Origin of the sequence: Mucilaginibacter ginsenosidivorax (assembly GCF_007971525.1) — a bacterium.
GTDB lineage: Bacteria > Bacteroidota > Bacteroidia > Sphingobacteriales > Sphingobacteriaceae > Mucilaginibacter > Mucilaginibacter ginsenosidivorax.
In genome coordinates this window covers 1,262,418-1,320,088 of the sequence record NZ_CP042437.1, presented here as the reverse complement: position 1 = coordinate 1,320,088, position 57,671 = coordinate 1,262,418, and the positions used below count along the sequence as shown (strand labels likewise).

The following is a 57,671-nucleotide window of genomic DNA, read 5'->3' as shown; positions in this document are numbered from 1 at the left end:
AGTCACCTTTGCCATTGGTTGTAAAAGAAAAGTTTAAGGCAAAGGATTTTTCATCAACCAAAAAACAGGTGCCTTTGTTAAACCAGGCCGGCTGGCTGATAAGGCTTGACGAGCCGGATTTGGTGATAGACGCCCAAAAACTAAAAGAAAGCTTTTTTAAGCCCGCCGAAGAAAAGGTTGTATTTGAAAAACCGGTAAGCGAGGTTGATTTGCATATAGAGAAACTGCGCGACGATCATCAGTTTTTACAGGCCAGCGAAATGATCCAGATCCAGCTTGCACACTTTCACAAAGCGCTTGACTCGGCCATAGTACATCAGCTACCTGATATTACATTTATTCATGGAGCCGGCAATGGTATTTTACGGCACGAACTACATAAACTATTGGGCAAACACCCCAAAGTACAAACCTTTATGGATGCCCGTAAAGAAAAATTTGGCTATGGCGCCACAAAGGTTATCCTGAAATAATACATGGTAAATAAAACCTGCGGTAGTATAAATAACAGCGCAGGTTTTATTTACCTGAATACGTTTTCTTTTACCAAAAACAAGGGCAGCGAGCCATGATCCAGCACGCGCGAGTGAAAATCCCTGATGTTAAATTCATTGCCCTGTTTTTTTTGTAATTCCTCTTTCCATTGCAGTATTTGCAGCGCGCCGTATTTGTAAGTAACTACCTGGGCAGGCCAGCGGCGCATACGGGCTATTTCGCGCAGGGCTATGTCATCCTGGTTGCGGATGTTCTTTTTCCAGAAGGCAAGTGCTTGTTCATCCGTCCAGCCGTAATAGTTTAGCCCAACATCAAGCGGTACACGTACCGATCGTACTATATCCCATTCCCATTTGCCCAACTCATCATAGGGCGTTTGATATACCCCTAATTGCTTGCCTAATTCTTCGGTATATGCACCCCAGCCTTCGGCAAAGCCCATGTAATAAAAAAGCTGCTGTACTGCCGATGTTTTGGTTTTGCTTTCAACACTTGCCTGGTAGTGGTGCCCTGGAACGGCTTCGTGAATAAACAGCCAATCGTATTGGCGCTTATTGTAAGGCTTATCAAAAAGGTTATAATAAAAAGTATTGTTATCGTAATAGCCCGGTGTTTGCGCCAGTTGCTTACTCTCGCCTGCTTTTATTTTTAAAGGGTTTGGCTCCGCATCATTAAACAGCCTGGGCAGGTTGGTATATATAATTGCTTTGGTATGCTCAAAGCTTTCTTGCACTACTTTAGGGTCGCTTTCAAAAAAAACGGCATCATTTAAATGTTTATAAAAAACATCATCTGGTAAACCGGTTTGTTGCCGCACTAATTCAATGTGCCGCTGTACGCGGGCCACTTCCGTAAGGCCAAATTTGTAAATCTCGTCGGGTGTTACTTTGGCGCTTACCCAACGTTTCAGTAAATAGGCATACCATGCCTTACCGTTGGGTATAGTTATAATGCCGCCTGCCGGTATTTTGTCGGGTCGGTGTTTTACCCATTCCTGTTCCAGCGCAAGGCGCTCCAGGTTTAGCCCAGTTTCATAGGTGATCAGGTTATAGTCCAGCTTTTGTGCTTGCGTTAGTTTATCGGCTTTATAATTTAAAAGGCTTGTCTGAGCCCAGGTAAAAAAAGCAACTTGCTTTTGTATGCTTTCAGGGCTGCCAATGTGTTCTAGCCCACTTACATAACTCAGCTCAAGCTGCGGCAGGTTAAGGGCATTGTAATCCTTTACAAACTTGTCCGAAAAAGCATCAAACTTTTCCTGCGCGCCGGCATTAACTAAGCACAGCATAAAAAAGTAAAAACAACATAAACTTATCTTCATCAACTGGTATTTGAATGGTTATATATTCGATGATAATTTGGTACCGATGTTACAAAACATGCGCTTTATAATGTAAATTGTAACCGCTATGTATAAAATTATTTTTGCCACTCTCTTATTAATTATGGGTAATAAAACTCTTGCCCAGGTAATTTATCCCGATGCGACATTACCAACTGACACCCCGAGGTTTTTTGCTGAAGGACTGCTTACAGACGGACTAAGCAACCGCGACTTTGCCATATCGCCAAAAGGCGACGAGATATTTTATACTTTACAACAGCCCCGTTTTGTAACCAGCACCATTTTACACCTTGTTAAAAATAATGGCAAATGGAGTAAGCCGCAGGTTGCCCCATTTTCGGGGCGGTATAAAGATTTGGAGGCTGCCTTCTCGCCCGATGGGCAAATGGTTTATTTCTCATCAGACAGGCCTACGGCAAGCAATCCCGTAAAAAAAGACTTTGACATTTGGCGGATTAAGCGCAAACCGAATGGTACATGGACAGAACCGGAGAACTTAGGCCCGATAGTTAACACCGATAAAAACGAATTTTACCCCAGCATAACCCACAGCGGCAACTTGTATTTTACTGTAGAGGCCGATTATGGCAAGGGCAGTGAGGATATTGTAATTTGCAAACCGGTGGCAGCTGGCGGTTTTGGCAAGCCGGAAAGCCTGCCCGAAGACATCAATACCAAATACGATGAGTTTAATGCCTTTGTTGATCCCGACGAGCAATTTATTCTTTTTAGTTCGGATGGCCGGCCGGATAACCTTGGCCGTGGAGATTTATACATGAGTCGTAAAGATAAGGCGGGTAACTGGAAGCCAGTAAAGCATCTGCCACAGCCAATTAACTCCGTAGCTATTGATTATTGCCCTTTTGTAACCTGGGATAAAAAATACCTGGTATTTACCAGCAGCAGGTTAAACAAAGGTTTGATAAATGGTAAATCCAAAAATTACGGGCAATTAAAAGAACTGTTAAGTGGTGCGGGAAACGGTTGGGATGATATTTATTGGGTAAAATTCAACCCCGATTGGTAATAGTGGAATGTATGGAATATCAGACTTGTTATAGGTAGGGGTAAAATTCGGCGAAACTCTGAACGTAGAATGACATACAATAAGAGAACTGTCATCCTGAACGTAGTGAAGGATCTATTCGCGAACTTTTCCGTCGGCGATGCATGTCGGTTAACAGATTTTTCACTTCGTTCAAGAAATAGTTCTTCACTCTGTTTATAATGACGTACTTGTAAGTTGCTGAATATCAATATAAAATTACCGTCATTGCGAGGTACGAAGCAATCCCCGACATGCTAAGTCCCACATAGTTCGGGATTGCTTCGTACCTCGCAATGAGGGTTTTATAAATGTTATTTCACAAACGTCATCACTGTTTTTTCCAGCTTACCTGGTGGTAACTCAGAATGACAAAGGGGTATTAACAGCATGTCATGGGTAGGTACGAAGCATCTATTCGCGAACTTTTCTATCAGTCATGCAGATCTGATAGATCCTTCGTACCTCAGGATGACAGGAAAATTTGATATGTTATAGGTAGCGGTCGAAGAATCTTATCATCCCTTACAAGCTATCCGGATTTGGGATAAAATTCATGAACGCCTGGAATTTTGCATAGTAATTTTGCATGTTCAACTGGTAATAGTAAGCCCCTCGTTTAGAGCCTGCTTTATCCTTATCGGCCAGTTTAATAAGCAGCCCCGTAGCCAGTACCCGTTTGCTAAAATTGCGCTTATCAATAGTGGTATTAAATACACTCTCGTACAGGATCTGTAACTGTGGTATGGTGAATTTTGTAGGCAACAACTCAAACAGGATGGGGTGCATGGCCGCTTTGTAACGGATGCGTTTGCGCGCCTGTTCAACCATTTCCTGCTGATCGAATATCAGTTTCGGCACCCGTTTTAGCTGAAACCATTCGGCATGATAATCGGCGCTTATTTGGGTTTCATATTTATGAATGTCAATTAAAGCAAAATAAGCCACAGAAACGGTGCGTTCTAATGGGTCCCGGTTCGGATCGCCAAAGGTGTATAATTGTTCAAGGTACACGCCTTCAAGGCCGGTAAGCTGTTTCAGAATACGGTTAGCCGCCTGGTCAAGGCTCTCTTCATTCTGAACAAAGCCACCCATTAAGCTCCAGTTACCCTTTTCGGGCTGAAACCCTCTCTTGATCAGCAATATTTTTAAAACCTCCCCGTCAAAGCCAAAAATTATACAATCTACAGCTAATAATAACCTGGTTTGTTTCGAATACTTCTGCATTTTTATCGTAAAGGTTTATAACAAAAACAAATATATAATAACATTTGGGATATGTGAAGCCCTGCCTGAGCCATCTCTGGCGGATAGCGTTTAATTAGTGTGTTTAAGACGGTAATCTGACAAAAAATAAGGAAAATCTGCAATGGATTTTTTGGCAAAACTTTGGTAGGGGATGGATAAGGCTATTCTCCCCAGGCAGTAATTACCAAATCGCGGCTGCCGCCATAGTTGCGGTGTTCGCATAAATAAATACCCTGCCAGGTGCCAAACGCAGGCCTGCCGTTACGGATAGGTACCATTACCGAGCTGCCTAACATTGCCGCTTTCAAGTGGGCGGGCATATCGTCAGATCCTTCATCATCGTGCCGGTAGTCGGGGTCATTTTCGGGTACAGCTTTGTTAAAATACATTTCAAAATCCAGGCGTACAGTTGGATCGGCATTTTCATTAATGGTGAGCGATGCCGAAGTATGTTGAATGAAAACCTGTAACATGCCTATCCTGATACTGGTTATTTGCGGCAGTGCCTGCAACACCTCGGCGGTTATTAAATGGAAACCTCGTTTGCGTTCGCGTAGTCTGATAGCTTGCTGGTGTATCTGCATTTTTTAAAACTGTAGTTAGGTAACAAATTTAGAGAGTATTAGTTTAAGAATGTATTATTCCCGGTAGCTACAATATTGTTTTGTTAAAATAAATTAACGTTGGGGTTTATTTTAATTATTACTTTAAATTTTGCAAAACACCAAGTAAATTGCGGCTTATAACCTATCTATGTCTATAAATATTGGTCCATCTGCCCAAACGCTTAAGGTATTGGAAACCGTTCCGGTTTCTATAGCTATTTTGTCGCCGCAATTGCTGATACTGACCGCCAGTGATCAATATTTAAGGGAAACAGAAACCATCCGCCAAAACATAGTAGGGCGCAATGTATTTGACGTTTTTCCTGATAACCCAAATACGCCGGAAGCGAAAGGGGTATTTAACCTAAATGCATCGCTGCAATCAGTTTTACGCAATAAGCAGCCCCATAAAATGGCGCTGCAGCATTATGATGTACCGCACCCTGTAGTTGCCGGCAAATTTATAACCCGCTACTGGGAACCTTTAAATACTCCTGTTTTTGACGATGCCCATAATATCCAGTACATAATTCATATGGTTACCAATGTAACCGATAGGGTATTGGCCGAAAAGGGGCTCGCACTTTCAAAAGACGAGCTTGTAACAGTTAACAGTAAATTGAGTGAGGCCAACCATGAAATACAAGCCACGGTAGAAGAATTGGAGGCGAGCAATGAAGAACTGTTGGCAACACAGGAAGAATTACAGCGGGCGAACGTATTATTAGAAGAACGGGTTGCCAGGCGTACCAAAGAACTATTTGAGAGTGAACTGAATTTAAGAACCCTGATAGCTACAGCGCGTAACCCGCTGGCCATAATAAGAGGGCGTAATTGGGTAATTGAAATAGCAAACCAGGCAATTGCCGATATTTGGGGTAAAATTGCCGGAGATATTACCGGGAAACAGCTACTGAAGCTATTGCCCGAATTAGAAGGGCAGCCCTTTGCCGCTTTCCTGGCCATGGTTTACGATACAGGTATCAGTTATGGTGAGGATGAAGAATTATTTTATTTAAATACACCGGCCGGTACGATAGTTAAATACATAAGCTTTTACTACGACCCCTTATTTGATGCAGATGGAAATGTAACCGGGATAGTAGTTGCCGCCAATGATATTACGGGGATTGTTGAAGCCCGGCAGCTGTTGGAGAAAAGTTACGACCAGCAAAAGGCGCTTAACGAAGAGATAGGTGCATCAAACGAGGAATTGGCTGCCGCAAATGAAGAGCTGCTGGCTACCAACGAAGAACTGATACAAGCAAAGGAGAATTTAAGTGCGAATATTATTGAACTGGCCGAGCGTGAGGCTAAGCTAAGTTATATGCTGGCCGATGCTCCTGTTGCAATTGCTGTATTGAAAGGCCGCAATTTTATTGTTGAATCGGCCAATAAAAAGGTTTTAGAAGTATGGGGAAAAACTGACGATATTATTGGTAAACCTCTGCAAGAAGCAATTCCGGAATGGACTGGACGAAAGTACCTGGATTTGCTGGAGAATGTTTACGCAAGCGGTAACCCTTATTACGGTAACGAAGTTAAAACCTTATTGGAACAGGAAGGGAAAATTGAAGAGGTATACTCCAACTTTGTTTATCAGCCATTAAAAGACCCGGCAGGTAAAACTATCAGTATTATGTTGCTGGCCCATGTGGTAACCGAGCAGGTAAAAGCCCGAAAAGCCATTGAACGGGCAGAAGAAAAGCAGCGTATTGCTGTAGAGGCTGCCGATATGGGTACATGGTACATTAATACAGCTACACGGGAATTAATTACAAATGGCAGGCTTAGGCAGTTGTTTGGTTTTAATGCCGACGAGGAAATGTCATACCATGCAGCTGCCCGGCAAATACCGGAACCTTACCGCGAAATGGTGCTCAACTCTATTGAACATTCTATAGAAACGGGCGCAATGCATGAAATTGAACACCCCATTGTTGGTTATCACGATAACCAAACCAGGTGGGTAAAAGCTACAGGTAAGTTATATGAAGCTGAGCCTGGCAAGCCCTCGCATTTTTCGGGTGTAATGTTTGATATAACCGACCGCCGTGAGCAGGAACAACGCAAAGATGATTTTATCAGTATTGCCAGTCATGAGCTTAAAACGCCAATTACAAGTTTAAAAGCTTCGTTGCAATTGCTTGAGCGTATGAAGGATGATCCATCGTCGCAAATGCTACCCAGGCTGATAGAGCAATCGAGCCGGAGCATGGGCAAAATAAGCGCTTTGGTTGAAGATTTGCTGAATGTGAGCCGGATGAACGAAACAAAACTACAACTTCACAAAGAGCCTTTTAATATTGCAGCCATGCTAAATGTTTGCTGCAGTCATGTGCGTATAACCGGCAAGCATGAACTTATAGTTCAGGGTGATGAAAGTTTAATTGTTTATGCTGACGAACAACAGGTAGACAAGGTATTGGTAAACCTGGTAAACAATTCTGTTAAATACGCGCCCGAGTCAAAAATTATTTATATCGTCATCGAAAAACTGGATGATTTTGCCAGGATATCTGTAAAAGATACCGGCCCGGGTATGTCAAAAGAAAAAATAGGCCATCTTTTTGATCGTTATTACCGGGCCGAACCTGCCAGCTACCAAAACGCCGGCCTGGGTTTGGGCTTATATATCAGTTCGGAAATTGTCAAACGCCATGGCGGCGAAATTGGGGTGGAAAGTGAATTAGGGCAGGGGAGTACATTTTGGTTTACATTGCCGCTGGAGTAGGTATGATGGTTCTTAGGGGATGAAATGAGTCGTCGCCTGCGTTCAAGCCGTTGTTTAGTACTTTACGTTTTGGGTTAACATAACTTAAAATATTTCAAATATATTTTTTATAAATATTTGATAACCAATGTTTTGTATTTTTTTATGGTTAACATTAAAATTAGCGAAATTTAGGTGCATCCAAATAATTACGCCTGTTGTTGGCCAATACAAATCCCTTCGTTAGCTGGATCATTTAACCACGATCAGCCAATAAAAACAAGATGTCGTTTGATGCTTACGTCTTCCCGACGCCATAAGCTCATTCCATTAGCTATTCAGATGCGTTTGCCCTGCTTTTACCTTTAACCTTTCGCCTTTAACCTTTCGCCCTTTTCCCAAAAAAAGTTTAAATTTCCTGTAACCAATTAAAATTACGGCGGTCTCCAATATATAACTAACGCAACCAGGCCTTTTTGAACGCACTAAGTGATAACACGATCATGCTCCGGGTAAAAGCCGGAGAGCTGGATAGGATGGGGCTGCTGTTCCAAAGGCATTACCGTGCCTTATATGGCTTCCTGTTCCACATGACCTATCAGCGCGAGGCCAGCGAGGATATGGTACAAACCGTGTTTTACAAAATGCTGCGGTATCGTGGCAGTTTTACGGGCGAGGGGGAATTTGTGGCCTGGATGTACCAGATTGCCCGTAACGTGTTAAAAGACAATGCCAAAAAAGGTGGAAAACAAGGCGTACACCAGGATATAGGCGAATTGGCCGACAGGCTGCCGGGAGGCACCAACGCTGATGAACATCTTGAAAAGAAACAGGCCAACGCAGGGTTATACAAGGCGATGGAAAAGCTGAGCGATGACAACAGGGAAATACTAACGCTTAGCCGTTTTCAGGAGCTGAAGTACCAGGAAATAGGGCAAATTTTAGGCATTACCGAGGGCGCTGCCAAAGTGCGCGCCTTTAGGGCTATGCAGGAGTTAAAAGATATTTACGCCAAAATGGAACGTTAAACAGATGAAGATGAATTGTGCGCAATACGAAGAAAAATTTAGCGGCTATATAAGCAATGAGTTAACCGCTGCCGGGCGTGATGAGTTTGAAAAACACGTATCGGGTTGCCAGGATTGCATGCAGCAACTTGCCGAAATGCAGCAGGTGTGGGCTTTAATGGGTGATATACAGGCACCTGAGCCAGGTGCCCATATGGAGCTAAAGTTTAAAGCTATGCTGGATACTTACAAGGAATCGGTTGAGGAGAATAAGCCTGTTTTTAGTATAAAAGAACAATTTGCCCGCTTATGGCAATGGCAACAACGCTGGCCACTGGCTTATAGCCTGGTTATAGTATTAGTTAGTTTTGGCGCCGGTTACCTGGCTTTCAGGGGAAGCACAGCAGGCAAACAGGACGAGCAGTTAAAAAATCTTACTTCGCAGGTACATGAACTAAAACAAACCATGATGCTGGCGTTGTTGGAAAACCCGTCGGCATCTGAAAGGATAAGAGGGGTAAGCTATACCAGCGAGATTAAGCATGCCGATAAGGAGGTTATTGATGCCTTGTTTGCTACCCTTAACAACGATCCGAACGTAAACGTGCGTTTAAGTACGCTGGATGCTTTAACCCACCTGGCAGCCCATCCGGAGGTGCGGCAGGGACTTATAGCATCCATCGTTCAGCAGGATTCGCCATTATTACAATCGGCCATTGCCGACGTGATGCTGAAGCTGCAGGAAAAAAAGTCGGTGAATTCGTTTAAAGAATTACTAAAACAAAAAGGGCTAAATCCTGGCGTAAAAGACAAAATCAAACAAACCATAACACAACTCATTTAAAAACAATAATTATGAAACCAGTTTTACTTGCCGTTTTTTCGGCACTCGGGCTATGCCTTGCCCAAAACAGCGTGCAGGCACAGGAGTTTAAAGAGCACATTACCAAACAATTTACCGTTAGCGGCGGCACGGTTGCAGTATACAACATTTGGGGAACTATTAAGGTAGAGGGTTACAGCGGCGACAAAGTATTAATGGAAATTGACGAAACCATCAAGGGTAAAACCCAGGCCGATGTTGACATAGCTAAAAAAGAAGTTAAACTGGGCTTTGATCAGAAAGCTGATAGTGTGATAGCTTACACTGCCGAGCCTTATGATACCCGGCCGCACACCTGGAACCGTAACGATGAAGGGCACCGGAGAGATTATACTGTACACCTGGATTACACCATCAAAGTGCCTTTTAATGCAAGCCTGGCAGTATCAACAGTAAACGATGGCCATATTACTGTTAAAGATGTATACGGATCATTAAAAGTGAACAATGTAAATGGCTCATTAGAGATCATTAACGCTAAAGGAACCACCATCGCACATACCGTAAATGGTCCGGTAACAGTGAATTATTTGGCCGTGCCCCCCGGCGAATCATCGTACCACACCATCAACGGGCAGATGAATATTACCTACCCGGCCAACCTATCAGCCGACCTGACTTTTAAAAGTATGAACGGGCAGTTTTTTACCGACTTTCCGGATGCCCAGGTGATGCCAAGCAAAGTAGTAAAAACCGAGGCAAAAAGCGGAGCCGGCACTACCTATAAACTCAGTTCAAATTCTGATGTACGCATTGGTTCGGGCGGTAAACTATTCAAATTCGAGACCCTTAACGGGAATATTTATATCAAAAAACAACAATAACAAACGATAAGATGAAAACGATAAAATTTTTAAGTGTATTAGCGATAGCCACCCTGATAACAGCCCGGCTTTTGGCGCAGGAACAACTTGTAGTTCCGCTGAGCGATCCGGGTAAACCCTTTAAACTCAACGTAGGGTTGGTCGACGGATCAATTACGGTGATAGGTTACGAAGGTAAAAGCATTGTTGTTGAAGGCCAATTGGACGACAGACACCGGGACCGTGATAAAGAAAAGGATAAAGTAAGCGGTATGCATCGCTTAAACAGCAACGGTATGGATATCAGTGCCCAGGAAAATAACAACCAGGTAACTGTACACAGCAGCATGGGCAAACAGGTTAATTTAACCATCAAGGTTCCTAAAACCACGTCCACTTTTAAAATATCAACCGTAAATGGTGGCGATATTACAGGCAGTAACCTGGATGGTGAACTGGAGGTGAGCAATGTAAATGGTTCTATAAAACTTACAGACATATCGGGATCTGTGGTGGCCACAACCGTAAACGGCCCGGTAATCGTTACGTTTAAATCCATCGACCCAAAGGCAGCTATGGCGTTTTCGACCCTGAATGGCAAAATAGATGTTACCTTTCCTGCAAGCCTGAAGGCCAATGTGAAACTGAAATCAGACAGGGGCGATATCTTTACCGATTTTGATGTATCCACCGAGCAACAAAAGCCAAACGTAACCCGCACCAATAAAGACGGCATGTACGGCCTGAAGGTTGACGAATGGGTGTACGGCAAAATTGCAGGCGGCGGCCCCGAAGTAATGATGAAAACCACCTTCGGCGCGGTTTATATCAGGAAAGCGAAGTAGTTCTTTAATTTGAAAATTTGAGAATTTGAAAATGTAAATGAAGCGCCTGGCGGGCGAAGGCTTATTCCCATTGCAACAATCATCAAACTCATTTTCAAATTTTCAAATCCTCAAATCCTCAAATCATCCTCCCATGTTCAAAAATTATCTAAAAACAGCCTGGCGCAATTTGCTTAAGAATAAGTTTTACTCGGTTATCAATATTGCCGGTTTAACGCTTGGTTTGGCTATTGGTATCCTGATACTCATTTGGGTGCAGGATGAGTTAAGTTTTGATGGTTTTCATGCCAAAGCCCCGGATATTTACCGGCTGGAGCTATTTGGGGGCACGGGTGCCAGCAGGCAGATATATAGTGTAGGCGTAGCGCCAATTGGCCCTATGGCCAAACAGCAATTACCCGAAGTAAAGGAATCTGTGCGTATTACCGGCAACTATAATTTTTCGCTGTACAAATACAAGGATAAGGTTTTTGGAGATGAGAATGCAGCCTTTACCGATCCTTCTTTTTTTTCGATGTTCGATTTTCATTTGATAAAAGGGAACGCAGGCAAGCCTTTTAATGATGATAATTCGGTCGTTATCACCCAAAAAACTGCTCAGAAATTCTTTGGCGATCAGGATCCGATTGGTAAAGTTATCAATGCAGACGGGAACAAGGCCAATTTTACAGTAAGCGGCGTAATAGCCGATTTTCCTAAAAACTCGAGCATCAATTACGATATGCTGATGCCTATGAGCTTTCACGAAAAAACGATGCTGGCAAGCAAAAACGACCTGAGTAATAACTTTAGCTTTTTTAATTACGAAACGTATTTGCAGCTTAAACCAGGTACCGCAACCAAAGCGCTTACCACCAAAATACGCCAGATTCATCTTAACCATAAGGCCGATGATACCGATGCCGAATACCTGTTGCTGCCCATAGCAAAAATGCACTTGTACAATGCCGATATGAGCGATAGGGGTATATCTACAGTGCGCATTTTTATTATTATAGCACTGTTGATATTAGTTATTGCCTGCATTAATTATGTAAACCTTTCAACCGCTCGGTCTATGCTGCGGTCAAAAGAGATTAGCATGCGTAAAATTATCGGCGCGGCCAAAATACAACTGTTTATGCAGTTTATTGTCGAGACGGCATTACTGTTTTCGCTGGCCGCGGTGCTGGCAATCGGGTTGATATTTATATTAATGCCGATGTTTAACCATCTGCTTAACAAGGAAATGGTGTTTAACCCTGGCGATTATCACGTATGGCTCATCCTTCTCGCTGCCATTGGGGGCACCTTAGCGCTATCGAGTATTTATCCTGCATTACTGTTGTCGTCATTTGAGCCGTTAAAGGCCTTAAAAGGAAAGATCTCGGCAGGTATTGGCGATGTGCTTTTTCGTAAAATATTGGTGGTAACCCAGTTTGTGTTTTCGATTGTACTCATCATCGGTACCATGGTTATTACGGGACAGTTAAACTACATCCGGCAGAAGAATTTGGGTTACGACAAGGAGAATGTGATCAGCTTTTGGATGCGTGATATGGCGTCGCACTACGATGCTGTAAAGGCCGAATTATTGAAACAGCCCGGCGTGTTGGCGGTAACCCGGTCCAACCAAAATATTATCCGTTACGGTGGTTTTACAGGCTGGTTGGATTGGGATGGCAAAAATCCGAAACAGAATATGATGATCCACCCGATTGTGGTAGATAAGGACATGGTATCCTTTTTTAAAATGAATATGAAAGAGGGCTCCACGTTTACCGGTTCGGTAGCTGATACTTCGCATTATGTGTTGAATGAAGCAGCCATTAAGGAAATGGGTATTACTAACCCTATAGGCAAAAGTTTTACCATGCAAGGCGTTAAGGGCACCATCATAGGCATAGTTAAAGATTTTCATTACGCATCTATGAAAGTGAAAATTGCACCTGCCATGTTTTGGTACAAGCCCGCGTACCTAAACACCATCTACATTAAAACCACTGGTCGCGATGCGCAAAAGGCAATAAGTGCTGCCGAAAAGCAATTTAAACAATATAATGGCGAATACCCGTTTGCCTATAATTTTTTGGATGATCTTTTCAATAAAATGTACCAAAGCGAGCAGCAGGAGGGTAAGCTATTCAGCTATTTTGCTGGCATTGCCATATTTATATCATGCCTTGGTTTATTGGGTTTGGCCGCCTATACCGCACAGGTGCGTACACGCGAAATTGGCGTTCGCAAGGTGTTGGGTGCAACTGTAAGCGGCATAGTAAGCATGCTTGCCCGCGATTTTATAAAATTGGTTTTCATAGCGATACTTATCGCGTCGCCCCTGGCCTGGTACGCCATGTACAAATGGCTGCAGGATTTTGCCTATAAGATTAATGTAAGCTGGCTGGTGTTTGTAACTGCCGGCTTTATGGCCATACTTATTGCTTTTGCTACCATAAGTTTCCAGGCAATTAAAGCCGCACTGATGAACCCTGTAAAAAGTTTGAGGAGCGAATAGGGAGGGGAAAGGCAAAGGGTGAAAGGCAAAAGGTATTGGAATGCTTTCACCCTTTATTTTGCGTTTTTGATTAGCGGTAGTTAAAATTGGCCAGCTAAAACAGCTGTGGCCTGTTAATATTGCTCTAAATCAATACCGTTTTCATTCCAACAGGTTCGGTTACAAACCATCTGTTAATAAATCCTCGAATTACATCAAGCAGGCTCAGCTTTTTTACTGGTTCAATAGCTGCTTTTTCAATAGGCAGTGCGTGATCATCAGGAGCATCTCCTTCCTGCATTTCTACCAGGATACTTTCGCGTATGGCGGGGTCGCGGTTTACGATATCGTCAAGTTCCGTTAGCTCGTTAAAAGTTGCCGTGCCGTTTTTTTGTCGTTTAATTAAAATGTCAAAACGGTCTTGTAAAAATGTGCGCCGTTCCAGTTGTTTATGGTGCTTCATGGTGCTTGCCCTTAATGAAATGTGTAAAGCAAACCAAATGCCATGCTTTTATTTAATTGTATATCAATGCATTATGCGGTATGCGTGTTCGACTTCGTTCATTTTTGATACAGCAGATGTACGCTTTCGCGCAGTGCCTGCAGCTGTTATATTGCCATTCAAATTGGGTAATTGCCTGGCATATTGCATCACGCCTTCGTGAATATTCCTAAAAGGGCTACAACCTGCGCTATTACTCTTTATTGAAGTAAGCGAGTTTTTAATAAATCCAACTTATTGTTTATTGCGTTTATGTAATAAATAATAAGCCATAACCAATGAGTGCTTTAGTAAACCACAGCGTAAAAACCATAGCCGAAAACATCCGTAATACCAGGATACGGTTGGCCTACTCGCAGGAATATCTTGCCGCCAAGTTGAATGTATCGCAAAATACCTACAGTAAAATTGAATTGGGCTATGTTAAACTAACCTTAGAGCGTTTTTTTAAGATTTGCCGCGTGTTGGAGATAGACCCGGCCGAGGTTATTAATGCCGATGGTGTAGCGGCCTAAGTTAAAAGTAAGGCCTGAAAATATATTTGTCATCCCTGGCTGTGGAGTGGCTTTTGCGAAAAGTGTAAGCGGTTTTACATCCGGGATTTCTAAACCTGCCGGACAGATAGCCCTAAAGCCCTAATTCATCCCCCTTATAATCCCTGCCTTATAAAAACTTGGTGTGGTGCCGGTAATTTTGCGAAATGCCCTGCTAAAATAATGCTGGTTGTTAAATCCTGCTTTAAAGCAGGCATCGGCAATGGTACAATACGGATTATGCAATAGTTGTTTGGCAAACTGTATCCGCTCTTTAATAATATAATCAACCGGCGAAATGCCCATTTCATGCTTAAATGCCCTGAAAAAGCTGGCCTTGCTCATATAAGCCATTTGGCTCAGGGCATCAATGTTCAGCTTTTCGGTAAGGTGGTTTTTAATGTATTGTAAAATATAAGCAAAACGGTTTCCTGTTGATAGTTGCTGCATGTTATCTTGTACAATATGCAGGTTTTGCATTTGCATGATACGTATCAAAAGCTCTTTCAGCGTTAAATTGGCCAGTACATCTTTGGTTAACACATCGCCGGTGCTTATGCTGATGAGTTTATTAATCAGCTGGGCCAGTTCATGGTTATTAAAAAAGTGGAATTGCTGGTAGTTTAGCTTCCACAGGTCGTCATCGGCACGCGGGTAATTCTCGTTCAAAAAATCAAGCGTACTTTTTATTTCATGATGATTAATGGCTAGGGCGGTGCACTGCGAAGGATTAAGCTCAGATGCCTCGGGGAAATCAATAGTCATGGTAACATTTGGGGGCACTATCACCGTTTCGCCGGGCAGGTAATCAAAACCTGGTTTATCAAACAAGTGCATTACTTTTTTGCCACGTAGCATACTGGTAATAACCAGGTCATCAAAAGTAAGCGGAACCAGTTCGCTGCGTTGATAGGTTTCGTAAATATTGAGCTCGCAGTGGCTTAACGTATATGCACGGCGATTTTCTACCAGCGTGTGCAACTCGCGTTTGCCGCTAAGTGCAAACGGAGATACCAGGTTTCTCTCGTTCATAATTGGTTTATTATTAAATAAAATTAGACATACTAATCGGTAGTTTATAATTCATTTTAAAATTGAAATTATAATGCACCCAATTGAGAGTATAGTGCAAATACCCGATACACCCGGCTGGTAACTTAGCCTAACCAATTTTAAAAATAAACAGTATGAGTGTAGCCCCAAGACCATCCTTTAAGGATAAGTACGACAATTTTATTGGCGGTAAATTTGTTCCGCCTGTTAACGGCGAATATTTTGATAATATTTCGCCCATTGATGGCAAAGTTTTTACCAAAGCCGCCCGGTCAACCAAAGAAGATATTGAGGCAGCAGTTGATGCTGCTACAGAAGCATTTAAAACCTGGAGCAAAACAGCGGCAACTACCCGCAGCAACTTATTGCTTAAAATTGCGCAGATAATAGAAGATAACCTAAGCTACCTGGCCACGGTAGAAACCATTGATAACGGGAAAGCCATCCGCGAAACCATGGCTGCCGATTTGCCGCTGTGTGTCGACCACTTTCGTTATTTTGCAGGCGCCATCCGCGCCGAAGAAAGCAGCATATCTGAGCATGATGAGTTTACTGTAAGTATTAACCTGCAGGAGCCCCTTGGCGTAGTTGGGCAGATTATTCCCTGGAACTTCCCATTACTAATGGCCACATGGAAAATAGCACCAGCTTTAGCAGCCGGCTGCTGTGTGGTTGTGAAACCGGCCGAGCAAACGCCAACCAGTATTATGGTGCTTATGGAGCTTATTGGCGATGTTTTACCTGCCGGCGTATTGAACATTGTTACCGGTTTTGGGCCCGAAGCCGGTAAGCCGCTGGCTACTAATCCACGTATCAGCAAAGTTGCCTTTACCGGCGAAACCACCACAGGCAGGTTAATTATGCAATACGCCTCAGAAAATTTAATCCCTGTAACCATGGAACTGGGTGGTAAATCGCCAAATATCTTTTTTGAATCTGTGGGCGATGCTGATGATGAGTTTTTTGACAAAGCGGTGGAAGGCGCTGTACTATTTGCCTTAAACCAGGGCGAAGTGTGTACCTGCCCATCGCGTATGCTGGTGCACGAGAATATTTATGATAAGTTTATAGAGCGCGTAATAGCCCGCACAAATGCCATCATTATGGGAAATCCATTAGATTCAACTACCATGATGGGCGCCCAGGCATCTAATGATCAATACGAGAAAATTCTGAGCTACCTGGATATTGGCAAAAAAGAAGGAGCAGAGATATTGGCCGGTGGCGGTGCTCAAAAACTGCCCGATGAGTTAGGCGGCGGTTACTATATACAGCCAACTATTTTTAAGGGGCATAATAAAATGCGCATTTTCCAGGAGGAAATTTTTGGCCCGGTGGTATCGGTTACAACCTTTAAAACTACCGCAGAGGCTATTGAAATTGCCAACGATACCCTTTACGGCCTTGGCGCCGGTGTATGGACACGCGATGCCCACGAAATTTACCAGGTGCCTCGTGCTATACAGGCAGGTAGGGTTTGGGTTAATAATTACCATGCTTACCCCGCACATGCGCCATTTGGTGGTTATAAAAAATCGGGCTTTGGCCGCGAGAATCATAAAATGATGCTGAACTACTACAGGCAAACAAAAAATATGCTGATCTCCTATAATAAGAACAAACTGGGCTTCTTTTAGCCTGGTAATGTTAAAGGCGACCGTAAAATGTTTGGGATTTTGCGGCGCCTTTTATTTTGTAAATTAATTTGCTTTACAGATTAGTAAGAGCAGAGGGTGTGTGATTCCTTCCTTGGGGAAGGGGAGATAGAGGTTAGATCACGCGGTTAATCTACTCGATAGCTTATCGCTCGTAGAAACCCCTCCCTGCCTTTACGCTCGTGTCCAACCGCACCCCTCCCCTTGGAGGGAACTTTTTTTAAATAATCACGCCATGACCAAAAGAGTATCCATTACCCCCGAAGCCGAAAAAGTAATAGCCGAGCTGAAAGCCCGGTTTGGCGAATTGATGTTTCATCAAAGTGGCGGTTGCTGCGATGGTTCATCGCCCATGTGTTTTGAAAAGGGCGACTTTAAAATTGGCGGCAGCGATGTTAAAATAGGCGAGGTTGCGGGCTGCGAATTTTTCATGAGTATTGATCAGTTTGAATACTGGAAACACACCCACCTTACGCTTGATGTTACCCCTGGCCGCGGCAGCAGCTTTTCTATCGAAATACCGATGGGGATAAGGTTTATTATCCGCTCAAGATTATTTACCGATGAAGAACTGGGCGATTTGGAGCCGGTTGAATATTTTGAATCCTGATCCGGCTTTTACCAGCTTTCTGGACATTGTCTTGTTTCCTACGTTTAATTGATAAGCGGCACCGGTGCCTTTACTAATTTAGCATACTTTTCATCCAGCGCGCTAACCGGCACGGTGATACTTAACGCGTTAATGGCAAAGTAATTTACTGATACATAATCGTAGCCTTTAAAAGGGCCGTAGTGGTCGCCGCCCGAATCTTTCAGGATAAAAAATAATTTACCTGCCTTGCTTTTTGCGATACCTACAATATGGATCAGGTGATCATCCTGCGTTACAAGTGTTTCAAATAACTGTTGTCTTAGCGGTACGCTATATGCCATCTCAGTGGTATCGGCGTTGCTCACCCGGTAAAAGCGTTTGTCCTCAAACAGGGCGTAGCCTGCTTTGCCGCAATTCCAGCCGTTATTGCTTACATCCATATCAACAACCAGCGATTGGCCTTTTTCAATGGTTGTTTTGGCAATGGCTATCAACTCATCCAATGGTACATTCAGGTAATTTTCGCGCAGCAAAAAGTTATCGGGAATTTCCAGCGGAAAGTTTTCATAAAATGGATGATGTGTAAACGAGGTTATGGTGGCATATTGCTGCCTGTTAAATTTCAAAACCTCCTTTGCAAAGCTAATCGGAGTATATTCCTTCCCCTCCCAGATAAATTTGGCAGGCGGGGTGCCAACAATATCGTCATGCTTTTTAATAAAACCAGCCAGCCAGTTGGCATCAATAGGCTTTGTTTTAAGTACCGAATCCAGGTAGCTTTTCAGGATTTCGTCGGTTTGCCTGCTGGTTTTATCTGAAAATTCGACGCCTTTTTTGCGTGCATAAAACTCGTTTGGGATGGCGCCATATTTTTCTATCCCGTACATGGCATCATGGGCCAGGCCGCCGGCCTCAAATAAACTTGTGCCGTTTGACAGGATATAACGCTTTGCTTTTTCGATGAATAGGTTACGCGAGGTATATAACTCCGAAATATCGATATCTTTTTTATCAGTGGCTATCTCTGCCGATTCAACAAGCGAGGTAGTTGAAAACGACCAGCAGGTATTGGTGCCGCCCTGGTATTTTACGGTACCCGCAGTAATTTTTTTGATAGTTACCGGTTGCTGCGCATATGCGCAACCAAAAGCAGCGGCAAATAACAGGGATAAGCAATATTTTCTCATCTTATAGGAATGGTAAACCACTAAAATAGAAATAAATTTTCACTGGGGCGAACTTCCCGAACAGATAATAATATGCACAGAAACCGGTTGGATACATTTGCTGAACTTATTGATCCCTAACAATTAAATAACAATTTGATAAAGCAGTAAGCACAGGCTACCCATTTAGCCACCTTATATTTGGCGTTTATTAATAGTTTGATTGTTTTATAAGGGGCTGTAATCAGTTTGGTTTATTCGGCTGCACTATGATCCGATGCAAAAGCAATTTCTGCAACCAGTTATGCATCAACGTAATTTTTCAGTTCGTCTGCAAAAAATAATTTCGAGTCCAGCATGGGCGTTGGTGGCAGCGTTTGGTACTTATTTTTGCATGTACGGCTTTCGTAAACCCTATACCGCGGCTACCTATGCCGATGCCATGTTTTGGGGGATTAACTATAAATTCCTGCTCATTATTGCACAAACCATAGGTTATGTTATTGCCAAATGGTTAGGGATAAAAATTATATCCGAAATAAAACCACATCAACGTATCCGGGCCATTTTGAGCTTCATATGTTTTGCCGAGCTGATGTTGCTGCTCTTTGGCATTGTGCCACGTCCCTGGAATATAATTTGTTTGTTGCTGAACGGTTTATCCCTTGGGGTGATATTTGGCCTGGTGCTGGGTTTTTTAGAAGGCCGCAAGCATACTGAGTTTTTAATTGCCGGGCTGTGTGCCAGTTTTATAGTATCTGATGGGGTATCTAAATCGGTAGGCACAATGTTGTTGGGTTATGGGGTTACCGAAAGCTGGATGCCTTTTTTTGCCGGCCTGCTGTTTGCAGTGCCTACGCTGGTTTTTATAGGCATGCTGTCATTCATACCCTTGCCATCGGCTGATGATATTGCCGCCCGATCGGCAAGAGAGCCAATGTGCAGTAAGGACAGGCGCGACTTTTTTATAAAATACGCTCCGGGGCTTATCGGCATAATAACGGTTTACTTATTTGTAACCTTACTACGCAGTGTACGCGCCGATTTTGCACCCGAATTATGGACCGGGCTGGGCTTTCATCAAACACCGGTTACTTTCACCCAATCGGAGTTGTTGGTTTCTTTCGCTGTTATAGTTATCACTAGTTTTGCGGTTTTTATTCACAATCATTATAAAGCGTTCCGGTTTTCGCTTTTTATTAGTCTTGCGGGGTTTGTTATTTTGTTGACTGCTATTTGGGGCTTAAGCCATGGTTTGGGAGCGTTCCGGTTTATGGTGCTGTTGGGCCTGGGTGTTTATATGCCTTATGTGGCCATACATTCCATCGTATTTGAGCGCCTGATAGCCGTTACCAAAGAGCGTGCAAATGTTGGCTTCCTGATGTACATTGTTGATTCGGTTGGGTATACGGGCTATATTATGCTCATGTTTTTAAGATATTTTACGCCATCTGCCGATTCGATATTATTCATTTTTGTAAAGATATGTATTGCCCTGGGAATTGCCGGAGTGCTTATTATACTATTTTGCCATTGGTATTTTAAAATAAAGTTAAAAAGTAATGAACAACAAATTGCCCCAGTTCCCGGTTGGCAAGGCGGTGGTATTTAACGGTGCCGGCCTGCCATTTGAATTTATAGAAAGAGAATTGCCGGCTATTAAATCTGGCGAAATATTGGTAAGAAACCTTTACACCACACTTTGTGGCAGCGACATACATACCTATTGCGGGCGCCGTATTGAGCCGGCACAGGTAGTTTTAGGGCACGAAATTGTAGGCGAGATACTTTGGATCGATCCGGCACATCCGGCGAAAGATTTCAGGGGCGATGATATTAAAGCAGGGGATAGGGTTACCTGGTCTATATTTTCGGTACCTGCTGATGTAACCGCGCCAAGGTCCGATATGCCCCAAAAAAGTGACCTGTTGTTTAAATACGGCCATGCACTGGCCAGCGGTAACGATGTATTTAACGGCGGCCTGGCCAGCTATTGCGTGCTGCACGCTAATACAGCGCTTATCAAAATTTCGGCCGACATTCCCGTGCAGGTGGCCGCTACCATTAGTTGCGCCCATGCAACGGTTACCGGAGCACTTAGGATTGCGGGGGATATTGCCGGTAAAAGGGTACTTGTTTTTGGCGCGGGCTTATTGGGCCTTTCGTGTGTTTCGATGTGTCATGAAGCAGGTGCGTCATGGATTGGTTTAACTGATAACGATGAGTCGCGCTTGCACTGGGGTGAAAGATTTGGCGCCGATGAAAACTACATTTCGCCGGCTGACGATGCTATAGCCCTGCCATGGCCCGAGGTTGATGTTGTTTTTGATATGACCGGCAGCCCGAAGGCGATGCTGGCAGGTATCGATTCGCTGGCCCTGGGCGGTGTAGCCGTATGGATAGGGGCCGTGTTTCCTGCCAAGCCCGTGCAAGTAGATGCGCAAAAGGTTGTACGCAAGGTTTTACAAATAAGGGGCTTGCATAATTATAATTATGAGGATTTTGTAAATGCGACAGCATTTATAGAAAACAATTACACCAAATACCCTTTTGAGGCGCTGATTGAAAAGGAATATACTTTGGATGAGGTATCAGAAGCCTTTACCTTTGCCAGCGACAGTAAACCGGTACGCGTGGGGATAAAGATTGGCGATTAACACCCGTTAAAGGAAATGGGGGTGTATGCATAGGGAAGAATTGGAAAAGATAATTTACAAACAGATAAAAAATAGAATGATATGATAAAAATGGTTGTTTTTGATATGGCCGGTACTACAGTTGATGAGAATAACGTAGTATACAAAACGCTTCGCACAGCTATAAACGAGGCTGGCTATAACTTTAGCCTTGATGAGGTATTGGCGCAAGGTGCAGGTAAAGAAAAACGGCAGGCAATAAAAAGTATTTTGCAGGTGTATGCAGGTAAGGATGATGAAGCATTGGTTGATAGCATTTACGCCAACTTTATTGTACAACTGGCCGATGCTTATGCCTCGCTGGAAGTATTACCGCAACCTAATGCTACAGATTTATTTGGCGCATTAGCTGAAAGGGACATTATTGTAGTTTTAAATACCGGTTATAACCGTGAAACTGCAGAATCGTTGGTTAACAAATTAGGCTGGGAAGAAGGTGTAGAGTTTGACCTGCTGGTTACTGCTACCGATGTAGATAAAAATCGCCCCAACCCGGATATGATCCTGTTTGCTATGGAGCATTTTGGCATAACTGACGGTGCAGAAGTAGCGAAAGTTGGCGATTCAATCATTGATATCGAAGAGGGCCGTAACGCAGGCTGCTTACTCAATGTTGGTATTACCACGGGTGCGCATACTTTGGAGCAATTGCAATCGGCCAACCCAGAGGGGATTATTAATGATTTATTGGAATTGTTGCCATTGGTGGATGCGGTTGAGTAGTCATCAACAAAAAAGAAATCGCCATTTAAGTATAATGTAATGGCGATTTCTTTTTACTGGTATGCAAGTCAAATAATACCAAAAATCGTCACAAACCAAACAACCGTTCTGCCTGTTGCTTAACCATCATGAAAAAACTAATTGTTTTTGACCTGGATGGAACTCTTGCCGAAAGTAAGGCAGCAATAGATACCGAAATGGCCAAATTATTTTCGGCACTACTGGATGTGGCCAAAGTTGCCATTATATCTGGTGGCGACTGGCCCCAGTTTGAAAAACAGGTTATTGCCCACCTGCCTAAAGGTACAAAACTGGCAAAGCTTTCCATCTTGCCTACCTGCGGTACCAAGTTTTATCAATACAAGCCCGCTGGTTGGAGAAAGATATATTCAGAAGATTTTACTGCTGGCGAAAAGAAAAAGATCATTACTTCGCTGAACGAAGCCGTTGAAAAATCGGGTTTTAAGGCCGAAAAGATTTGGGGCGATCAGGTGGAGGACCGAGACAGCCAGATCACTTTTTCGGCCCTGGGTCAAAAAGCTCCGCTCGAGCCTAAAAAAGCATGGGACCCCGATTTTAAAAAGCGCAAAAAAATTAAAACTATGCTGGATAAGCTGATCCCGGATTTTGCCGTAAACCTGGGTGGCGCCACCTCCATTGATGTTACCAAACCCGGAATAGATAAAGCCTATGGAATGCACAAGCTGCGCGATATGCTAAAAATACCTATTAGCCAAATGCTGTTTATAGGCGATGCCTTGTTTAAAGGTGGTAACGATTACCCTGCCCGCACTACCGGCGCCGATTGTATACAGGTGCGCGACCCGGAGGAAACAAAAAGGGTGATTGAAGGTGTGGTTGCCTGTTTAAAAAAATAGGATCACAAGTTTCATTCAACAGCTATTTTGATCAACTGGCAATTTTTGCAGATTTGATACGCCCGGACATTCTGCACTTTTCAACAAAGCAGTTTGAGCTTTACAACAAAATGGAGCCCCGGTGTTCTCCCGATATTTGTATTAACAAACAAATAAAAAGAGACATGGAAAAAATATGGTTTATAACAGGCAGTTCCCGCGGATTGGGACGCAGCCTCACAGCAGCAGTATTAGCCAAAGGCGATAAAGTAGCCGCTACAGCCCGTAACCCCGAACAACTTCAGGATTTTATAGATAAATACCCCGACCAGGTGCTCCCCATTCAGCTGGATGTAACAAGCCAGCAACAAATAACCGAGGCTATTGAAAGTACCATACAGCATTTTGGCCGCATAGATGTATTGGTAAACAATGCAGGCTTCGGTATTACCGGTGCTGCCGAAGCTTATACGGATGAGCAGGTGCATAGCCAGCTTGATACCAATTTGTGGGCACCTATAGCAATTACCCGCGCAGCGTTGCCTTATATGCGTAAACAGCGGTCGGGGCATATTTTGCAAATCAGCTCCATTGGCGGCAGGGTAGGCAGCGGTGGTGTAACTATTTACCAGGCAGCAAAGTTTGGGCTAAGCGGTTTTAGCGAAGGCCTTGCACAGGAAGTGGCCCCATTGGGTATCAAAGTGATTGTGATTGAGCCGGGTGGTTTCCGAACAGATTGGGCCGGCGACTCGATGACTTATGCAAAATCAATTGAAGGATACGAGGCTACGGTCGAAAAAAGGGCCACCTTTTTCAAAAGCGGCAATTTTAAACCGGTTGGCGACCCTGATAAGGCAGCAAAAGTAATGCTTGACATTGTTGATAATCCGCAGCCGCCACTGCATTTGATATTGGGCAGCGAAGGTTTAGCTATTGTAAAAGCATCCGACACCGCAAAAATGGCCGAGCTTGAAAAATGGGCCTCCTTAAGTATTTCAACCGATCATGATGAAGCGGAGAATTTTTTTGAATCGGAACAGGGAAAAGCATACCTCACGCTCAAAAAATAATCATCAGGAATAATAGCTGCGCAGGTTTATTTTACAGGCGCGGCTATTATTGTAAATTTGAATGATATGCTTAAACAGGATAAGGAACCCATTTTACAACAAATAAAGCATTCCTGCTACATTACCAGAAGCAGGGAGGGCGAGCAGTTTGTGCCCGAGCATGTGTTTAGCTACCAGATAGCTGGCTCAATCCAGATAACCGACGGGGAGCATACCTATCATGTTAAAGAAGGCGATTTTAGGTTAAGTAAACGAAATCACCTCATTAAATTTATTAAGTCGCCACCGCCCAATGGCGAGTACAGGGCTTTATCCATCTATCTCGATCAGCAAACTTTGCGTAACTTTAGTATGGAGTACGGCCTGAAATCTGAAAAACATGATACCGATGGGCCCTTTATCGCTTTAAAGCCTAATGGCTTATATAAAAGCTTTATGGAATCGCTGTTGCCTTACCAGCAAAGCGGGCATACCATCAGCAATGAGTTACAGCGTTTAAAACTGCGTGAAGCCATACTGATATTATTGCAGGGCAATCCCGAACTTAAAGATGTGCTGTTTGATTTCAGCGAACCTGGTAAAATAGACCTGGAAGGCTTTATGAACAAAAATTACCAGTTTAATGTGGAGCTAAAACGCTTTGCTTACCTTACAGGGCGTAGCCTGGCAACGTTTAAACGCGATTTTGAAAAAACGTTTCATACTACCCCCGGCAAATGGTTACAGCAGCGTAGGCTGCAGCAGGCCCACTACCTGATAAAACAGAAAAAACAGGCCCCGTCTGAAGTTTATCTTGAACTGGGTTTTGAAGATCTCTCGCACTTCTCCTTTGCGTTTAAAAAAGCCTTTGGAGTAGCGCCTTCCAAAGTTTAAACCATGCTTTCGCAAGGTAAAGGCGCGTTTTTGTAATTAATTTGTATTGAGTTATTTAAATAAATAAAAAATATGTGTTTTGGCGCAACTATTACATTTTAGTTCACGTACAAAAAGGTGTAAAAGGTTAGTTATTTATTGGTTTGAATTTTTGTTTGAAAACTCCCGGCGGCCAACCGGGAGTTTTTTTGTGTGATAGTAAAATCACATTAAACGTTCATGCCGCCCGATATCTCGATGCGTTGGGCATTTATCCAACGTGCATCCTCTGTGCACAAAAACGCCACTACGCCGCCAATATCGTCGGGTACGCCAACACGGCCAAGGGCTGTTACACCGGCAATCATCTTGTTTACCTGCTCGTTGTCGCGTACCACGCCGCCTCCAAAATCGGTTTCAATGGCACCAGGGGCCACCGTATTTACCGCTATGCCGCGGGCACCCAGTTCTTTGGCCTGGTAACGGGTTAATACCTCAATAGCGCCTTTCATAGCTGCGTAAGCAGCATATCCAGGGTTACTAAAACGTGCCAGCCCGCTTGATAGGTTAATAATCCGGCCGCCATCGTTTATCAGCGGCAACGCTTTTTGGGTTAAAAAGAAAACACCTTTTAAGTGTACGTTAACCAGCAAGTCAAAGTCTTGCTCGGTAGTATTGGCAAAGGGGGCATGTATACCAATTCCGGCATTGTTAATCAAAAAATCGAAATTGGCGGTGTTAAACTTATCCGTTAAAACCATTTTCAATTGATCAAAAAAGCTATCGAAGGTTTTAACATCGCCGGCATCTAATTGCAGGGCAGCGGCTTTAACGCCCAGGTTTTCGGCTTCGGTCACTACGGCCTGTGCTTCATCTTGTTTGCTATGATAGGTAATTATTACGTTGATGCCTTTTTTGGCAAGGGCAAAAGCCATGTTTTTACCCAAACCACGGCTGCCGCCGGTAATAAGGGCTATTTTATTTATTGGTTCCATTTGTGTGTTTTAATTTAACAGCACAAAGGTAACACGCCACATTACGGCTGGTTTGCGCAATTCAATCCGAAGTTTACCAAAATCAAATCTAATTGGTTCATTGGTTCACTGGCGAAACGTTCATTGGTTCACTGGTTCATTAGTTCATTGGTGTTTGGCGGCTATTTACTTGTTTGATAAGAGTGGTAATGCATTTTTATTTGCGGCTATTTATCTCCAGTTATTCCGGTAGTCAACTATGCCACCAATGAACTAATGAACCAATGAACCAATAAGAACCAATGAACTAATGAACCAGCGAACCAATGAACATTTTTTTCTACCTTTGCCCATCCGAATAATATGAAGTTTATTTATCAAACCTGGTGGAAGGTAGTAACCGTAATTGTGATTGTTTACACACTTATTGCGGGCTTATTACTTGGCGTGCCAACCATGCCCATCCTGCACGAAACTATCCGTAATACTTATTTCCACGTACCCATGTGGATGGCCATGTTCACTGTATTTACCATATCGGTTTATTACAGCATCAAGTACCTGCAAACAGGTAAAGAGGAGTACGACCTGATAGCCGTAGAAAGCGCTAATACGGGCCTTTTCTTTTTTGTTATAGGGCTTATAACCGGTATGCTATGGGCCAGGTACACCTGGGGTGCTTTCTGGAGTAACGATCCAAAGCAAAACAGCGCGGCCATTGCGTTCCTGCTGTACTGTGCATACTCGGTGTTGCGTAACTCAATTGATGAGGAGCAAAAACGGGCCAAAATTTCGGCTATTTATAACATCTTCGCGTTCCCAATCATGATCGTGCTCATTATGGTGCTGCCCAGGATGACCGATTCATTGCACCCGGGCAACGGCGGTAACCCAGCTTTTGGCAAGCTGGATATGGATAACCGTATGCGCATGGTGTTGTACCCGGCTTTTATTGCCTGGAGCGCCATGGGCGTTTGGATAGCATCGGTACGGTACCGCATCCGTTTAATTGAATATAAAAAGAACCAAATAAATTAATGAAAAAGTTAACATTAATGTTAATGTTGTTGCTGAGCTTTGCTACTGCTTTTGCACAACAAAATGGTCCGGTTGAAATGGCCGACGTGTTGCGCAGTTCGGGGAAAATATATGTCGTAGTGTGTACTATCGTGATCGTTTTTTTAGGACTGGCTATTTATCTGTTCTCTATCGACCGCAGGCTTAGAAAAATAGAAAAAAACCAATAATAAAAAAGATAGCCCTATTCTGTTTAAACACCGATTTTACTATGCATGCATAGTGTGTACCTGAAACACTAACTATAATATATTTGCAATATTGATAAAAATTGTACCAAATTTGCACACTTTTTTAAGAGTTTAATATTTATACAATAATTATGGATACCAATATTTTAGTTGCCGACCAGGAAACCCACTTTTTTGGCGACGTATGTAAAAACTTTGATTACGCAGCACAGTTTACTAAACATGACGCTGGTTTGCTCGATCAGATTAAGTCATGTAACAGTGTTTACCGTTTCCGTTTTCCCATCCGCAGGGGCAATGGTTTCGAGGTAATTGATGCCTGGCGCGTTGAGCACTCGCACCACCAGTCGCCAACAAAAGGCGGTATCCGCTACAGCGAAATGGTGAACGAGGATGAGGTAATGGCCCTGGCCGCCCTCATGACCTACAAGTGTGCTATCGTAAATGTACCCTTTGGTGGTGCCAAAGGCGGTATCAAAATAAATCCTAAAAATTACACCGTAAGCGAGCTGGAAAACATCACCCGCCGCTATACTGTAGAACTGATCAAGAAAAACTTTATTGGCCCCAGCATTGACGTACCCGCACCCGATTACGGCAGCGGCGAACGCGAAATGAGCTGGATTGCAGATACCTATGCCACCATGAACCCAGGTCAGCTGGATGCTATGGGCGCTGTTACCGGTAAGCCAATTGCTTTGCATGGTATTGCAGGCAGGAGGGAAGCAACGGGCCGCGGTGTGGCTATTGCCGTGCGCGAGTGTGTTAGCTTTGGCGATGATATGCAAAAAATAGGCATGCTGCCTGGTTTATCGGGCAAAAGGGTTATTGTACAGGGTTTAGGTAATGTAGGTTACTACTCTGCCAAGTTCCTGGCCGAGTTTGGTGCCATCATTGTAGGCCTTTGCGAATTTGAAGGCGCTATCTATAACGAAAATGGATTGGATGTTGAAGCAGTTTTTCAGCACCGTAAAGCAAGCGGATCTATTTTAGGTTACGCAGGCGCGGCACAGGAATTTAAAAATACTATGGAAGGCCTGGAGCAGCCATGCGATATCCTGGTACCGGCCGCTTTAGAAAACCAGATAACTGAAAGTAATATCCGCAACATCCAGGCAAAAATTATTGCAGAAGGTGCAAACGGCCCAACCTCGCCCGAGGCCGAAGCCATATTTTATGCCAACGGTGGCATCATCATCCCGGATATGTATGCCAATGCCGGCGGTGTAACTGTATCATACTTTGAGTGGTTAAAAAACCTGAGCCACGTAGCCTTTGGCCGCATGAACCGCAGGTTTGAGGAAAACTCAAATCTTAACCTGGTAAACATGGTAGAGGGTATCACCGGCACATCATTAACCCCGATGCAAAGGTCAACCATTATAAAAGGCGCTTCTGAATTAGAACTCGTAAACTCCGGTTTAGAAGATACCATGATTCGTTCATACCACGAGATCAGGGAGATATACAAAAACAACCCGGCAATTGATACCCTGCGTAGCGCTGCCATGGTAGGTGCAATTAATAAAATAGCGGTGAGCTACCAGAATTTAGGTATCTGGCCGTAACAATTGGTCATTGGTCATTTCGCTACGCTGTCATTGGTCATTGGTGCAAAGCGCTAATAACCATGTTGTTGCGAGGCGAACCGTGCAGGCTCGACTTTATATTACGAAAGAGGCAGGTTTAACAACTTGCCTCTTTTTAGTTTAGCAACCTTCCCCCTTTAATGTAAATGCCGGAATTTAAAATTTGCCTCTTTTTAAGTAATATTGGATAAAATTACAAGAGGTGCTAAAGCCTAAACCGAACAAACCCCGCACAACCGAAATTTCCGACGACGGTTATTTTACCTCGGCGCGTGTGTTACTTGTTATTCTTGCTCTTATTTCGTTTAGCTATATGTTTAGCTGCCTTGAACGCACGCTTGTCAATCCAACATGGCTGGTAACAGGAGGCATAGTTTCTGGTGCGTTAATTTTGCTGGCAATCAGGAAAAAACAGCCCCTTTATCGTTTCATGATATTGGGCGCATGCTCCTTAATGGTCAATATCCCGTTTATAATAAACAATGTATTCGCCAGCAATACAGAGGTAACATTAAAACAGCCCATTATTCAAAAAAAGTATAAGCAAGGTAAATCCGATGCTTATGTGGTTATCAATTACCAGGGCCTTGTAAAAAATATACCTGTTTACGATGAGTCGCAGCTGGATAGCTCGTCCTATCTCATATTAACGGTTAATAAAGGGCTGTTGGGTTATTACGTTATCAAACAAAGTAAACTGGCTAAAGAGTAATACATACTGTAAAGTTATCATAGCATTGCCTGCGACCCGCGCTATCCGCTTATACGCGCACAGGGCATTAGGCGCTTAGTCGGTATCCGCTACTATCGCTAATGTGAGCTGTTCGCTCTTACCTAACTGGCATTAACTTAAGTTGTAAACATTTTCCCATTTTTTTATCTTGCCCCCAAATTAACATCAATGCAAACCCGAACCTTAATACTATTGCTGCTGTTGTGCAGCGGTAAACTTTTTGCACAAACCACGGAAAAGTTTACTCCGGCTTTAATGGAAACAAAATCAGGCGCCAAAGTAGTTTATACCAGCGATAGGCATTCCATTACATTTGACGTAGTATCAAAAAAGATTGTACCAACAGATAATCCTAATCTTATTAATGTCGATAATAAGCCCTTACAGTTTATTTTGATACCCAACAGCGCTTTAAGTACAACCGATACAACATTAGCCAGACAAAAGGCCGAATTGCTTGGCTACGCTGATTACGAACTTGACTACGTAAAAAAGGAGGTCAAGATGAAAATTTCCGGCGTTACCGAAAAATGGATAACCATAAATAATAAACTGTTTTTGTTTTGGACCTATAATATGCCTCCCGACAATAAATCGGTTTTACAACAGCTAAACTTAAGCACCCTTTGCTTTGCTCATGTGTTAAACTTAAATAATCCCGTTACTCAGGGCGAAACCCTGGAAACTAATAGCGATCTTTTATTAAACGCTGCCAAAACTTTAAGACTTAATAATTTCAAAGTAGATTTGGAAGCGTTGTACAAGCAACTCCAGGACGAAATGAAACAATAACGTACTGTGAATAAACGCGAACAAAGGATATCAGAGCGAAAGAAGCGGCAGCGCGTTGCCCGCATAAAAGGCTGGTGGTTGCTGTTGCTTTACGGCGTTGGAATTTTCGCTTTTTTTAAAAGCTTTAGCCTGTACCGCGATACATTTATTGGTTACCAGCTGCCGCTTGGCGGCGGGTTGATATTTGGCCTGGTGGTGTCCTTTATCTTTAATAAAGACTACCGTTATTACTTCGCCCCGGTTATACCACTGATGGGCATCTTTACCACAATAATGCTCTCGGTGAATAGCCTCTTCGCCGACAAAAAGACTGTGATGCTGAAGGAGATAATTATAGAAAAACATCACCAATACCGGCGTAGTAGCCCCTATGCCATCATAAAGTTCCGTGATTTTGAGCGCAGTATACCAGCCTCAACCGATGCCGAAATAGATAGCATGTCATACGGGGTACTCAGGGTAAACAAGGGATTGTTTGGTTATTATGTGATAAGAGATAAGAAGTTGGTGAAAGAGTAAGGCCTATTCTGTGTCTATCCCGCGATCTGTGTCCTCACAGATCGCAATTCGTACTCGTACCGTAAACATATGGCTTATCGGGAAGATGCCTGTGAGGACATAGTCATCGGGGAGAGAAGATCGTTAACCCTTCCAAGTCTTGACTCTTGATTCTTAACTCTTGCTGCTTCTTAAGAACGATTCTAAATAACACAAACAACCCTTAATAAACATTATTAGCTGTAGGTTTTGTATTTTTGCAAAACGATTTTTATTTTATAAACCGCAGATGAAAAAAAGTTCAATTTTTGGTCTTGTTGTTATAGCTATAGCTATAGCGGTTATCATTAGTGTGTATTCTAACACAAGTACTTACGGTTCTTTTGGCGATGCCACAAAAACCAGCAGCGAGCTGCACATAGTTGGGCACCTTAATAAATCAAAGGAATTGTTTTACGATGCTACTAAGGATGCCAACTACTTTTCTTTTTACGCGAAAGATAATAATGGCGAGGAACGCAAGGTAATACTGAAAGGCCCCAAGCCTGAAGATTTTGAGCGCAGCGAGCAATTGGTGCTTACGGGTAAAATGGTTGGCAGCGAGTTTCACGCATCCAGTATCCTGATGAAATGCCCATCCAAATACACGCAGGATAAGTTAGAAACCAAAGAAGTTAAGGCCAAGTCGGCCAGCATATAAACCCATTTTAATGGATATTCAATTTAAAGGTGAACACCTTTTACCGGGCCAGATAGGCCAGTTCTTTATCGTCCTTTCGTTCGGTGCCGCGCTTTTATCGTTTATCAGTTATTATTTTGCCACTACCGACGATGTCGGCAAGCAAAACAGCCTTTGGCAAAAACTGGGCCGTGCCGGCTTCCTGGTAAACTTGGCTTCTATCATAGGTATAGGCGTATGCCTGTTTACACTCATTTATAAACATTATTTCGAATATCATTACGCCTGGGCTTATACCTCGCGCTCGTTGTCCATTTACTATATCCTTTCGGCCTTTTGGAACGGACAGGAGGGTGGCTTTTTGCTTTGGCTGTTCTGGCAGGCTGTTTTAGGTACCTTCCTTATCTTCCGCTCCAAATCATGGGAGCGCCCGGTGATGACGGTTGTGGCTATGTCGCAGGTGGTATTGGCAGCTATGGTTTTAGGTGTCGAAGTTTTTGGTCAGCGGATAGGCAGCTCGCCGTTTTTGCTGTTAAGGCAATCAATGGAAGCGCCTATTTTCTCGAACCCCAATTACCTGGAGTTTATTAAAGACGGGCAGGGCATGGTGCCATCGCTTCAAAATTACTGGATGATTATTCACCCGCCAACTTTGTTCCTGGGCTTTGCATCAATGGTAGTGCCATTTGCTTACGCTGTGGCAGGGCTTTGGCAAAAGAAATATAAAGAGTGGGTAGCCCCTGCAATCCCTTACGCCCTGTTTGCCTGTATGATATTGGGCACCGGTGTGGTTATGGGATCTTTCTGGGCGTATGAGTCACTTAACTTTGGTGGCTTTTGGGCCTGGGACCCTGTAGAGAATGCCTCTATCTTCCCATGGATTGTACTTGTAGCGGGGCTGCACGTTTTAATCGTATTTAAAAATACCGGCCATTCGTATTTTACAGCAACATTTTTGGTGCTGTTAAGCAACGTGCTTACCTGGTACTCATCGTTCCTGAACAGGAGCGGCATTTTGGGCGATACATCGGTACACTCCTTTACCGACCTGGGGATGTTTTGGCAATTGGTGATCAGTATATTTATATTCCTGGGAATAACTATATGGTTACTGGTATCCCGCTGGAAAGAGTTGCCTATCACCAAAAAAGATGAAGATACTTACAGCCGCGAATTTTGGATGTTTGTTGGTGCCGTATTCATGGGGCTGTCGTGCTTCCATTTGCTGGTGGTTACTTCGGTACCGGTTTGGAATGCTATTTTCCATACCAAAATGGCGCCGCCATCTGATATTATTAAGCATTATAACGTTATCCAGTCATCGTTTGTATTTGTTATCGTTTTAGTAACCGGCTTCAGCCAGTTTTTAAAGTACAAAAAAACAGATGTTACCAAATTCTTTGTAATAACAGGTTCGTACCTGCTTATCGCCGCCGCGCTTACAGCGCTTATTGCTTATACATCGGGTGTGTACAAGCTCAATTTTGTGTTTGTGCTGGCCATGTGGGGTTCGGTTTATTCGGTATTGGTTAACGGCAAAGTGTTGGCCGATGCTTTCAAAGGCAAGTTTAAGCTGGCCGGCTCGGCAGTGGCACATATTGGTTTTGGTTTGTTGATGATAGGCGCGCTTATTTCGGCAGGTACCAGCAAAGTAATATCTATAAACAACACCGGCGAGGCTTATAATGCCGAATTTGCCAAAGAAGAAAACCCGCGCGAAAACGTAACTGTTTACCGCAACCAGCCAACAAAACTGGGCGATTATACGGTTACCTACATCGGCGACTCGATATCATCGCCCAATCACTGGTTTAAAATTAACTACAAGAAAATAGATGCCAACGGTAAAATTACCGAGGAGTTTACATTGAAACCTAAGGTACAGGTAAGCAAAGGCACCATGTCGGCTTCGCCGGATACACGCCATTACCTGTTTAGCGATATCTACACACATATTACCCTAACCAACGCTATTACGCCCACCGAAGCAGGCACCGAAAGCGCCGAAGCTGCTCACGATGCTGATAACGACGATAAAAATTACGATGCACCGGTGAGCCACGAGGTAAAAACCGGCGACACCATCAGGTACCGCGATGGCTATATTGTATTAACGGGTTTAAACAAGGAAGCTAAAGTGCAAAACATCCCGCTTAGCGATAGTGATGTGGCCATTGGCGCACACCTTGAAATTGTATCCAACAGTAATAAATACAGCGCTACCCCTGTTTACATGATCAAAAACGGCAACGTATTTGATTTTGCCCGCAAGGTTGATGATGCCGGTTTAAAACTGCGTTTCAGCAAGGTGATACCCGAGCACAAAACGGTAGAGATTGTGGTGTATCAGCAGCCCGAAAGCAAGAAGAAATTCGTGGTAATGAAGGCCATCCAGTTTCCTTTTATCAATTTCTTTTGGGCGGGTACTATCATTATGGTGATTGGTTTCTTTATGTCGATACTACGCCGTAAACGGGAGTTAAAAACGGTTTAAACCAGGCCGGCTGTGGTAGTAACACAACAGGACAATATTTTAAATGATGGTTTTACCATTGTAAATGATATTTACACACGGGCAGAGGTTAACATCATTATAGCTGCAATTGAAGCGGTCGACCAGTCGAACCCCGCCTTCCGTAAAACCGACGATTTGTTTGCCATCAGGCAATTTTTAAAGGAACTGCCGCAGGCGGTTCCTTTAATTTTTAACCCGAAGCTAAGGGAACTCATCCGGGAGCTATTCGGTGAAGGATACTTTGTTACCAAATCCATTTACTTTGATAAACCCGAACTAAGCAACTGGTTTGTAGCCTGGCACCAGGATTTAACCATTGTGGTTGATAAGAGGACCGATACTCCCGGCTACGGCCCCTGGACGGTAAAACAAAACCAGTTTGGCGTACAGCCGCCTTTAAACATACTGCAAAATAACTTCACCATCCGCATTCATCTCGACGATACCAACGGCGACAACGGTGCGCTGAAGGTTGTACCCGGATCGCATCAAAAAGGCGTGTATCGCCCCGAAACCATCAACTGGGCCCTGGAAACTGAAACGACCTGCAATGTAAATGCAGGCGGCGTAATGGTTATGCGCCCCTTGCTGCTCCATGCATCAAACCGTACTACCAATAATAAAAAAAGGAAGGTGGTGCATATTGAATTTAGCCGCGCTGAGCTGGATGGTGGATTGAACTGGGCGGAGTGGCTTTCAGTTTAAATCGACGTTGCCCTGCCGTGGCAAACGCCTTTGCTCGGGCGGATTGCTTTGCTCTTGTAATTAATCTAACGGTACTTTGTTATCTGCCCCATATCTAATTCCTGCTTTTATAAAAAAACGGGCAAGCATGTCGAATTTTTGAACGCATGCTGTTCCTATACTTAACTTTTTTGAAGCCGATTCATAATTATTACAGTGGAAACAAATGTCGAGATGGTCAAAAATTTCCCCGTTTTCATCAAAAAACAAAATGGAATTTCTTGGCTCAAAACACGCTGCAAAACCTGTAACTGTGTAGTTTTTCATACCGGCATATTCATAATTGAAAATAATGTTGGTAAGTTCTTCAACCTGTTTATGGTTTAAAGCTTTCGTTTCTATCAGGGTCGAGTAATCCAATTTCTTATTCTTTATAACTAAGCCCATGTAGTGTTTGTACTGCTCATGAGTTGATGGTATGGGAGCAATGAAAGGCGAGTCGATTTTAATATCCTTATTTGGTTGTCCGCCACCGTAATATGATACTAACATTATTTTAGTCGCCACGGAATATGGGTATTTCTTTAGCCTGTTAGCTGCAGTATATTGGTTGGTAAATACGCAATTATCAAAGCCCGGCTGATAGCCTTTAATCGTTTCCCTGGTTATCGTTATACGTTTTTTAGCCATTCTTCTTGCTTGTACAATAGTATAGGTCGTGTCTTTTAAAGGAGCAGTGTTTGCAAAACAGCTAAAACTCAGCAATACAAAAAGGCACAGTGACAATATAGGTTTCATTGGCTCAAGTTAGTAAAAAGCAGAAAGTTTTTAAAACAAGTAAAATTGATACGATTTAACTAACTATTGATACGTTGATACTCAATTGTTTCCCTATAAATAAAGTTATTTGCTTGCTTATTAAGCAAACCATCAAGTGCGCTGATAAGCACCAATTTATAAACAATAACTATTGCTTAACATCTTACTAATTTAAATCCGAATTTGTTTTACAAAGCGGGTGCCTGCCATTTCCGCTGCTTTATAAAATAAGGGCGGGATGGTTTGGGGTGCATGTAAAACGGTGATTTGGATACGCCATGTTATGATGCAAAGCGGAGGTACATGAATGCTAACCAATAATATATAATATGAAAAACAAGTTTTTGATCTTATCGGCCATCGCGTCGATGTTACTATTTAACAGTTGTCAAAAAACGAAAGCCACATTAAAAACTGGCGCTGCTGCCGATTCAAGCCAATCGTCGAAATCCAAAACCAACAGCCTGTCGGCCATTTTTACCAATGCGCTGCCATCCATTGATAACGGCAGCTATTATGATCCATGGGTGATACGAGTTGGCAGCTATTACTATTACTGCGGATCGGACGGTGGCCGGCTTTGGATAGCCAAATCATCTGCACTGCAAAGCATCCTGCAGCAGTCCAAAACCTATATTTTTACACCACCGGCGGGCACCAGCTATTCAAGCGATTTGTGGGCACCCGAGCTACATTTCCTGGGCGGGCGTTGGTATGTATACTTTGCCGCCGATGATGGTAATAATAACAACCACCGCATGCATGTGCTGGAGGGCGGTATTGATGCCAACGACCCGTTAAACGGCGGGTACAACTACAAAGCCAAACTGGCGGCCACTACCGATAACTGGGCAATTGACGGCTCGCCGTTTGTGTATAACGGGGTAACTTATTTTATATGGTCGGGCTGGGAGGGTACTACCAATGTATCGCAATACCTGTATATAGCTACCATGAGCAATCCTTATACCATCAACAGCCAAAGGGTAGAGATATCGCGGCCCGATTATGCGTGGGAAAAGGTTGGCACGCCAACCGTAAACGAAGGCCCGGAAACACTGGTAAGCGGCACAACGGTCAGCGTTATCTATTCGGCCAGCGGCAGCTGGACTAACGATTATTGCCTTGGCCGCCTTACCTGTACCAACGGCAACTTAATGTCGAAAGCATCGTGGACAAAGCAATCAACCCCGGCATTTGCCAAATTTGGTAACGTATTTGGTCCGGGGCACGCTTCGTTTGTTAAATCGCCCGATAATATCCAGTGGTGGATAGTGTACCACGCCGCCAATGCCGATGGCTCGGGCTGGGACAGGAGAATCATGACCCAGCAATTTGCGTGGGATGGCGATGTACCCTTTTTGGGTTACCCTATCGAAAAAGGGATACCTATCCCTGCACCCTCCATTGGCACCAGCTATAGCATGCCCATAGCCAATGGTACCTATCGCATTAAATCAAAAGTTACGGGGCAATGCCTGGATGTGCCAAGTGGTTCAACTACACCAGGCACACAATTACAGGAGTGGACAGACAACGGCAACATAGCGCAAAAATGGGTGTTTACCAGTTTGGGTAATGGTTATTATAAAATCAAATCGGCTGCAAGTAATTTGTGTTTGGATGATGCCGGCAACTCGTTAAGCGCAGGTAATATTTTGATAGAATGGAACGATGTAGGCGGCAATGCGCAGGAGTGGAGGGTGCAGGATATGGGTAGCGGCTATTTCAAGATCATCAGCCGCCGCAGTTTACTGGCACTCAACGTGCCCAATAGCAACACCACCCCCGGCACCAAGCTGGAGCAATGGTACGAAAACCAGTACGATGCTGAATTGTGGAGCATAGTGCCGTAACGATTATGCTTCAATGATAAAAATTAAAAGACCGGTTTTCAATATTGAAGCCGGCCTTTTAATTTTATATCTTACCGCCATCGCGGGTCTTGTAATATCAAACCTATTGCATCTGTGCTCAACAATCCTTACCCCTGTTTTAAAAACGAGACAATTTTGGGGTTTACCAAATCGGGTTTTTCTAAAAAAGGCAAATGCGCCGCATCTGTTACCGGGAAAAAGTTTACTTTCAAAATGCTGCGTATGGTATCGCTGTAAACGAAGGGTACGGTTTTATCATCTTTGCCCCATATAAGCAATACCTGTTTATTGGCACCATTGAGGCAAACGTAGCTTTCACGGCCTTGTTTTTCGTAATCGTAAAGGGTTGAAACCAGGGCATTTCTGAAGCCCTTGTATTGCATTTGTGGCAGGTAAAGCTTTTTCCAGCCGGGATGCTGTTTAGGATACTTAAAGTCGGTAACCTGCCCGGCTGCCCGCTCGTCGGAGTTTACAGCTTCGTTATACATAGCCAAATATTTAGGCGCTTTTGGCCGTTGCTGTTCGTATACCGGGTCAATAAGTATAACTTTGTTCACTATATCAGGATGCTGGCAGGTGAAGTCGGTTACAATTTTACCGCCGAATGATACGCCTGCAAGGTTTACTTTGCCGGCCTGTAACTTTAGCTGGCTTATCAGTTCCAGCAGCTGATTGGTGTAAAGTTCTTTATTATAAGTAACCTCGGGCCTGTCAGAATAGCCCCTGCCGTAGGTGTCATATCGTAATACTTTATAGCCTTTGCTAATAAGATATTCATAAGTGCCATCCCATATATAATATGGCACGCTGAAGCCGTGTACAAGTACAATAACTTCGCCATTTTCGGGGCCTTTTAACTCGTAATGAGTAACGCCCTGGCTTAATTTAATAAAACTGCCGGCAATGTTTTTACGTTCGGTATTGGTTAGTATTTTTTTCTCTTTATTATTATATTTATAAAAACCATATAGTATTAAAGTAGCCGCACCGACCAGGAATATTATAATTATTATGCTTGCTTTGAGTATTTTCATGAGGTATTAGGATGATGATTACTAAAATACACAAATATTTAATCGGTAGTTAACCGATTTTTACATTAAATGTAAAATTTATATGCGCTTAACATTTATCGGATCGGGTAACGTAGCAACCCATATGGCAGCGGCATTTAAAAATGCCGGCCACCGCATTGTACAGGTTTATAGTCCTAATATGCACAATGCCGCCCTGTTGGCTTACCATGTTGGCGCTGCCGCCACAAACCAGCTTAATGAGATCAGTTCCGAAACCGATATTTTTATTATTTCGGTAAAGGACGATGCTATTGCCCAAATTGCCGAAGCGTTAGCTGTACATCAAAAATTAATAGTACATACATCAGGCTCAACCAGCCTTGATGTTTTATTGGACTATACTAACAATGCAGGTGTGCTTTATCCCCTGCAAACGTTTAGCAAAACCCGCGAAGTTGATTTTTTAACCGTTCCCTTGTGTATTGAAGCCGCAAATGATAGTATATATGCTGATATTAAGGAACTTGCGGCCGCAGTTAGCAACAGCATTTATAGCATTAACTCGGCCGGCCGCAAAATATTGCACCTTGCGGCGGTATTTGCCTGTAATTTCCCCAATTATTTATATGGTGTGGCCCGGCAACTGCTTGCGGGCTACGATATTGACTTTAATTTGCTGAGACCCTTGATTTTAGAGACGGCCCAAAAGGTACAACAGCAACTCCCGGCCAGTGTGCAAACCGGCCCCGCGGTACGTAACGACCAAACTACTATGGCCGCGCACCTGCAAATGCTTGAAGGGCAACCGCATTTGCAGGCAATGTACACGTTATTAAGTCAGGGTATTATCAAAAACAACAATGGTGAGCATGAGGATAAGTAATTTTGTTACTTTTGCCTAAATGAACATTTTTAAAGTAAAGATAAATTTCGAGGAAAAGGGGCACGACACCGTTGAGCTGCCAATAGCCGAGGGAGAATCTGTTTTGGACGTATGCCTGGAGAACGGCATTGAACTACAGCACAATTGCGGTGGCGTTTGCGGATGCAGCACCTGCCATGTTTACGTAAACAAAGGGATGGATAACATCCAGGAAATATCTGACAAAGAAGAAGATTTTATAGACAGGGCTGTAAACCCGCGTATAACATCGCGCCTGGGATGCCAGTGTGTGATCATTGATGGTGATATAGAAGTTACCATTCCTGATCAATCGGCATTTATGGGGCACTAAGGACTTTGCAGTTTGGGAGGTTTTACGTGGGACGTTATACGTTGTACGTAGCCTGCTTTTAAATTATAACCAGATTAAAAAACGTACCACGTAAAACGTATTACGTACAACCAACTAAAGATGAGCGATAATAAATTTGCCTTACCCATTCACTGGAACGATTACGAAGACATTGCCATGGAGCTTTACGAAAAGTTTGGCGATGATTTTGGCGAATCGAAAATATACCGCATTCGCTTTACCGAGTTGCTGGAGTGGGTATTAAGCCTGCCTAATTTTGCCGGTAAACGCGAAGAATCAAATGAGGGCCACCTGGAACAAATTCAATCGGCCTGGGTATATGAATGGCGGGATAACCAATAAAGAGTTGTGAGTAGAGAGTTGTGAGTGGTTATATGTTTTTATCAGTAATCAGTTTACAATTCAACAATCAATCTAATCGGTGTAATCACCTAAATCAGTGTAATCATAATAGATGGAATCGTTCCTGAATAAATTAAAAGATATAACCACGTTTATTTTTGATGTTGACGGTGTGCTTACCGATGGCTCTGTTTTTGTGACGGATAGCGGTGAGCAAAGCCGTGCCTTTAATATTAAAGATGGTTATGCTTTGCAGCTTGCTGTAAAATGCGGGTATAATGTTTGCGCCATATCGGGCAGTCGTTCAAAAAGCGCCATTTACCGCTTAAACAGCCTGGGTATTAATGATGTTTATATGGGTACGCATACCAAATCGCAGCGCTTCAAAATTTACCTGGAAGAGAAAGCTATTATAGCTACCAATGTATTATACATGGGCGATGATATCCCCGATTTGGAGGTAATGAAACTTGCCGGCCTACCCGTTTGCCCTGCCGATGCGGTTGAAGAAATAAAAGCCGTAAGCGCCTACGTATCGCCATATGGCGGTGGTAAAGGCTGTGCCCGAGACATTATTGAAAAAGTGCTTAAAGTACAGGACAGGTGGATGAGCGAAGAGGCTTATAGCTGGTAACTTAAGTCAAAAGTCAAAATTAAAAGTCAAAAGTCTTCTATCCTTTGTCTGAAAGTACTTCATATACAAGTCATGTTATCCATAAATCCTTCATCCAAAATGAATATTCCCAAAATCATTCTTGCATCAAAATCGCCGCGCAGGCAGGAGCTTTTGCGTTTGATGGATATGGAATTTGAAGTGGTGCTGAAGGATGTGGATGAAAGTTACCCAGAAGGTTTAACGCCGCAGGAGGTTGCCGTTTATATAGCCCGTAAAAAAGCCGAAGCCTTTGACGAAACTGTAGGGGACGAAGTGATGCTAACCGCCGATACCATTGTTTGTGTTGATGGATTAATTTTAGGCAAGCCCGAAACCCCGGCGCATGCTGTGGAGATGCTGCAAATGCTATCGGGCAAGGTTCACAAAGTTATTACCGGCGTTTGCCTGCTGTATAAGCATAAATACAATGTGTTTTTTGATGTATCTGAAGTGTTTTTCCGAAAGCTTACTTTGGATGAAATAAGCAGCTATGTTGCTCAATATAACCCGCTTGATAAAGCCGGCTCATACGGCATACAGGAGCGGATTGGGCTTATCGGTATCGAAAAGATAAGCGGCTCTTACACCAATGTAGTGGGTTTACCTACCGAGAAATTGTACGCGCAGTTAGTTAATTTAAATAAATAATATTTAAATTAAACCTTTCGTTTCTCCATTGTCTAACAGTAAATATAAGGGAGCATTTTGTCATGAAAACAATTATTAACACAGGACTGGTATTGTTGCTGGTATCTGCCCTGTCTGCTTGCAGCAGTTACAACTATTACACCGCAGCAAAAAACAAAACAAATCTTACTGCCTACCGTACTTTTGCCTGGTTGCCGCCCGATGCGCAGCCAAACAAGGCAGGTGGCGTAGTAAAAAAGGAAATTGCCGACGAGAAGGTTAAAGAAACTACCATCGAGGCATTAACAGCCAAAGGGCTAAAACTACAGGAAACCGATCCGGATTTGCTGGTAAGCTATTCAACAGTAACAGGTAGGGGCGTAAAAAATGAATTTTACCCCGCTTATTACGGTACGCTTTACTCTGGCTGGGGCTGGGGTGGTTTTGGCTGGGGATACCGTCCGTTTTACGGCTACGGTGGCTTTGGCTACGGTTGGGGATATCCTTACTACGGCGGCGGCGTTGTTGCCCGTGTGCCGTATAAAGAGGGTACTTTGATCATCGATATTATCGACCGTAATACCAGGCAACTGGTGTGGCGCGGCTTTGGCGTTGGCGAATTACACAACCCCAAAACAACTTTAAAAGAATTACCAAAGGTGGTTAGCGGTATTTTACAGCAACTTAACCTTAATTACACCGGCCACGCACCGGTTGTTTTAGATACCAAAAAAGCCTGACACAAAAATTTATTTCACCTGCAAGCAATAAATTAAAAAATCCCTTTGGGTCTTAAGCCCGAAGGGATTTTTGTTTACGGCGCAAATGCATAACGGCAAAAATGCCGGTTGCAATAACCAATACAACCACCCAGGTATCCAACGGGCAGGCCGAGTTAAATGGGTCGGCATCATTGCATGGCAATTCGCCCTGGGCATTGCTAATAAGGGGTATTGTTAATAAAAGTAGGGTAGTTACCGTTTTGGTATTCAGCCTGTGCGCACAAATCTTCATCAGTTTTAATTATATTATTTTTTCATGAACTTGGCTTTTCCTAATGAATTGCCGCCTTTATCTTTTAGCTCAACTACGTAAACACCCGGCTTAAATTGCGAAACATTCTCGCTAAAAGCACTGCTATCGGCCGTTTTTTGCAACACCATCATACCTGTAACATCATAAATAGTTAATTTATAGGTTGATGCCGCTGTATTTGTTTTTCCGTAGGTTACATTAACATTAATCTTTTCTACAGTAGGGTTGGGGTACAAGCTAAACAGGCTTGCATTGCCGCTATTATCGTAATAAACACTAACCGGTGCCGAATAGGTAATATTGCCAAACAGGTCTACCTGTTTTAAACGGTACACATTATTACCGGTATTTGGTGTTTTATCGGTGTATTTATAAATGGTGCCGCCATCACTTTGTGTTTGATAAACCGGCGAAAAGTCGGTTCCGTTACTTTGTTGTTTTTCCAGCGTGAAGAAATAGTTTGAGCCCTCGTTGTACGTTCTCCAGGTTACCAGTACGCCATCTGTGGCCTTTTGAGCAGTAAATGTTGCCAACTGGTATCTGGCGCCCGGAAGCTGCTGGATGGAAAGCTCGAAGCGGTTGGCGCCAAAGGTATTGGTATCGCTTTTTAGCACATTGAAAGCGTATGACTTGTAGCGGCCGATATCGGTAGAATCCTTTTTAAAATGATCAAGCAATGTTATCTTATAGTTATTGGTGTCAATATTGCGGATGCCTTCCATTCTTAAAGTATACATACCATTGGTTTTACCATCGGCATACAGCTTAATTTTTAACCCTTTCCGGTAGTCAGGGAAGTGTTTCACTGCCGACCGGATCCCATCTGCCGATAAACTGGACATGTAAACCTGTGGTCCGGCCCCGTCAAGATCCCGTGCGTCGCCATCCTGGAAGTTTGCTCCCCACTTTTGACCAAAGTAAATACCGCAATAATCATAGGTAAGGCTGTCCTTTTCCATTTTCATGTACAGGCCGGTAAGGCTGTCTCGCTGTACGCTGTTGGGGCTGAGGGCATTAAAGCTTAAGCCCATATTTAGGCCGCCATTGCTTGCTAAGACCGGTTTTTGCGGCCCGGCCATAATAAGGGAAGTTCCTGTAAGCTGAACCGAAGGCGCTTTTTCCGATTCACTGAACGTTAGTACGCCGTTATTGCCGGCCGAACTTTTAACATGTACCATAAAACCTTCGCCGCTTAACGCGTAGCCCTGGCCGCCGGTTCCGGTAGGTGCCGAGGTGCCCGCAGCTGTGTACACAGTATAAGTTTGATTAGGGCTGTTTTTGGCCGATAGGATATAAATATTATCTATCCCGGTAGCTGCTGAAGCGTTGTCGGCCAATACTTTACTTAAATCAATTGTTGATGCATAAGGGTTGCCCACCAGGTTATAACCCGGTAACGCCGTTGCTGAATTTGATAATTTGTTTGCGCCGCCGGCAGGTGTATACCATAAGTTTACAGTAAAGCCCTGCTGATTTAGATAACCTGTCGCGCTCATGGTTGCATCTGCCGGTGTTATGGATGTGGAGCCGCTTGTACGGCTGCTTGGGCCTACAAAGTACATGATAAAGCCATTGCCGATAGGTACCGCTTTTGTAGTAGTGCCGTCGGTAAGGTCAATCACACTGTTGCCTCCGGATGTGTAAATATTATTAACACCAATGTGCTTACCCGATGTAAAGGTTTTATTATCAATTTTAAGCGGTTCTTTGTACAAATAGATGGTTGGGTTGGCGTTTGAAATGGTAAAGCCATTTGTACTGCCATTCAATCCGGCAGTCATAGCGCCTGCATAGGTAACACCGTTGTAAGTGTGGCTGCCCATATAATTCATAGCAAAAGTGTTGGTTGATGCTATGGTGGCACTTGTTTGATTAACAGGCGACGATAATACCCGGTAGCCCCTGTTTGATAAAGAGTTACCCCCGGTTAAAAAACGTTCTACCGCAACCTGGCCAGTGATTTTGCAGGCCGCCGGAATCACGGCAACAGCTGCCGATTGCGAAGCCGTACTTTTTAATGTCAATAATCCATTGCTGGCATTGTCAATAACCAGGTTGCCCTGTGTCATGGTTAACAAATTGTATACATCTACCGGCCCGCTTTTGATTGTAATTGTGCCCGATGCCGAGTTATTTACCGTCATGTTGCCCAACACGGCGGTGTTGGTATTATTGGTGCCGGTATAGGATTGTGCCGCCAGCGATCCGTTCCAGTTAATTGACGATGCCATATTGCTCGCGTTAAGTATCCCTGTGCCGCCGGTGGTTGTATTGTTGTAAATATTACATCCAACACTCAAAATATGACCATTTAAATTAAGCGATGCGCCATTGGCAATGGTAAGGCCATAAATCCCCTCATCGGCAGTTAAAGCCGGGTAATTACCTGTAGCTACAACCGGAACCACAAAAGATGTTTTGCTGTTAAATACGGGTGCCTGGCCTATGTCCCAGTTAGTTGCTGCGGTTGGGTCGGTACTGGCGGTACCTGTCCATGTATATACAAGGGCACCAGTGAGTGCCGAAGCGTTGGTTGGATAAGCAGAAACAGAACCACTGTAATTTGTAAAAGTTGTAGGATTTGATTGATTGTAATATTCCGCTTTTATCCAATCGGCCGATTTTGCAACGTTTGAGATGCGCACTTCATCCATATAACCGTTGTAAAAATTGGTCGCACTGGTAGTACTAAGGTAATCAACCCCTAATGAAATTACGTTACCGGCTTCAGGGGCATACCCGGTTACTGTGGTAGCCGAAGCCGTTCCGTTAACAAAATTTATAAACTTGGTGCCATCAAACTCGCCCTGAATATAAGTCCACGTTCCCGACGATACAGCGCCGGTTTGCAAAAGATTGCCGGGCACGGGATTGGCCGTTGTTCGTGTTTCTGTTTCAATTTTTCCCGATTTAACGCTTATTTTGTAGCCATGGCCATAGTTCAACTCGTCGGATATTATCTTGTTGTCGCTTGTATTTGTTCCGTTATATAACACCCATGCCGATAGTGTGAATTTGCCGGTAATGTCGGGATTTGTGCCGGCGCTTTGAATGATTTTACTGCTTGTACCATTAAAACTATAGCCTCCGCCAACAACCGGTATGCCGGCTGCTACGTGAATCTCATCGTTGCTTATGGTTGTATTTGATTGGGTTAGGTTTCGCCCATTGCTTGTTGCATCCAATACGGTAGCCGTGGCAGATCCTTCGCTAAAATGGTAAACTGCCAGGTAATCGCTTGACCATGTGGATGTGGCAAACGCCGCGGTGTGGGTAGGGGTAGCCGACCCAAAGTAAAATGTAAGGCTGGTATTTGTTGATGTTAAGGAGGTTATTCTTACCCAGGCTAACAATATTCCGTTAACCTGATCGTAGGTGTCAATCTGGTAATTCAATTCGGTAGTGCTGCCTGCAAGCGTAAAAGCAAAATCGTAGTTTGTACCTGCCGCAAGCCCACCGCCGTTGCCACTGGGGAATTGCACTTTATCGCCACAGGCATTGCCTGTTTTTAGCGCATCATCCTGTATATAAACCAGCGCGGGGAAATTTGTAAGGGTTGATGATATGCCACCTGTAATTGATGATGTGTTTAACACAATTGGCTTGCTGAAACCATAGCCGGCCAGTGCGGCACTGTAAACAACGGTTTGCGTTGATGTTGAGCTGCAGCCTGCGGTATTGGTTACCGTTAGCGTAATAGTTTTGGTGCCGGTAGTACTCCAGGTAACCGAAAAAGGGCCGCTTCCTGTTCCGGTTGCCGGTGTGCCGCCGCCAAAATCCCAGGTGAAAGTTGACGTTGCGGGGTCGGTACCCGTATAGGTAATGGTGGATGTCCCGGAACCAAACACTGGCGAAGTAGCTGTAAATGCCGATGATACCGCGGTAAGTAAGGTTGGTGTATATGTGGCTGTCGAACTGCAGCCACCGGGCCCACCGGTTACGGTGAGCGAATAGGTGCCGGCTACGGCACTGGCAAATGTTGGGTTTTGGCCGGTTTTTGTAGCGCCTGAAGGATCTGTCCAGGTGTAAGTAGCCCCGGTGATGGTAGGGGCGTAAATGGTAAGTGCACTACCTGCGCAAACCGGTGCATAGGCGCCTATTTGATTAATGTCATTAGATGCTGTAATTTCTGCCGATGTTAACACGCGACTGTACACAGCGATGTCATCAAGTTTACCGGTAAAATAAGGGTTGGCCGGTGCAGATGGCCAGATACCGAGGTTATCATAACCAATACGCCAGTATCCGGTAGTGTTTTCGGGCGTAGTCATCGTAGCATCAGAAGCTTGCAAGCTGCCATCTACATATAAAAACGATCCGCTTGAACCAACAGTCACAATAACATGGTGCCAGTTGCCATCGCTATAACTTGTAGTTGTATTTATGGTAGCATAACTGCCTACCCATATCCCAAAATATAGCTGCCCGGCACTATTCATGTAAATATGGCGGTCATATTGGAAATTTAAGCCTGTGGCATTCGCGCCAAAGCCAAATAACCTTCCACCAGGAACTGTGGTGTTAAACCATAAGCTAATAGTGAACGTAGATGGATTTACGTATGATTTTGCGGTTGAAACGTACTGTGTACTGCCGTTAAAGTTATAAGCCGTATTGGCAGCGCCATACCTGTCTGTTGTGAGGGTTGGGCTTGCCTGTAAAGTTCCGTTGTTGCTGTTACCAGATACGTCATTGGCATTGCCTTCAAACGGATAAGATAGCATAGCCCCGCTGTAAGGCGATGAAACTTCAGGATAAATAGTTGCTGTTACGGGCGTGCGCGACGTTTCTATGCCACCGGTGGTATATGAAACATAAAATGTTTTTGTGGTTACAATAGTGGGCGTGTACGTGGCAGATGTGGTACTCTGTAAAGCTGTGCCGCCGGAGGATGCCGCATACCAGTTATAAGTTCCGCCCGACGGGAACCCGCCAGATGCAGTTAAGGTGACCGCACCAGCACCACAAGCTGAGCCGTTGGTAACCGACGGGGGGCCTGAATTTACCGTTATATTTACCACTGTACTGCCGCTGCCACCTGTATTGTAGGCTGTAATAGTATAGTTGGTTGAAGCTGATGTGGCTGTGGGGGTGCCGGTAATTTGGCCTGTTGTTGTACTGAAACTCAAACCTGCGGGCAAAGTGGCGCTGATAGAATAGCTGGTAGCTAACGATTCTTTTATCGTATTGGTGCCATAGTCGGCCTCAAACAGGTTACCATTGGAGTCGAATGCTGCCTGACGGGGGCTGTTTAACCCTGTTGATAGTATACTGGTAACGGTACCGGTACTGCTAATGCGTTTGATGGCATTGTTGCCGTAATCGGCCACGTATATATTGCCATACGCATCTTCACCTAAATGCCTCGGACCGTTAAAGCCGGTTGCAAATGTGGTTTTGGTGGTTGATCCGTTGGCAACTTTAATTACATTGTTTTGCGTTTGCTGCGAAACGTATGTGTTACCAGATGCGTCGATAATTATTCCATATGCTGATGTGAAACCAGATAAAAAGGTGCTTGTTGCAGCTGTACCTGCGGCAATTTTAATGATTTTACCCGAACCACTATCGGCCACATATGCATTATTTGATGCATCAAACGCAATTCCCAAAGGGCTACTGAAACCGGTTATTGTATTCAATAACGTTCCTGTTGAACTATATTTTAAAACAACATTGTTTAAATAACAAGAAACATATATGTTACCTGATCCATCTACCGCTACCTCTGATGTTTGAAAGTATGGCGTATTAATAAAAAGGGTATTTGTACCGGCTGAGTTATATTTATATACATAGCCATTGTTAAAATCGGTAGTAAAAACATTATTTGAACCATCAATGAAAACGCTGTAGGCACTGTTTGCACTTACAAATGTAGAAACAGCACCGTAATTAGCAGGGGATACCGCCCCGCCCGAAGTTGTGGGAGAAAGTGTTGTAATTGTGGTGCCTACAGTGTAAACATTTGTTGAGGGCGAATAAGTAATGCCTGGCGCGGTTTGTGCCAGGAGTTGTATTGCCGGCAATGTCAGGACTATTAAAAAGATGTATAAACGTTTCAACTTATTGGGGGTAAAATTAACTTAGAACATCTCTGGGAGGTTTTTCCTTTAAGAAAATCTGTGTTTTTTTACGATAATGAAGTTGACTTTGTTTTGTATTTCCTAAAAAAATATCGAGAAAGTAGAATGCTATTTATCCCGACTTTGTTTTCTGTACTTACAGGTATTTATCAGAATTGTAATCGGTTGAAGATCAGTATAAAACACAGGTATACCCGGCCATGTTTTTTAAAAGAAATTTAACTTCCTTTTTCAAAGCAAGATGATTATTGATTGTTTGCTGTCCGGGCGTAAAATCAAAAACACGCGGATTAGCACCGTAAACATTTTTTTGAGCGTGCAATGCCCCGGAAAGTCAACAGGCAGGGTGCTGAAATGCGGATGCGCCTTTTGGGGCACACAGAAATTATGATATCAAAAGCCAGATATAAAACCGGCGTTTGGTAAAAAAGTATTTAAGATTGAAATGCTTTTTGTTTGCGGTGCAAATATACCGCAGCGTATACACCAGCTATAATTACAAGCGCCATTATCCAGGTATCAAGGGGACATGCTGAATTAAAAGGATCGGCGTCGTTACAAGGCAACTCGCCCTGGGCGTGGCCAATTACAGGTGCTGTTATGAAAAGAAACGTAGCTAATAAACTATAAACGTATTTTAACCCACTCTTACAAATCTTCATCAATATTTCTATTATTATTTTTTTACAAACTTAGCTTTTCCCAACGAATTTCCGCCATTTTCTGTTAATTCAACAATATAAACACCTGGTTTAAACTGCGAAACGTTTTCGCACCAGCTACTGTTAGCTGATGATCTTTGTGTCACCAATGTTCCTGTCGCATCATAAATGTTTAATTTATAGCTTCCGGTTGTTGCTGATGATGTTTTGCCGAAGGTTACGTTTACATTAATAGTTTCGGCAGTGGGGTTGGGATAAAGGGTAAACATATTGGCATTACCACTTTTGTCGTAGTAAATATTAACAGGGGCCGAATAAGTGATGTTACCAAATAAATCAACCTGTTTTAAGCGGTAAATGTTATTGCCCGAGTTTGGTGTTTTATCCGTATACTTATAAATTGTGCCGCCATTGCTTTGCAACTGATAAATTGGCGAGTAATTGGTGCCGTTTTCCTCTTGTTTTTCAAGTGTGAAGAAGTAATTACTGCCCTCATTATAAGCACGCCAGGTAAGTAAAATGCCGTCTGTAGCTTTTTGAGCGGTAAAACTTGCCAATTGATAGGCTGATGTGGGTAATTGCCTGATGGATAGCGCAAACCGGTTGGCGCCAAAAGTATTGGTATCGCTTTTTAAAATGTTGAAAGCGTAGGATTTGTAACGGCCGATATCTAACGAGTCTTTCTTAAAATGATCAAGCAGGGTTATTTTGTAATTTACGGTATCAATATTTTGAATGCCTTCAATTTTTAAATTATATAAACCATCGGCTTTGCCATCGGCATAAAGCTTTATAAGCGCACCCTTTTTATAATCGGGAAAGTGTTTAACTGCCGATCGTATACCATCTGACGAATAACTCGACATATAAACCCTCGGGCCGGCTCCATCAAGATCAAGAGCATCACCGTCATGGAATTTGGCATCCCATTGATCATTGAAATAGATACCGCAATAGTCATAAACTGAACTGTCTTTTTCCATTTTCATGAAAAAACCGGTTAACCCATCCTGTATAGATTGGATAGTTGGGTTTCCGCTGACCGGAAATAGTTCATTAAAACTTCTGCTGGTATTAATATCATTGATAGTAAGAATTGGCCTTTGTGGTGCCGATAAAATGGACGAAGTTCCTGTGAGCTGAATGAGCGGTGCTTTTTCGCTTTCTTTAAACGTAAGCGAACCTGCAGTTCCCGCTGATGACTTTACGTGCACCATGAATCCTTCGCCGCTTGCAGCGTAACCGCGGCCCCCGGTGCCCAGCGGGGCCGATGTGCCGGATGCGGTGTAAGCAGTATAAACCTGGTTTGGGCTATTTTTGGCCGATAAAAGGTAAATGTTATCAATGCCGGTACTGCTGTTATTGTCAGATAAAACTGTGGCCAGGTTTATGGTGCAGGGGTAAGGGTTGCCTACCATGTTATAGCCCGGAGATGACGGGGCCGTATTGCCAAGCTTTCCTACTCCGCCGTTAGGGCTGTACCACAAATTAACAGTTATATCCCCCTGGTTAATGTAACCCCCGGCAGTTAAGGTGGCATCAGCGGGAGGTGTTGAGGTTGATCCATCGGAGCGGCTGCTTGGTCCTACAAAATACATCAGGAACCCGTTGGCTACCGGTAATGACTGGCCCGGCGACGCCCCTGTTTGGGTATTGGTAAGATCGATAGTGCTGGTTGTACCCGATGCGCTTGTGGTATTGGTTGTGGTGATTTTTGTTACTGCAACATTTTTGCCTGATGTAAAAAGGGAATTATTATTATTTAGGTTTTCGCGATACACATAAATAGTTGGATTGGTATTGCTAAAACTAAAACCATTTGCAGGCGAGGTGCCCGGGCCGGCTGTAAATGCACCAGCGTAGGTAGCATTACGGTATACGTGGCTATTAAGATAATCTAATCCAACTGTATTTGATGTACTCGAAGTGGACTGCGATTGATTAACAGGCGACGAAAGCAGCCTGTATCCGCGATTGGTTGAAAGGCCGCCACCTGTTAAAAAACGTTCCACATTAAACAAGCCGGTAAATACGGTGCTTGAGCCTATAGTGCCTATGGATGCCGAACCATTTGCATCGGATTGAAGTGTAAATGTGGGGTAAACATTGCTAACACCGTTATTGGTATTGGTAATAACCCCATTAGTAGTAGATGTGGGGTAAATAATTGAAGTAGAACCCACATAAAACTTACCAACAAGAGTACCGCTAATATCATTCGTAATTTTAGGTTGGCTGCCATTTAACGTAACGATACATGATGAGCCGGAAGTTCCTGCATAAAAGGTACCGTAATTATTGATAGTACCGCTTGAACTAAGGCTGGATATATTTAACGTTGAACCGTTATTTGCTGTAAAAGTACCGTAGTTAGTTAATATAATGCTGCCATCAAATGTGCATTGCGTATTGTTAAAGGTCATGGTACCATTGGTGCCGGTAGTTGTGCTACTATATTGGTTGGTAATGTTACTTGGATTGCCGGTTTGCGCTATAGTGCAAGATGTGGCATTAAAAGCAGCACCGGTATTGGTAATACTCGATCCGGCAACCAGGGTAAACTTTGTAGATGTGGCATTAAAGGTACTGCCGGTGTTGTTGTTAATATTAGTGGGGTTGCCTGTCATGGTTACAAACGATGTGTTAGACGTTGTAATTGTGCCGGCATTAGTTAAATAAGCCCCGGCCCCGATAGTTGCTGTTGATGCGTTTAGCGAGAAACTGCTGCCTGAAGTAGTATTGTTGATAAATGATGGGCTTCCGGTTAAATTGAAATTTGATGATGATATCCCCGTAATAGACCCTGAATTGGTAATATCAGCACCACCCGTAAAATTAAAGGTGGATGCCGAAAGATCTATAGAGCCTGTATTGGTGATGTGATTGGGGTTACCTGTATTAATAGTTGATGAGCTATTTATATTCCAGTCGCCTGCATTTGAAATAGTTGTTCCTCCGGCGAAGGTTGCAGTGGATGCACTCATATTGACGATGCCCGTTGAACTGTTTGTAAAAGTAGTAGGGTTACCGGTATTAAAATTGGATGTTGTATTTAAATTAAAAGTTCCGGAGTTGGTAAAAGTTCCGGTGCCACCCACTAATGATAATGTAGCTGTATTTAAAGTTAAGGTGCCACTGTTTGTAATAAAGCCGCCAGGGTTGGAAGTGCCTATAGCCGAAGTACAAGAGTTTGCTATAATTGTACCGGCGTTTAGGAGGTTAATACGGGCTGCCAGGGAGATTGAAGATGATGCCCCCTGCAAAGTAATTTGCCCGGTACTGTTGTTAGTAATTGCCGTAATAGCCGAGCTACCCGGATCCTGGGTATTGATACTGCAATTGGTAAATTTTAATATACCGTTATTTACCAAAAATGCTGTGTACGGATTGCTTGAACTTACCGTTAAGTTAGCAGTGAAGTTTACAGTGTTACCCGATGAAACAGTAAGCGTAGACTGCGAGCCATTGGTGCTCTGCGTATACAATTGCGAACTTGACGATACGGTTGTGCTGCCTGTGCCACCCCACGTTAAAGTGTTATTGGAGTGTACCTGAACCCCGCCGGATGTTATTGTATTACCAGTGGCGTTGGTGGTAAACACCGCAGTTGCCGTGTTGTTAACATTAAGTTGGCCGTTAAGTGTCAAAACACCGTTAAATGTACCCGTTCCGCTAAGATCCATTGAGCCCGCAGTTGTAGAAACGGTGGAAGTGGTGCTGAAAGTGGTGCCTTTATTAACAACTATATTGGCCGTGCCGGCTACAGATCCGTTCCCGGTAAAGTTAAGAGAGCCTGTGGTGGTTCCGGTTCCAACGTTAATTGCAGAACTAACCGTTAAAGTTGGATTGAAAAAAAAGGTAACAAAATTTATATTAACGGTCCTGGTATTGCTGGCCGTGAGCGTATTTATCGATTGGATAAAATCTCCGTAGGTAATTGTTATCGTTACGTCGGTATTGATTATGGCAATATCCGAAGTGCCTAAAAGCCCGGGATAGGTGCCAAATGTTCCGCCAGACCAATTGCTTGCTGTTGTCCAATTGCCGGTAGATCCGCCTGCCCATGTGTACGTGGCTGCATTAGCATTTGTAATATCAAACGTCATTACAAAAAACAAAAGGCAAAAAAGCAATCTCATTTTCAACCAGAAATTAATTAAATAAGGTTTATATGCGTACACAGATAGGTTTTATTACGATAAAAATACCTAAACTTATTGTAAACAAAACATTTACGCAAATAAAAAAAAAGAAAGTTTCCTTACAGTTTTTATTGTGTGTTTAAAAATTGCTTGAAAAGAAAAATTGAGCAAAAACGGCTGCCTGCAGAGATTTTTTGCATGATATGGCCAGGTTAAAATTTTGCAGCGAAGCAATTTCTTGTTGTATTAACGGTAATTTTCTCCGTTTAAACCGGCTGCAATAAAATACAGCCACCTGCAACAATTGCCATTGTAATTCAAAAATGAAATAATTATGCCGGGTTAAATTAATCGGGATTAGTTAAAGTAAATGGCCATTTGCTTCGTGTGAACCAGTAATACCGGCAATTGTAAATGGTTGCCCCAGGCGTTGGGGTTATTTACAGCTGCCGTGGTGTTTACCAAAACCTACTATTATTACTGCTTTAAAAACTTAGCTTTCCCTAACGAACTACCTTGGTTGTCTTTTAACTCTACAATGTATACGCCAGGTTTAAATTCTGAAACGTTTTGACTGAATGAACTGTTGTCGGCTGTTTTTTGGCTTATCAACGAGCCTGTTACATCATAAATGTTTAATTTATAGCTCCCTGTTGCCGCCGATGATGTTTTACCATAAGTTACATTTACATTAATAGTCTCTGTAGTAGGATTAGGGTACAAGGTGAACATACTGGCGTTGCCGCTTTTATCGTAATAAATGCTAACAAGGGCCGAGTAGGTGATGTTACCAAACAGGTCTACCTGTTTTAGGCGGTAAATATTGTTGCCAGTATTTGGTGTTTTATCCGTGTATTTATAAATGGTGCCGCCATTGCTTTGTATTTGATACAAAGAGGCATAGTCGGTGCCATTCGCCTGTTGTTTTTCAAGGGTATAAAAGTAATTGTCTCCCTCGTTATAAGCCCGCCAGGTAAGCAGCACACCGTCTGTTGCCTTTTGTGCCGTGAAACTTGCCAGCTGATACCTGGCGCCGGCCGGTAATTGATGGACAGAAAGCTCAAACCGGTTGGCGCCGAAAGTATTGGTGTCGCTTTTTAAGATGTTGAAAGCATAGGATTTGTAACGCCCAATGTCTAACGAATCTTTTTTAAAGTGATCAAGCAGGGTTATTTTGTAATTGCTGGTGTCAATATTACGTATGCCTTCAATTTTTAAGTTGTATAAGCCATCGGCTCTCCCATTAGCATAAAGCTTAATGCTAACGCCTTTTTTATAATCAGGAAAGTGCTTTACGGATGCATTCACTCCATCAGATGAAAGGCTTGACACTAACACGCTTGAGCTGCTTGCATCCAACTCCGCCGCGTCTAAGTTTTCGTTATAGATGCTTTGCCAATCGCTTCTAAAATAAACGCCGCAATAATCATATGTAAGGCTGTCTTTTTCAATTTTTACATATAAACCGGTAAGCGGGTTACCTTGCGCGTCTAACTCTTTAACAGATGCAGTTTGAGGACTAAATGCCGCTGCAGTACTTTTAAAAGATTTGCCCGCGCCATCAAGCGTTAACGTTTGCGCTTTAGGCGACGACATAAGCAGGTTGCTGCCGGTAAGTTGTTGGCTAGCAACTTTATCTGTTTCTTTAAATGTTAATGAGTTGCCGCCGCTTGTTGTACGTACCAGGAAACCTTCGCCACTTAAGGCGTAACCAATACCAGGCGCCGATGTTCCGTTTGCAGTGTAAGCATAATAGGCCTGGCCGGGGCTATTGGTTTTATTTAGTAAATAAGCGGTACTTATATTGGAGTTATGGCCCAGCACGGTAGCTATATTAATGGTGCTGGGATAAGGGTTGCCCACCATATTATAACCCGCACCGCCGGTTAAGGTACTTAACGAGTAAGATAGCTGGCCTGTACTTGCATTTGACGAGCCGTTTTTTGGGGTATACCATAACGCAACCGTAACATCGCCCTGGTTAATGTAACCTACATTGGTAATATAACAATCCAACGGGCTGCCTGTAGTGCCATCGGTACGGCTATTGGGGCCAACATAATAAAGTATATAACCGTTACCAACCGGCATGCTTACAGCACCAACTCCATTTAGGGTAACTGTGCTGGCACCAATGGCTGTAACTCCTACGTGTTTGCCTGAATTAAAAGAGGTGTTACTTACGGCTCTCGTTTCGTTATAAAAATAAATAGTTGAATTGGTATTGGCATAACTAAACCCGCTTGAGTTGCCACTTGGCCCGGCAGTAAATGCGCCGGGATAGCTGGAATTGGCAGTTGTACTGCTGTAAACCGTGTAGCTGTTTTTTAATGTATTTAAGCTGATATAATTGGTATAAGTAGTGCTGGTAGAGTAAGGATTTGTAATGTTAGTGGGCGATGAAAAGATTCTGTATCCGCGGTTGGTTGCCAGGTTGCCGCCGCTTACAAAACGTTGAACATTATAGGTGCCCGCAATTGCCGGCGTATTGTTGGTATTGGAGAGTATTTGATCAAAAGCAGCCGAACCCAAAGCATCGGACATTAAAGTGAAAAATGAGTAAGCATTGTTGGTATTGGTTACCGTAGGTTGGTAACCTCCAGAAATACTTATAATGGAGGTTGACCCAAGGTTAAAGTAAGCAGCTTGTGACGAACTGCCGGTATTGGTAACAAAACAAGCCTGTGCGCTTAATGTAATTAAACAAGGCGAGCCCGAAGTGCCGGCATTAAAAACTCCGGTATTGGTTAATCCATCCTGATAGGATGCCAGGTTGATATACGATGTAGAATCGGCTGTAAACGTACCACTGTTGGTTATATTCATGGAGTTGTTGCCGCCGGTGCCAAGGTTAAAGGTAGTGCCCCTGGCTTTTACAACCGAGGTGGAACCTGAGTTTTGAAAATATGAACCAGAACCCTGCAGGTTATAAGTTGATCCATGGTCAGTATAAGTGCTTGTATTAGAGATATAAGAGTTGGACGTAGTCATGTTAAATACACAGGCCGACTGGGTAGTTAATGTACCCGTGTTTTGAATGTAGTTGCCATTATTAAATGAAAACGTTGTGCCTGTTGCTTTTAAAGTTGCCGAGTTGTTTATATAAGCGCCGGATCCATATAAGTTAACAGTACTTGCATTTGCTGTAAACACGCCCGACCCTGAATTAATAAGGCGCCCGCCATTATTGCTTAACCTTAAGGTAGATGAGGATGATAAATTAACCGTATTTGTATTAGTGAAAATTGAAGGCCCGCCCGAAAGATCAAAATACCCGCTGCTTAAAATGTTAACAGTACCGCTATTGGTTAGATCGCTTGATGAGGAAAACTGGCCTGATGTACAGGTAATTGTACCCGAGTTATTTGTGGCTGCACTTGTACTGATTAAGGCACTTGCCCCATTTATATTAATAGTGCCGCTATTATTTATGGTATTTGAAATGGTAAATGTTGCATTGTTTAAGTTGAGTGTACCTGCATTGGAGAACGCGGGTGGATTATTAAAAGTTACAGCAGTACCCGATGGAAAATTAACAATTGCGTTTGCGCCTATAACAAACCCGGATAGATATTGAAAGCCAACCGAGCTGCCCACATTAACCGTTCCGGGGCCACTAAAGGTAAGCCCGCTTGAAGTAAAAACCGGCTGGGCTGTGCTTATACCAGTCACGTTAAGTGTAGGATTTCCGGTAAAAGTAACGGTTAAATTATAAGTTCCGTAAAAAGGAGTTTGTAAAGAGCTTATGGTTATTGTGCTGGTGAGATTGATTGTTACATTGCTGGTCCAGATTTGTGCAACATCACTTGTGCCGCTGCTTCCCGGATAGTTGCTGACACTATTTGTAGTGATATTAAACCAATTGTTAGCAGTTGTCCAGTTAGTTGTTCCCGCGTTGCCGGTCCAAAAGTACGAAGCTGCTGTTACAGGTTTACTAAATAATAAAATGAACGATAAGATAACTCCAAAAAGTATTCGTGTTTTCAAATAAGTACTAATAAAATAGGGGTATACAAAAACAATATTAAGCGAATTTAATCGCTTAAAAATAATAAAAATTTCAATAATCGCATTATTAGGGTAGTAAATCGATAAAGAAATTGCGGTTTTGCGAAAAAAGTTGCAAAATTGATTGCGATAAAGTTGTTCTGGTTTTCACCTAAAGAAAGGATGGTTTCCTGAGATGAAAAAGTGGTGTTATGGAGCGTGTGGCTTAAGAAAACTAAATCGTATTAATTACAAAACTATCGCTAAGGTTAATTTC

At 43.3% G+C, this 57,671-nt stretch carries 46 protein-coding genes and 1 pseudogene (1 of these 47 only partly in view); 33 read left to right on the top strand and 14 right to left on the bottom strand.

Annotation, left to right across the window (positions count from 1 at the left end; all coding sequences use genetic code 11):
- Window positions 1–473 carry the 3' end of a Smr/MutS family protein gene (locus FSB76_RS05345; protein ID WP_147052546.1) on the top strand. 475 nt of this gene lie to the left of the window's left edge, so only the last 473 of its 948 coding nucleotides appear in the window; its start codon lies off the left edge, out of view; it ends in the stop codon at window positions 471–473.
- 50 nt (window positions 474–523) lie between these two features.
- Here FSB76_RS05345 and FSB76_RS05340 read toward each other — a convergent pair whose 3' ends face one another.
- Window positions 524–1,813: a DUF885 domain-containing protein gene (locus FSB76_RS05340; protein WP_147052545.1), complete on the bottom strand. Its 1,290-nt coding sequence runs from the start codon at window positions 1,811–1,813 to the stop codon at window positions 524–526.
- 124 nt (window positions 1,814–1,937) lie between these two features.
- Here FSB76_RS05340 and FSB76_RS05335 point away from each other — a divergent pair, with 124 nt between their 5' ends.
- The gene (locus tag FSB76_RS05335; protein ID WP_158642842.1) at window positions 1,938–2,864 is read left to right on the top strand and encodes a TolB family protein; all 927 of its coding nucleotides are present in this window, start codon (window positions 1,938–1,940) and stop codon (window positions 2,862–2,864) included.
- Between the two features lie 543 nt (window positions 2,865–3,407).
- On the opposite strand, the gene FSB76_RS05330 is transcribed toward FSB76_RS05335, so the two are convergent.
- Window positions 3,408–4,109, bottom strand: coding sequence for an NUDIX hydrolase (locus tag FSB76_RS05330; protein WP_147052543.1), 702 nt, complete (start codon window positions 4,107–4,109; stop codon window positions 3,408–3,410).
- 182 nt (window positions 4,110–4,291) lie between these two features.
- A complete protein-coding gene (locus tag FSB76_RS05325; protein WP_147052542.1) occupies window positions 4,292–4,714 on the bottom strand; it encodes a secondary thiamine-phosphate synthase enzyme YjbQ in 423 nt (140 codons plus the stop codon).
- Window positions 4,715–4,883: 169 nt separating this feature from the next.
- Between FSB76_RS05325 and FSB76_RS05320 the strand changes: the two genes are divergently transcribed.
- From FSB76_RS05320 to FSB76_RS05295, 6 genes are all read left to right on the top strand, one after another.
- The gene (locus tag FSB76_RS05320; RefSeq protein WP_147052541.1) at window positions 4,884–7,469 is read left to right on the top strand and encodes an ATP-binding protein; all 2,586 of its coding nucleotides are present in this window, start codon (window positions 4,884–4,886) and stop codon (window positions 7,467–7,469) included.
- 482 nt (window positions 7,470–7,951) lie between these two features.
- A complete protein-coding gene (locus FSB76_RS05315; RefSeq protein WP_147052540.1) occupies window positions 7,952–8,476 on the top strand; it encodes an RNA polymerase sigma factor in 525 nt (174 codons plus the stop codon).
- 4 nt (window positions 8,477–8,480) lie between these two features.
- Window positions 8,481–9,299 (top strand): HEAT repeat domain-containing protein, encoded by an 819-nt coding sequence (locus FSB76_RS05310; protein WP_147052539.1) that lies wholly within the window; start codon window positions 8,481–8,483, stop codon window positions 9,297–9,299.
- 11 nt (window positions 9,300–9,310) lie between these two features.
- The gene (locus tag FSB76_RS05305) at window positions 9,311–10,162 is read left to right on the top strand and encodes a DUF4097 family beta strand repeat-containing protein (protein WP_147052538.1); all 852 of its coding nucleotides are present in this window, start codon (window positions 9,311–9,313) and stop codon (window positions 10,160–10,162) included.
- 11 nt (window positions 10,163–10,173) lie between these two features.
- Window positions 10,174–10,986: a DUF4097 family beta strand repeat-containing protein gene (locus FSB76_RS05300; protein ID WP_147052537.1), complete on the top strand. Its 813-nt coding sequence runs from the start codon at window positions 10,174–10,176 to the stop codon at window positions 10,984–10,986.
- 133 nt (window positions 10,987–11,119) lie between these two features.
- Window positions 11,120–13,480 (top strand): ABC transporter permease, encoded by a 2,361-nt coding sequence (locus FSB76_RS05295; protein WP_147052536.1) that lies wholly within the window; start codon window positions 11,120–11,122, stop codon window positions 13,478–13,480.
- A gap of 124 nt (window positions 13,481–13,604) precedes the next feature.
- Here FSB76_RS05295 and FSB76_RS05290 read toward each other — a convergent pair whose 3' ends face one another.
- The gene (locus FSB76_RS05290; RefSeq protein WP_147052535.1) at window positions 13,605–13,922 is read right to left on the bottom strand and encodes a hypothetical protein; all 318 of its coding nucleotides are present in this window, start codon (window positions 13,920–13,922) and stop codon (window positions 13,605–13,607) included.
- Between the two features lie 317 nt (window positions 13,923–14,239).
- On the opposite strand from FSB76_RS05290, the gene FSB76_RS05285 reads away from it, so the two are divergent.
- Window positions 14,240–14,476 (top strand): helix-turn-helix domain-containing protein, encoded by a 237-nt coding sequence (locus FSB76_RS05285; protein ID WP_147052534.1) that lies wholly within the window; start codon window positions 14,240–14,242, stop codon window positions 14,474–14,476.
- Between the two features lie 120 nt (window positions 14,477–14,596).
- Here the strand turns inward: FSB76_RS05285 and FSB76_RS05280 are convergent, their stop codons facing one another.
- Entirely contained in the window at window positions 14,597–15,526 is a 930-nt protein-coding gene (locus FSB76_RS05280) for an AraC family transcriptional regulator (RefSeq protein ID WP_147052533.1), read from the bottom strand.
- A 155-nt stretch (window positions 15,527–15,681) separates the two neighbouring features.
- On the opposite strand from FSB76_RS05280, the gene FSB76_RS05275 reads away from it, so the two are divergent.
- The gene (locus FSB76_RS05275; protein ID WP_147052532.1) at window positions 15,682–17,184 is read left to right on the top strand and encodes an aldehyde dehydrogenase family protein; all 1,503 of its coding nucleotides are present in this window, start codon (window positions 15,682–15,684) and stop codon (window positions 17,182–17,184) included.
- Window positions 17,185–17,437: 253 nt separating this feature from the next.
- Window positions 17,438–17,812, top strand: coding sequence for a DUF779 domain-containing protein (locus FSB76_RS05270; RefSeq protein ID WP_147052531.1), 375 nt, complete (start codon window positions 17,438–17,440; stop codon window positions 17,810–17,812).
- 44 nt (window positions 17,813–17,856) lie between these two features.
- On the opposite strand, the gene FSB76_RS05265 is transcribed toward FSB76_RS05270, so the two are convergent.
- Entirely contained in the window at window positions 17,857–18,981 is a 1,125-nt protein-coding gene (locus tag FSB76_RS05265) for a C1 family peptidase (RefSeq protein WP_147052530.1), read from the bottom strand.
- Between the two features lie 283 nt (window positions 18,982–19,264).
- Between FSB76_RS05265 and FSB76_RS05260 the strand changes: the two genes are divergently transcribed.
- The 6 genes from FSB76_RS05260 (at window position 19,265) to FSB76_RS05235 (ending at window position 25,179) form a co-directional block, all read left to right on the top strand.
- Window positions 19,265–20,572 (top strand): DUF5690 family protein, encoded by a 1,308-nt coding sequence (locus tag FSB76_RS05260; RefSeq protein ID WP_147052529.1) that lies wholly within the window; start codon window positions 19,265–19,267, stop codon window positions 20,570–20,572.
- Window positions 20,523–21,617 (top strand): zinc-binding dehydrogenase, encoded by a 1,095-nt coding sequence (locus tag FSB76_RS05255; RefSeq protein ID WP_147052528.1) that lies wholly within the window; start codon window positions 20,523–20,525, stop codon window positions 21,615–21,617. Before FSB76_RS05260 ends, FSB76_RS05255 begins: the two co-directional genes overlap by 50 nt.
- An 81-nt stretch (window positions 21,618–21,698) precedes the next feature.
- Window positions 21,699–22,379: a phosphonatase-like hydrolase gene (locus FSB76_RS05250; protein WP_147052527.1), complete on the top strand. Its 681-nt coding sequence runs from the start codon at window positions 21,699–21,701 to the stop codon at window positions 22,377–22,379.
- A gap of 128 nt (window positions 22,380–22,507) precedes the next feature.
- Window positions 22,508–23,257: an HAD-IIB family hydrolase gene (locus tag FSB76_RS05245; RefSeq protein ID WP_147052526.1), complete on the top strand. Its 750-nt coding sequence runs from the start codon at window positions 22,508–22,510 to the stop codon at window positions 23,255–23,257.
- Window positions 23,258–23,421: 164 nt separating this feature from the next.
- The gene (locus FSB76_RS05240) at window positions 23,422–24,306 is read left to right on the top strand and encodes an oxidoreductase (protein ID WP_147052525.1); all 885 of its coding nucleotides are present in this window, start codon (window positions 23,422–23,424) and stop codon (window positions 24,304–24,306) included.
- A gap of 66 nt (window positions 24,307–24,372) precedes the next feature.
- Entirely contained in the window at window positions 24,373–25,179 is an 807-nt protein-coding gene (locus FSB76_RS05235; protein ID WP_147052524.1) for a helix-turn-helix domain-containing protein, read from the top strand.
- Window positions 25,180–25,388: 209 nt separating this feature from the next.
- Here FSB76_RS05235 and FSB76_RS05230 read toward each other — a convergent pair whose 3' ends face one another.
- Window positions 25,389–26,153: an SDR family NAD(P)-dependent oxidoreductase gene (locus FSB76_RS05230; RefSeq protein WP_147052523.1), complete on the bottom strand. Its 765-nt coding sequence runs from the start codon at window positions 26,151–26,153 to the stop codon at window positions 25,389–25,391.
- A gap of 333 nt (window positions 26,154–26,486) precedes the next feature.
- Here FSB76_RS05230 and ccsA (FSB76_RS05225) point away from each other — a divergent pair.
- The 9 genes and pseudogenes from ccsA (FSB76_RS05225) to FSB76_RS05185 all read left to right on the top strand — a co-directional run.
- Window positions 26,487–27,170 (top strand): annotated as a pseudogene (ccsA, locus tag FSB76_RS05225) (cytochrome c biogenesis protein CcsA); the annotation flags it as partial.
- A complete protein-coding gene (locus FSB76_RS05220; RefSeq protein ID WP_090644910.1) occupies window positions 27,170–27,379 on the top strand; it encodes a CcmD family protein in 210 nt (69 codons plus the stop codon). The pseudogene ccsA (FSB76_RS05225) and the gene FSB76_RS05220, both read left to right, overlap by 1 nt.
- A gap of 152 nt (window positions 27,380–27,531) precedes the next feature.
- On the top strand, window positions 27,532–28,968 hold the full coding sequence (locus FSB76_RS05215) for a Glu/Leu/Phe/Val family dehydrogenase (RefSeq protein ID WP_147052522.1): 1,437 nt from the start codon (window positions 27,532–27,534) through the stop codon (window positions 28,966–28,968).
- Window positions 28,969–29,191: 223 nt separating this feature from the next.
- The gene (locus FSB76_RS05210; protein ID WP_147052521.1) at window positions 29,192–29,701 is read left to right on the top strand and encodes a hypothetical protein; all 510 of its coding nucleotides are present in this window, start codon (window positions 29,192–29,194) and stop codon (window positions 29,699–29,701) included.
- Window positions 29,702–29,890: 189 nt separating this feature from the next.
- Window positions 29,891–30,514 (top strand): hypothetical protein, encoded by a 624-nt coding sequence (locus FSB76_RS05205; RefSeq protein WP_147052520.1) that lies wholly within the window; start codon window positions 29,891–29,893, stop codon window positions 30,512–30,514.
- Between the two features lie 6 nt (window positions 30,515–30,520).
- A complete protein-coding gene (locus FSB76_RS05200) occupies window positions 30,521–31,033 on the top strand; it encodes a hypothetical protein (protein ID WP_147052519.1) in 513 nt (170 codons plus the stop codon).
- Window positions 31,034–31,301: 268 nt separating this feature from the next.
- Window positions 31,302–31,712: a cytochrome c maturation protein CcmE domain-containing protein gene (locus FSB76_RS05195; protein ID WP_147052518.1), complete on the top strand. Its 411-nt coding sequence runs from the start codon at window positions 31,302–31,304 to the stop codon at window positions 31,710–31,712.
- Window positions 31,713–31,722: 10 nt separating this feature from the next.
- Complete coding sequence (gene ccsA / locus FSB76_RS05190; protein ID WP_147052517.1) at window positions 31,723–34,185, top strand: cytochrome c biogenesis protein CcsA; 2,463 nt, start codon at window positions 31,723–31,725, stop codon at window positions 34,183–34,185.
- Window positions 34,186–34,197: 12 nt separating this feature from the next.
- Window positions 34,198–34,911 carry a phytanoyl-CoA dioxygenase family protein gene (locus FSB76_RS05185; protein ID WP_147052516.1) on the top strand — a complete coding sequence of 238 codons (714 nt, stop codon included), beginning with the start codon at window positions 34,198–34,200 and terminating at the stop codon, window positions 34,909–34,911.
- Between the two features lie 60 nt (window positions 34,912–34,971).
- Here the strand turns inward: FSB76_RS05185 and FSB76_RS05180 are convergent, their stop codons facing one another.
- Entirely contained in the window at window positions 34,972–35,655 is a 684-nt protein-coding gene (locus FSB76_RS05180) for a hypothetical protein (RefSeq protein WP_147052515.1), read from the bottom strand.
- A gap of 383 nt (window positions 35,656–36,038) precedes the next feature.
- Between FSB76_RS05180 and FSB76_RS05175 the strand changes: the two genes are divergently transcribed.
- Complete coding sequence (locus FSB76_RS05175; RefSeq protein ID WP_147052514.1) at window positions 36,039–37,565, top strand: family 43 glycosylhydrolase; 1,527 nt, start codon at window positions 36,039–36,041, stop codon at window positions 37,563–37,565.
- A 128-nt stretch (window positions 37,566–37,693) separates the two neighbouring features.
- On the opposite strand, the gene FSB76_RS05170 is transcribed toward FSB76_RS05175, so the two are convergent.
- Entirely contained in the window at window positions 37,694–38,620 is a 927-nt protein-coding gene (locus tag FSB76_RS05170) for an alpha/beta fold hydrolase (RefSeq protein WP_147052513.1), read from the bottom strand.
- An 82-nt stretch (window positions 38,621–38,702) separates the two neighbouring features.
- On the opposite strand from FSB76_RS05170, the gene FSB76_RS05165 reads away from it, so the two are divergent.
- The 6 genes from FSB76_RS05165 to FSB76_RS05140 all read left to right on the top strand — a co-directional run bounded on the left by FSB76_RS05165 (window position 38,703) and on the right by FSB76_RS05140 (window position 42,222).
- Window positions 38,703–39,485, top strand: a complete 783-nt coding sequence (locus FSB76_RS05165) for a Rossmann-like and DUF2520 domain-containing protein (protein WP_147052512.1) — start codon at window positions 38,703–38,705, stop codon at window positions 39,483–39,485.
- Between the two features lie 19 nt (window positions 39,486–39,504).
- On the top strand, window positions 39,505–39,837 hold the full coding sequence (locus FSB76_RS05160) for a 2Fe-2S iron-sulfur cluster-binding protein (protein WP_090648362.1): 333 nt from the start codon (window positions 39,505–39,507) through the stop codon (window positions 39,835–39,837).
- 120 nt (window positions 39,838–39,957) lie between these two features.
- Window positions 39,958–40,200, top strand: a complete 243-nt coding sequence (gene iscX, locus FSB76_RS05155; RefSeq protein ID WP_090648366.1) for a Fe-S cluster assembly protein IscX — start codon at window positions 39,958–39,960, stop codon at window positions 40,198–40,200.
- 112 nt (window positions 40,201–40,312) lie between these two features.
- Window positions 40,313–40,834 (top strand): KdsC family phosphatase, encoded by a 522-nt coding sequence (locus tag FSB76_RS05150; RefSeq protein WP_147052511.1) that lies wholly within the window; start codon window positions 40,313–40,315, stop codon window positions 40,832–40,834.
- A 99-nt stretch (window positions 40,835–40,933) separates the two neighbouring features.
- Window positions 40,934–41,503 carry a Maf family protein gene (locus FSB76_RS05145; RefSeq protein ID WP_147052510.1) on the top strand — a complete coding sequence of 190 codons (570 nt, stop codon included), beginning with the start codon at window positions 40,934–40,936 and terminating at the stop codon, window positions 41,501–41,503.
- Window positions 41,504–41,565: 62 nt separating this feature from the next.
- Window positions 41,566–42,222: a DUF4136 domain-containing protein gene (locus FSB76_RS05140; protein WP_147052509.1), complete on the top strand. Its 657-nt coding sequence runs from the start codon at window positions 41,566–41,568 to the stop codon at window positions 42,220–42,222.
- Window positions 42,223–42,274: 52 nt separating this feature from the next.
- On the opposite strand, the gene FSB76_RS05135 is transcribed toward FSB76_RS05140, so the two are convergent.
- The 5 genes from FSB76_RS05135 to FSB76_RS05115 all read right to left on the bottom strand — a co-directional run bounded on the left by FSB76_RS05135 (window position 42,275) and on the right by FSB76_RS05115 (window position 57,394).
- Window positions 42,275–42,496: a hypothetical protein gene (locus tag FSB76_RS05135; protein WP_147052508.1), complete on the bottom strand. Its 222-nt coding sequence runs from the start codon at window positions 42,494–42,496 to the stop codon at window positions 42,275–42,277.
- A gap of 14 nt (window positions 42,497–42,510) precedes the next feature.
- Window positions 42,511–48,582 (bottom strand): LamG-like jellyroll fold domain-containing protein, encoded by a 6,072-nt coding sequence (locus tag FSB76_RS05130; RefSeq protein ID WP_147052507.1) that lies wholly within the window; start codon window positions 48,580–48,582, stop codon window positions 42,511–42,513.
- Window positions 48,583–49,037: 455 nt separating this feature from the next.
- Window positions 49,038–49,265, bottom strand: coding sequence for a hypothetical protein (locus FSB76_RS05125; RefSeq protein WP_147052506.1), 228 nt, complete (start codon window positions 49,263–49,265; stop codon window positions 49,038–49,040).
- Between the two features lie 14 nt (window positions 49,266–49,279).
- A complete protein-coding gene (locus FSB76_RS05120) occupies window positions 49,280–53,404 on the bottom strand; it encodes a T9SS type A sorting domain-containing protein (RefSeq protein ID WP_147052505.1) in 4,125 nt (1,374 codons plus the stop codon).
- Window positions 53,405–53,884: 480 nt separating this feature from the next.
- Window positions 53,885–57,394, bottom strand: coding sequence for a T9SS type A sorting domain-containing protein (locus FSB76_RS05115; protein WP_147052504.1), 3,510 nt, complete (start codon window positions 57,392–57,394; stop codon window positions 53,885–53,887).
- Window positions 57,395–57,671 lie beyond the last annotated feature (277 nt).

Bases quoted from the DNA above. Each gene is read 5' to 3' on its own strand.
- FSB76_RS05170 (WP_147052513.1), bottom strand. From the start codon at position 38,620: ATGAAAATACTCAAAGCAAGCATAATAATTATAATATTCCTGGTCGGT.
- FSB76_RS05215 (WP_147052522.1), top strand. From the start codon at position 27,532: ATGGATACCAATATTTTAGTTGCCGACCAGGAAACCCACTTTTTTGGC.
- FSB76_RS05160 (WP_090648362.1), top strand. From the start codon at position 39,505: ATGAACATTTTTAAAGTAAAGATAAATTTCGAGGAAAAGGGGCACGAC.
- FSB76_RS05335 (WP_158642842.1), top strand. From the start codon at position 1,938: ATGGGTAATAAAACTCTTGCCCAGGTAATTTATCCCGATGCGACATTA.
- FSB76_RS05195 (WP_147052518.1), top strand. From the start codon at position 31,302: ATGAAAAAAAGTTCAATTTTTGGTCTTGTTGTTATAGCTATAGCTATA.
- FSB76_RS05320 (WP_147052541.1), top strand. From the start codon at position 4,884: ATGTCTATAAATATTGGTCCATCTGCCCAAACGCTTAAGGTATTGGAA.
- FSB76_RS05265 (WP_147052530.1), bottom strand. From the start codon at position 18,981: ATGAGAAAATATTGCTTATCCCTGTTATTTGCCGCTGCTTTTGGTTGC.
- FSB76_RS05205 (WP_147052520.1), top strand. From the start codon at position 29,891: ATGCAAACCCGAACCTTAATACTATTGCTGCTGTTGTGCAGCGGTAAA.
- FSB76_RS05285 (WP_147052534.1), top strand. From the start codon at position 14,240: ATGAGTGCTTTAGTAAACCACAGCGTAAAAACCATAGCCGAAAACATC.
- ccsA (WP_147052517.1), top strand. From the start codon at position 31,723: ATGGATATTCAATTTAAAGGTGAACACCTTTTACCGGGCCAGATAGGC.
- FSB76_RS05135 (WP_147052508.1), bottom strand. From the start codon at position 42,496: ATGAAGATTTGTGCGCACAGGCTGAATACCAAAACGGTAACTACCCTA.
- FSB76_RS05175 (WP_147052514.1), top strand. From the start codon at position 36,039: ATGAAAAACAAGTTTTTGATCTTATCGGCCATCGCGTCGATGTTACTA.
- FSB76_RS05330 (WP_147052543.1), bottom strand. From the start codon at position 4,109: ATGCAGAAGTATTCGAAACAAACCAGGTTATTATTAGCTGTAGATTGT.
- FSB76_RS05305 (WP_147052538.1), top strand. From the start codon at position 9,311: ATGAAACCAGTTTTACTTGCCGTTTTTTCGGCACTCGGGCTATGCCTT.
- FSB76_RS05255 (WP_147052528.1), top strand. From the start codon at position 20,523: ATGAACAACAAATTGCCCCAGTTCCCGGTTGGCAAGGCGGTGGTATTT.
- FSB76_RS05250 (WP_147052527.1), top strand. From the start codon at position 21,699: ATGATAAAAATGGTTGTTTTTGATATGGCCGGTACTACAGTTGATGAG.
- FSB76_RS05300 (WP_147052537.1), top strand. From the start codon at position 10,174: ATGAAAACGATAAAATTTTTAAGTGTATTAGCGATAGCCACCCTGATA.
- FSB76_RS05220 (WP_090644910.1), top strand. From the start codon at position 27,170: ATGAAAAAGTTAACATTAATGTTAATGTTGTTGCTGAGCTTTGCTACT.
- FSB76_RS05125 (WP_147052506.1), bottom strand. From the start codon at position 49,265: ATGAAGATTTGTAAGAGTGGGTTAAAATACGTTTATAGTTTATTAGCT.
- FSB76_RS05340 (WP_147052545.1), bottom strand. From the start codon at position 1,813: ATGAAGATAAGTTTATGTTGTTTTTACTTTTTTATGCTGTGCTTAGTT.
- FSB76_RS05295 (WP_147052536.1), top strand. From the start codon at position 11,120: ATGTTCAAAAATTATCTAAAAACAGCCTGGCGCAATTTGCTTAAGAAT.
- iscX (WP_090648366.1), top strand. From the start codon at position 39,958: ATGAGCGATAATAAATTTGCCTTACCCATTCACTGGAACGATTACGAA.
- FSB76_RS05150 (WP_147052511.1), top strand. From the start codon at position 40,313: ATGGAATCGTTCCTGAATAAATTAAAAGATATAACCACGTTTATTTTT.
- FSB76_RS05140 (WP_147052509.1), top strand. From the start codon at position 41,566: ATGAAAACAATTATTAACACAGGACTGGTATTGTTGCTGGTATCTGCC.
- FSB76_RS05120 (WP_147052505.1), bottom strand. From the start codon at position 53,404: ATGAGATTGCTTTTTTGCCTTTTGTTTTTTGTAATGACGTTTGATATT.
- FSB76_RS05165 (WP_147052512.1), top strand. From the start codon at position 38,703: ATGCGCTTAACATTTATCGGATCGGGTAACGTAGCAACCCATATGGCA.
- FSB76_RS05310 (WP_147052539.1), top strand. From the start codon at position 8,481: ATGAAGATGAATTGTGCGCAATACGAAGAAAAATTTAGCGGCTATATA.
- FSB76_RS05235 (WP_147052524.1), top strand. From the start codon at position 24,373: ATGCTTAAACAGGATAAGGAACCCATTTTACAACAAATAAAGCATTCC.
- FSB76_RS05230 (WP_147052523.1), bottom strand. From the start codon at position 26,153: ATGGAACCAATAAATAAAATAGCCCTTATTACCGGCGGCAGCCGTGGT.
- FSB76_RS05315 (WP_147052540.1), top strand. From the start codon at position 7,952: ATGCTCCGGGTAAAAGCCGGAGAGCTGGATAGGATGGGGCTGCTGTTC.
- FSB76_RS05325 (WP_147052542.1), bottom strand. From the start codon at position 4,714: ATGCAGATACACCAGCAAGCTATCAGACTACGCGAACGCAAACGAGGT.
- FSB76_RS05145 (WP_147052510.1), top strand. From the start codon at position 40,934: ATGAATATTCCCAAAATCATTCTTGCATCAAAATCGCCGCGCAGGCAG.
- FSB76_RS05260 (WP_147052529.1), top strand. From the start codon at position 19,265: ATGCATCAACGTAATTTTTCAGTTCGTCTGCAAAAAATAATTTCGAGT.
- FSB76_RS05275 (WP_147052532.1), top strand. From the start codon at position 15,682: ATGAGTGTAGCCCCAAGACCATCCTTTAAGGATAAGTACGACAATTTT.
- FSB76_RS05240 (WP_147052525.1), top strand. From the start codon at position 23,422: ATGGAAAAAATATGGTTTATAACAGGCAGTTCCCGCGGATTGGGACGC.
- FSB76_RS05280 (WP_147052533.1), bottom strand. From the start codon at position 15,526: ATGAACGAGAGAAACCTGGTATCTCCGTTTGCACTTAGCGGCAAACGC.
- FSB76_RS05245 (WP_147052526.1), top strand. From the start codon at position 22,508: ATGAAAAAACTAATTGTTTTTGACCTGGATGGAACTCTTGCCGAAAGT.
- FSB76_RS05290 (WP_147052535.1), bottom strand. From the start codon at position 13,922: ATGAAGCACCATAAACAACTGGAACGGCGCACATTTTTACAAGACCGT.
- FSB76_RS05270 (WP_147052531.1), top strand. From the start codon at position 17,438: ATGACCAAAAGAGTATCCATTACCCCCGAAGCCGAAAAAGTAATAGCC.